This window comes from Rhodococcus sp. NPDC058505, from assembly GCF_042720095.1.
Classification (GTDB): Bacteria; Actinomycetota; Actinomycetes; order Mycobacteriales; family Mycobacteriaceae; genus Rhodococcus_G.
Window position 1 is genome coordinate 170902 of sequence record NZ_JBHXNB010000001.1, and the last position, 56400, is coordinate 227301.

Here is a 56400-nt window from a genome sequence, read left to right on the forward strand (position 1 = left end):
ACCACCGACTTCTGGGGGTCGATGGAGGCGGTCGGCGGGCCGTCGACGTGGCGGCTCGGCGGCGCCTTCAACTGCGGCAAGGCGCAGCCCGGACAGGTGGCCGCCGTCAGCCACGGCTGCCCGGCCGCGCTGTTCCGCGGCGTCAACGTGCTCAACACCCGAACCGAGGGGGGCCAGTGATCGCCGCACAGGAGCTGATCGAGCAGGCGTTGGCCCTGGTCACCGTCGACGAGGCGATCGTCCTCGTCACCGACGCCGCCGAAACCTCGCTGCGGTGGGCGGGCAGTTCGATGACCACCAACGGGGACGCACGCTTCCGCAGCTGGACCGTCGTCGCGATCGTCCGCGACGGCGGCACGGCCCGCGTCGGGTCCGTCACCTCGTCCAGCGTCGACGCCGACGCCGTCGCAGCGGTCGTGCGGTCCGCGGAGGAGGCCGCCCGCACGGCCCGGCCGGCCGAGGACGCGATGGACCTGATCGGCCCGTCCGGCACCCCCGACCCCGGCTGGGCCGACGGACCTGCCGTCACCGGGGTCGAGGTGTTCGGTGGGCTCGCGGACGCGTTGGCCGCGGGATTCGACCGCGGGACAGCCGGATCCGATGCGGCCGACCGCCTGTACGGCTTCGCGCACCACCAGCTGCACTCCACCTGGCTGGGCACCACCACCGGGCTGCGGCGCCGGTTCACGCAGCCGACCGGGTCGGTGGAGATCAACGGCAAACGCGGCGACGCCAGCGCCTGGGTCGGGGCGGGCACCGTCGACTTCACCGACATCGACGTGCCGAACCTGTTGGCGCAGTTGAGCACCCGCCTCGACTGGGCGGGCAGCACCGTGGACCTGCCCGCCGGACGCTACGAGACGCTGCTTCCGCCGTCCGCGGTCGCGGACCTGATGATCTACCTGATGTGGACGATGGAGGGGCGCGGCGCGCAGGAGGGACACACCGCCCTGTCCCGGGCCGGCGGCACCCGGGTCGGGGAACGCCTGACCGGGCTGCCGCTGACCCTGTTCTCGGACCCGCACTCCCCCGGACTCGAGTACACACCGTTCGTCACGGCGGCCGGATCGAGTGAGTCGGTGTCGGTGTTCGACAACGGCATGGATGCCGGGCGGGTCGACTGGATCCGGGACGGGACGATCACCGCGCTCGCCTATCCGCGGCACGCGGCCCGCGAGTTCGGTGCGCCGGTCGCGGTGCCCGGCGAGAACCTGCTGCTGACCGGCGGCTCCGACGCGACGATCGACGCGATGATCGCCGGCACCGAGCGCGGCCTGCTCCTGACCACCCTCTGGTACATCCGCGAGGTGGACCCGGCGACCCTGCTGCTGACCGGCCTGACCCGCGACGGGGTGTACCTCGTCGAGGACGGGCGGGTGACCGGCGCGGTGAACAACTTCCGGTTCAACGAGAGCCCCCTCGACCTGCTGCGGCGGGTCACCGAGGCGGGCGCAACCGAGGCGACGCTGCCGCGGGAGTGGAAGGACTGGTTCACCCGCACCGCGATGCCGCCGCTGCGGATCCCGGACTTCCACATGTCCTCGGTGAGTGCCGCGCAGTGAGTATCGAGATCCGGCTCGCCGACGACGCCCGCTGCCCGTGCCTGAGCGGCGAGACCTACGGGAACTGCTGCCGTCGCTACCACCGCGGCGGGGTCGACGCGCCGACCGCGGAAACGCTGATGCGGTCCCGGTATTCCGCGTTCGCGGTCGGGGACGCCGACTATCTGCTGCGCACCTGGCATCCGAGCACCCGTCCCGCATCGCTCGACCTCGACGGCGAGCAGCGGTGGCTGCGCCTCGACATCCTCGGCAGGTCCGGGGGTGGCCCCCTCGACTCCGCGGGCACCGTCGAGTTTGAGGCGCACTACCGGTACGGGCGGGCGCGGGAGTCCCTCCACGAGCACAGCCGGTTCGTCCGCGAGCATGGGAAGTGGTGGTACGTCGACGCGTTGGCGTGACGGCGGGCACGCTGTCGTTCGACACGGCAACCACCTCCCCGCCGTCACCGCGTTTGTCGCGGATACTGGCGCCATGAGTTGGTCCGCTGGAGTTCGCGCCGCCATCACCGCTGCGATCGTCGCGACCGCCACCGCGGTGCCGCCGGTGCTCCCGGCCGCGGCCGCCGCCCCGGCGCAACCCGCGGTGCGATACGTCGCGCTCGGCGATTCCCGCGCCGCCGGGCCGTCGCTGGATCGGGTCGCGGACACCAACGGGTGCCAACGCTCGGACCTCGGCTATCCGAACCTCGTCGCGCGGGGGCTGAACACAAGCTCGTTCCGCAACCTGTCCTGCACCGGCGCCCGCACCGAGCACGTGACGACGACGCCGCAGCCGACGTCGGGTGGTGCGGTGCCCCCACAGATCGCGGGGCTGCCGCCGGACACCACCCTGGTGACCCTCAGCATCGGCGGGAACGACATCCGCTGGCCCACCCTGGTTTCCCGGTGCTACGCGGCGGCCCCCGGCGGTGACGCGGGCTGCCGCACCGATCCCGCCCTGGCGCGCGATGCGATGGCGGCGCTGGCGGACCTCGGCCCGAGGGTGTGGTCGACGCTCGCCGCGATCCGGGCGAAGGCGCCAGCCGCCCGCATCATCCTGGTCGGGCACGGCGGGATCGTCGGGGACCGCGGATGCTGGCCGAGCCTCCCGATCAGCGACCCCGACGCCGTCTGGGTCAATGGATTCTTCGCGATGCTGGGCGGGGTGCTGGCGACGGCGGCAGCGACGGCCAGCGCCGAGTACGTCGACGTCGCCGTGTCCTCGCGCGGGCACGACGGGTGTGCCGCACCCGACCAGCGGTGGTTCGAGGGACGCCAGGCCGGCCCGTCCGCGAGCCCGCTGCACCCGAACGCCGCGGGAATGCGGCACATGGCGGATCGGGTGCTTGCCGTGGTGCGCGGCTGAGCATTGCGCCCGCCTGCCGCGTCGCGGGGACCGGAGTACCGTTCGAATCGGTCGCGGCAGGTGGTGATGGACTGGTTCGGCGTCGGGTATCTCGGCCGGTGGCTCTTCACGGAGGGGCTCGCGGTCATCTACCTCGTCGCGTTCGTCTCCGCGGCGCGCCAGTTCCGGGCGCTGCTCGGCAGCCGGGGCATGCTGCCGATCCCCGACCACCTGGCTCGATCGTCGTTCCGCCGGATGCCGAGCATCTTCCACTGGTACTACTCGGACCGCTGGTACGCGGCGGTCGCGTGGGCGGGGGCCGCGCTGGCCGCGGTCACCGTTGCCGGGGTGACCGCGGGACTGCCGCTGCCGCTGTGCATGGCGGTGTGGCTGCTGATGTGGGTGGCGTACCTGTCGATCGTCAACGTCGGCCAGCTCTGGTACGGCTTCGGGTGGGAGTCGCTGCTGCTCGAGGCGGGGTTCCTGGCGATCTTCGTCGGCAACGCCGACATCGCGGCGCCGATCACGATGATGCTGCTGGTGCGGTGGCTGCTGCTGCGCCTCGAGGTCGGTGCCGGGCTGATCAAGATCCGCGGCGACCCGTGCTGGCGGCGCCTGACCTGCCTGTACTACCACCACGAGACGCAGCCGATGCCGGGACCGCTCAGCTGGTACTTCCATCACCTGCCGCGACCGTTGCACCGGGTGGAGGCGGCGGGCACTCACCTCACCCAGCTGGTGGTGCCGTTCCTGCTGTTCGCGCCGCAGCCGATCGCCGCCGGAGCGGCGGGCGTGCTGATCGTGACCCAGTTGTGGTTGGTGGCGAGCGGCAACTTCGCGTGGCTGAACTGGCTGGCGGTGGTCCTCGCCTGCTCGGTGCTGCCGGACGAGGTGCTCGGTCCGATCCTGCCGATCGACGTCCCCGAGCCTGCCCCGACGCCGACGTGGTTCACCGCGAGCACCCTCGTCGTGGCCGCGGGGGTGGCGGTGCTCAGCTGGTGGCCGGTCCGCAACATGGCGGGGCGCCATCAGCTGATGAACGCCTCGTTCAGCCCGTGGCATCTGGTCAACACCTACGGCGCGTTCGGCACGGTGACCCGGGTGCGTACCGAGATCGTCGTCGAGGGCACCGCGGACGACGCCGTCACCGACACCACGGTATGGCGCGAGTACGAGTTCCGGGGCAAGCCCGGCGACCCGCGCCGCAGGCCCCGGCAGTACGCGCCGTATCACCTGCGGCTGGACTGGCTGATGTGGTTCGCCGCGATCTCGCCGAGCTACGGGGACCGCTGGTTCGGCGGGTTCGTCCGGCGCCTGCTCGAGAACGACCCGGACACGCTGACGCTGCTGCACCGCAACCCGTTTCCCGACCACCCGCCGCGTCTCGTGCGGGCCCGGCTGTTCGAGTACCGGTTCACCGACCGCGGCACCCGGCGCGCCACCGGGCGCTGGTGGGAGCGGGAGCTGATCGGCGTGTGCCTGCAGCCGGTGAGCCTGGCGCGTTTCGGGCGTTCCTGACCGCGTCGGTAACCTGGCGGTGTGTCAGATTCCTCGGGTGTGCGTCTCGACAGCTGGGTGTGGTCGGTGCGGCTGTTCAAGACCCGCTCCGCGGCCGCGGCGGCCTGCCGGTCCGGGCACGTCCGGGTCAACGGGTCGTCCGCCAAGCCCGCCCAGCTGGTTCGGGTCGACGACGAGATCCGGATGCGGGTCGGGGGCCGGGAACGGATCGTGGTCGTTGCCCGGCTGATCCGGAAGCGGGTCGGGGCACCCGAGGCCGCGCTCTGCCTGATCGACCGGTCTCCCCCACCGCCGCCGCGTGAGGTGCTGCTCGCGGTGCCGCAGCGGGACCGCGGAACCGGCCGCCCGACGAAACGTGAACGGCGCGAACTAGATCGGTTGCGCGGGTTCAACGAGGACTAGGCGCACCGTCGAGCGCAATCATTCGCCCATTTCGTCACTCCTGGACCCGTGTCCATGTCATGCTTCCCGCCGCCGCTGGCGCCCGCCGCGGCATGGACGGCAGTGAGCGAGGTGCGGTTGATGTTCGATCAGGTCGGCAGTCGACGGGAGCGGAGGCGCGGACCGAGGCCGGTGCGCGCGGCCGCGGTGGTGGCTGCCGCGTGCACCGCGACCGGGATCCTCGGCGCGGGCGGGGTGCACGCCCAGCCCACCGCGAGCACCGGGTGCGGCGTCGCGAACGGGCACACGACGTGCGCGTACGACAGCCTGCACGGGATCGAGGAGTACTTCCTCGACATTCCGGCGGACGTGGTGTCGGTGCATGTGATCGCCGAGGGCGGCAGCGGTCGGGGCGCGCAGGGCGGTCGCGGCGCGATCGTCGAGGGCGACGTGTCCGTCACCCCCGGCTCGAAGCTTTACGTGGTGATCGGTGACGGCGGCGGCACCGGGGCGAACAGCGGCGGCGGCTACTCCGCGGTGAGCACCGTCCCCCTCGACGAGGGCCCGGCCGCGCTCGCCGCCCGCCTCGTCGTCGCCGGCGGTGGCGGCGGATCCGGCACCGGCGCGGGCGGCGATGCGGGCGCCACAGCTCCCGGTGGCGGATCCGCGGGCACCGACGCCGCGGGCGGGGCGGCCGGCCCCGGCGGCACCGCGGGCGCGCTCGGCGCGGGCGGCACGGGCGGCACGGGCGGTGGCGGTGGCGGTGGCCTGTACGGCGGTGGCGGCGGCACCGCGGGCGGCGGCGGTGGATCGTCGCTGGTTCCCGACGGCGGGTCGATCAAGCTGTCCGCGCCCGGGTATCGCGCCAAGCTGTCGATCTCGTACACCTCGGAGTCCGCCCTCGGGAGCAGTTCCGGAAGCGCCGACTCCGGCAGTGCGGGCAGCTCGGATTCCGGCAGTGCGGGCAGCTCCGGCACCGGCAGCGCGGGCAGCTCCGACCTGTTCGGCAGCAGCTGACCCCGGACCGCACCGATCGACCGCGGCCGCCATCCCCCTGGGTGGCGGCCGCGAGGCGGTTACGTGCACGGGTCAGGCGGCGGTGACCGCCAATCCGACCGTGCCGGTTCTGCCCCGGCGCAGCAGGCTGCCCTTCATCGTCAGCCACCCGAGGATCCCGTACCGTTTCGCGATGGCGTCGCGCGCATGGTCGCTGCCCGAGAGGTCGAGGATTTCGGCGCTCGCCTCGACGGCCGCGCCCTTCGGGTTGCCGCGGGCGTCGCACGCGGCGACCGTGACCCGGGGGTTGCGCCGGATCCGCTTGACCTTCCACGACTCGGTGACCGTCCACATCAGCAGCCGGTCCCCGTCCGCCGCCGCCCACAGCGGGGTCGGCACCGGCGTACCATCGTTGCGGAACGTGGTGAGCAGGACGTACTTCGCCGCGGCGACGTCGCCGAATGAGGCACTCATGACAGCATCCTAGGGGCTGTGGTCCCGGTCACCGGGACGCCGTCCGTGTGAGATTCCGTAAAACCCTACTTTGGCCAGGTGCAGGCGTGGGGGTTTCGGCTTGCGGGAATTTCCTTTGACTGACGGCAGACGGGTATCACGTGACAACAACAGACCAGATCCGGGCCGAGGAGGCGCCGGGCAGCGGCCGCCGCAGCGGCTGGTATGACCGGCAGCGGCCGGCCTGGGTGATCATCGCGGTGCTCGTCGCGGTGGAAATCATCAGCGCGTTCGAGACCTCGATGGTGTATGCCGCGATCCCCACGTTCATCACCGAGTTCAACAGTGACGCCGCGACCGTCGGCTGGGCGGTGACGGCGTTCCTGCTGGTGGCGGCCGCGTCGGCGGCGGTCTGCGGGCGCCTCGGCGACATGTACGGTCGCGAACGCGTGCTGGTCGTGCTGCTCGCCGCCGCCGCGGTCGGGTCGGTCGTCAGCGCCGTCGGCGACAGCATCGGCTGGATCATCGCCGGGCGCGCCATCCAGGGTGTGGCCGGTGCGATCCTGCCGCTGTGCATCGGCCTGGCCCGCGAACACCTGCCCGCGGCGCGGGTCCCGGTCGCGGTCGCGATCATCTCCGGTTCCGCGGTCGCCGCCGGTTCCGCCGCGCTGCTGATCGCGGGCATCATGCTCGACCACGCGACCTGGCACATGATCTTCGTCGTCGCCGCGGTGTACGCGGTCGGCGCGATCGCCCTCGTCGTGTTCGTGCTGCCGTGGCGCAGGCCGACCGGGACGCGGGAGACCGTCGACTACGTCGGCGCCGTCGCGTTCGTGCCCGCGATCGCCGCGGTCCTGCTCGGTGTCAACAAGTCCACCACCTGGGGGTGGACCGATCCCGCCACGCTCGGCCTGGTGCTCGGCGGCGTCGCGGCGCTGGTGCTGTGGGTGCTGTGGGAACTGCGCACCACCTCGCCGATCGTCAACATCCGGCAGTTCTCGAACCGCAAGTTCTCGCTGACGATGCTCGCGACGTTCGCGATCTCGATCGGCCCGATCGGCGTGACCACGATGATCATCCCGATCGTCCTGCAGTCCCCGACCGACGCGCCGATCGGTCTCGGCCTGACCCCGACCAACGCCGGATGGCTGTCCTTCGCCGGGTCGATGTTCGGATTCGTCTGCACCCCGCTCAGCGGCCGGATCGCCGCCGCCGTCGGCGCCCGCGCCTCGATGCTCCTCGGCAGCGTCCTGTTCCTGATCGGCAACCTGATGCTGTTCGTCTTCCACGATTCCGTCGTCGGCATGATGATCATGGTCATCACCGTGTCGGTGGCGACGGCCTTCGCCTACACCGCGCTGCCGAACCTGCTCGTCGAGGCGGTCCCCGAGCACTCCACCAGCGAGGCCACCGGAACCAACGCCGTCATCCGCACCGGCGGCAGCGGCATCGGTGTGTCGATCGCGACGATGATCCTCACCAGCACCGCACTCTCGAGCGGCCTGAACACGACCAGCGGCCTGAACGCGATCGTCGCGATGCTGACGGTGACGTCCATCGCCGCGATCGGCTTCACCCTGCTGATCCGCCGCGGCAAGGCGACCATCGCCTGACGCCGTGGTGTGACCCGAAAAGGGGCCGAACCGGAATTCCGGTTCGGCCCCTTTCGGCTGTGTCCGCCGGGTCAGCGGTCCTCGAGGTCGCCCTCCGACTCGAGGTACACCTGCCGCAACCCGGCGAGGACCTCCGGATCGGGCTCCTCCCACATCGTCCGCTCCACCGCCTCGAGCAGACGCTCGGCGATCCCGTGCAGCGCCCACGGGTTCGACTTCTCCATGAACTCGCGGTTCTGCTGGTCCAGCACGTACGTCTGCGCCAGCTTCTCGTACATCCAGTCCGCGACGACATTGGTGGTGGCGTCGTACCCGAACAGGTAGTCCACCGTCGCGGCCATCTCGAACGCGCCCTTGTAGCCGTGCCTGCGCATCGCCTCGAGCCACCGCGGGTTCACCACCCGTGCCCGGAACACCCGGGCGGTCTCCTCGGACAGGGTGCGGGTGCGGACCGCGTCCGGCCGGGTGCTGTCCCCGATGTACGCCTCCGGATCCTTCCCGGTCAGCGCGCGGACGGTGGCGACCATGCCGCCGTGGTACTGGAAGTAGTCGTCGGAGTCGGCGATGTCGTGCTCGCGGGTGTCGGTGTTCTTCGCGGCCACCGCGATCCGCCGGTACGCGGTGCGCATGTCGTCGCCCGCCGGGGCACCGTCGAGGCCGCGACCGTACGCGTAGCCGCCCCACGTGGTGTACACCTGCGCCAGGTCGGCGTCGTCGCGCCAGTTCTTCGAGTCGATCAGCTGCAGCAGGCCCGCGCCGTAGGTGCCCGGCTTGGACCCGAAGATGCGGGTGGTGGCGCGCCGCTCGTCGCCGTGCTCGGCGAGGTCGGCCTGCGCGTGCGCGCGGACGAAGTTCCGATCGGCAGGCTCGTCGAGGGCGGCGACCATCCGGACCGCGTCGTCCAGCAGGGCGAGGACGTGCGGGAACGCGTCCCGGAAGAAGCCGGAGATGCGGACCGTGACGTCGACTCGCGGGCGACCCAGCTCGTCGAGCGCAATCACCTCCAGCGAGGTGACGCGCCGCGACGCCTCGTCCCACACCGGCCGCACACCGAGCAGCGCGAGCACCTCGGCGATGTCGTCGCCGGAGGTGCGCATCGCGGAGGTGCCCCACACGCTCAGGCCCACCGACGTCGGGTACGCGCCGTGGTCGGCGACATACCGGGCCAGCAGCGACTCCGCCATCGCCTGCCCGGTCTCCCACGCCAGCCGCGACGGCACCGCCTTCGGGTCGACGGAGTAGAAGTTGCGGCCGGTGGGCAGCACGTTCACCAGCCCCCGCAGCGGCGACCCGGACGGCCCGGGTTCGATGAACCGGCCGTCGAGGGCGCGCAGCACCTGCTCGATCTCGCGTCCGGTCCCGCGCAGCCGCGGCACCACCTCGGTGGCCGCGAACTCGAGCACCGTGACCACGTCGTCGCCGTGCTCGGCACCGATCTCCTTGGCCCGCGCGGGATCCCATCCGGTCGCCTGCAGGGCGGCGACCAGGCCGTGCGCGGTCTCCTCGATCTCGTCGACCCGGCCGCGGTTCTCGTCGCCCGCCTCGCTGAGGCCGAGCGCCTCCCGCAGGCCGGGGACGGTGCGCTCGCCGCCCCACATCTGCTTTGCCCGCAGCACCGCCAGCACCAGCTCGACCTCGGCGTCCCCGTCCGGGGCCTGCCCGAGGATGTGCAGCCCGTCCCGGATCTGCACGTCCTTGATCTCGCACAGCCACCCGTCGACGTGCAGCAGCATGTCGTCGAAGACGTCCTCCTCGGGGCGTTCGGCGAGCCCGAGGTCGTGGTCCATCTTCGCCGCCCGCATCAGCGTCCAGATCTGCTGCCGGATCGCGGGCAGCTTCGCCGGGTCGAGCGCGGAGATGTTGGAGTGCTCGTCGAGGAGTTGCTCGAGCCGGGAGATGTCGCCGTACGACTCGGCGCGCGCCATCGGCGGGATCAGGTGGTCGACGAGGGTGGCGTGCGCGCGGCGTTTCGCCTGGGTGCCCTCGCCGGGGTCGTTGACCAGGAACGGGTAGATCAGCGGCAGGTCGCCGAGGGCGGCGTCGGTGCCGCAGGAGGCGGACATGCCGAGCGTCTTGCCGGGCAGCCACTCCAGGTTGCCGTGCTTGCCGAGGTGCACGATCGCGTCCGCCCCGAACCCGCCCGCCGCGGTCTCCGCGGCGAGCCAGCGGTACGCGGCGAGGTAGTGGTGGCTGGGCGGCAGGTCCGGGTCGTGGTAGATCGCGACCGGGTTTTCGCCGAACCCGCGCGGCGGCTGCACCATCAGCACCACGTTCCCGACCCGCAGCGCGGCGATCACGATCTCACCCGCCGGGTCGGCCGACCGGTCCACGTACAGTTCACCGGGCGCGGCACCCCAGTGCTCCTCGACGCCCTCCCGCAGGTCCGCGGGCAGGGTGGCGAACCACTCCCGGTAGCGGGCCGCGGAGATCCGGATCGGGTTGCCCTCCAACTGCTCCGCGGACAGCCAGTCGGGGTCCTGTCCGCCCGCGGCGATCAGCGCGTGGATCAGCGCGTCGCCGTCGCCGGACTCCAGTCCGGGCAGCGCGTCCTCGCCGTCGCGCGGCCCGAGGTCGTAGCCGGCCTCCCGCATCGCGGTCAGCAGCGCGATCGCGCTCGCCGGGGTGTCCAGGCCGACCGCGTTGCCGATCCGGGCGTGCTTGGTCGGGTACGCGGACAGCATCAGCGCGATCTTCTTGTCGGCGTTGCGGAGGTGCCGCAGCCGCGCGTGCCGCACCGCGATCCCGGCGACCCGGGCGGCGCGCTCCGGGTCGGGGACGTAGGCGGTCAGGCCGTCCTCGTCGATCTCCTTGAACGAGAACGGCACCGTGATGATCCGGCCGTCGAACTCCGGCACCGCGACCTGCGTCGCCACGTCCATCGGGGACAGTCCGTCGTCGTTCGCCTCCCACCCGTCGCGGCTGCCGGTCAGGCACAGGCCCTGCAGGATCGGGATGTCGAGCGCGGCGAGCGCGGTGACATCCCACGACTCGTCATCCTCGCCGGCGGACGCTCCCGCCGGCTTGGTGCCGCCAGCGGCGAGGACGGTGACCACCATCGCGTCCACCGTCGACAGCAGTTCGAGCAGCTCCGGTTCCGCGGTGCGCAGCGACGCGCAGAAGATCGGCAGCGGGGTCGCGCCCGCGTCCTCGATCGCCCGGCACAGCGCCTCGACGTACGCGGTGTTCCCGGCCAGATGCTGCGCCCGGTAGTACAGCACCGCCACCGTCGGCGTCCCCGCCTGGTTCCCTAATGTCACATTGGGGTCCGTCAAGTGACCCGATGTGACATTAGGGACCGTGCGGTCGAGGACACCCCAGGTGGGTGTGTGCGCGGCAGGCTCGAAGCCGTGGCCGGTGAGCAGCACGGTGTCGGACAGGAAATGGTGCAGCTGGCGCAGGTTCTCGGCGCCGCCCTCCGCGAGGTAGGTGTGCGCCTCCGCGGCGATGCCCGCCGGGACCGTCGAGCACTCCATCAGCTCGGCGTCCGGGGCGAGCTCGCCGCCGAGCACGACGGTCGGCAGCCCGGACGCGAGGACCGCGTCGATGCCGTCCTCCCAGGCCCGGCGGCCGCCGAGAATCCGGACCACCGCGAGGTCGACGCCGTCGAGCAGGCCGGGGAGGTCGTCCACGAGCAGCCGGGCGGGATTCGCCCAGCGGTAGTCGGCGCCGCTGGCACGGGCGCTGAGCAGGTCGGTGTCGGATGTCGACAGCAGCAGGATCACGCAGGCCTCCTCGGGGTTTCGCGCCCCGTTCGGATTCGGTTCGGTTCGGTTCTGCGGCAGTGGAGGGTCTGACTTCCCGGCCGGGTGACCGGGTCACAGTGGCGCGACCGCACCGGAGTTCCACCGGCTTCCTCGTGCACTGCCGCATTCGCCGGTGATGGTACCGGCCCACGCCGCTCGCCCCGCAGGCTCCGCCCCGTACCCTGGACGGCGATGTCCGGTTCCGATGATCCCCGCTCCCGCCCCGACGCCTGCCCGGGAGCGCTCCAGGTGCACCGGGCCGCGGACGGCGCCCTGTCCCGGGTCCGGTTGCCCGGCGGCACGATCACAGGCCCGCAGCTCCAGGTCCTCGCCGACGCGGCCCGCGACCTCGGCGCCGGTGAACTCGAACTCACCTCCCGCGGCAACATCCAACTGCGGGCCGTCACCGACCCCGACGCGTTCGCGGTCCGGCTCGCCGCGGCGGGGCTGCTGCCGTCGGTCAGCCACGAGCGGGTCCGCAACATCCTGGCCACCCCGCTGTCCGGGCGGATCGGTGGGTTCGTCGACGTCCGCGGCTGGGTGGCGGACCTCGACGCCCGGCTGTGCGCCGACCCCGACCTCGCGGACCTGCCGGGCCGGGTGCTGTTCACGCTCGACGACGGGCGCGGCGACGTCACCGCGCTGGGCGGCGACCTCGGCCTGCACGCCGTCACCCCGGCCGAGGTGGCGCTGATCCTCGCGGGCCGCGACCACGGGATTCGCCTGCCGGTCGGGGACGGGGTCGCGACCTTGACCGCCGCGGCGCGGGTGTTGCGGGAGATTCGCGGAACCCGGTGGCGGCTGCACGAGGTCGACGACGGGCCGCGCCGCGTGCTCGATCTCCTTGGCCTGGCGCCTGCGGCGGCGGCGCTCGACCTGGCAGCCGACTCCCCCGGTCCGATCGGGTGGCTCGACCAGCCCGACGGCCGGGTCACGCTCGCGGCGGGCCTGCGGTACGGGGTGCTGCCTGCGCGGTTGGCGGACTTCCTGGTCGCGGTCGAGCATCCGATCTCGGTCACCCCGTGGCGGTCGGTGCTGCTGCACGACCTCGACGAGGGTGTCGCCGAGCAGGTGGTTCGGGTGCTCGCGCCGATGGGGCTGATCTTCGATGCCGAGTCGCCGTGGCTGCAGGTCACCGCCTGTGCGGGACGCCCCGGCTGCGCGAAGTCGCTGGCCGACGTCCGCGGCGACGCGACCGCGGCGGTGCGGTCCGGTGACCTGCCCGCCCCGGGCCGCCAGCACTGGTCCGGGTGCGACCGCCGGTGCGGCCGCCCCCGCGGTGAGGTGACCGACATCGTCGCCACCGGTGACGGCTACCGGGTGGATCCCCCGACACCCTGACCCCATATCGTGGAACACATGACCGAGTACATCCGCGACGGCGCCGAGATCTACCGCCAGTCGTTTGCCACGATCCGGGCCGAAGCCGACCTGACGGGGTTTCCCGCGGATGTCTCGCAGGCGGTCGTGCGGATGATCCACGCCTGCGGTCAGGTCGATCTGACCACCGATGTCGCGTTCACCCCCGGTGTGGTGTCCACGGCCCGCCGGGCGCTGCGCACCGGCGCGACGATCTTCTGTGACGCCACCATGGTCGCGTCGGGGGTGACCCGGAAGCGGTTGCCCGCCAAGAACGACGTCGTGTGCCTGCTCGGCGACCCGCGGGTTCCGGTGATCGCTGAGCGACTCGGCAACACCCGGTCGGCGGCGGCGCTGGAACTGTGGGGACCGAGGCTCGAGGGCGCGGTCGTCGCGATCGGCAACGCACCCACCGCGCTGTTCCACCTCCTCGACATGATCGACCAGGGCGCACCGAAGCCGGCGGCGATCATCGGCTGCCCGGTCGGGTTCATCGGCGCCGCCGAATCCAAGGAGGACCTGATCGCCCGCGCCGGCGACATCGACTACCTGGTGGTGCGGGGCCGGCGCGGGGGCAGCGCGATCACCGCCGCCGCCCTCAACGCGATCGCCAGCGAGGTCGAGTGATGGCGGGCACCCTCTACGGCATCGGGCTCGGGCCCGGCGACCCGGAACTGGTGACGGTCAAGGCCGCCCGGATCATCGGCGAGGCCGACGTGATCGCGTTCCACTCCGCCAGGCACGGCCGCAGCATCTCCCGCGCCGTCGCCGCCCCGTACCTGCGGGACGGGCAGATCGAGGAGCACCTCGTCTACCCGGTGACCACCGAGACCGTCGACCATCCCGGCGGCTATCAGGGCGCCATCGACGACTTCTACGCCGAGGCCGCCGCGACCCTCGCCGCGCACCTTGCGGCGGGTCGCACCGTGGCGCTGCTCGCCGCCGGGGACCCGCTGTTCTACAGCTCCTACATGCACATGCACAAGCGGCTGTGCGACCGGTTCGACGCCGAGGTGATCCCCGGCGTCACCTCGATCAGTGCCGCGTCCGCGGCGCTGGGGGTGCCGCTCGTCGAACGCGACGAGGTGCTCACCGTACTGCCCGGCACCCTGCCCGCGGAGGAACTCACCCGCCGACTCCGGGAGACGGACTCCGCGGCGATCCTCAAGCTGGGGCGCACCTTCCCGACCGTGCGACGGGCCCTCGCCGATGCCGGTCGGCTCGCGGAGGCGTCCTACGTCGAACGCGCCAGCACCGCCGGGCAACGGGTGCAGCCGCTCGCCGACGTCGACGAGACGGCGGTCCCGTACTTCTCGATCGCGATCGTGCCCAGCCCGTCGAACAACCCGGCCGCGCAGATCCGTCCGGGCTCCGGTGAGGTCGTGGTCGTCGGGCTCGGGCCCGGTGATGACGCGTGGACCACCCCGGAGGTGCGGGACGCGCTCGCCGGCGCCACCGACATCGTCGGCTACACCACCTACGTGAACCGGGTGCCGGTGCGGCCCGGGCAGCACCGGCACGCCAGCGACAACAAGGTCGAATCGGAGCGGGCCGCAATGGCCCTCGATCTCGCGAAGCGCGGCGCCCGCGTCGCCGTCGTGTCGTCCGGTGACCCCGGCGTTTTCGCGATGGCAGCGGCGGTCGTCGAGATGGCGGGCGACGAGCAGTGGCGGGACGTGCCGGTGCGGGTGCTGCCCGGGTTGACCGCCGCGCACGCCGTCGCCAGCCGGGTCGGCGCCCCCCTCGGCCACGACTACGCGATGATCTCGCTGTCGGACCGGCTCAAGCCGTGGGACATCGTCGCCCAGCGGATCTCCGCGGTCGCGGCCGCCGACATGGCAATGGCGATCTACAACCCGGCGTCCCGCTCGCGGACCTGGCAGGTCGCGGCGATGAAGGACCTGCTGCTCGAGCACCGCTCCCCCGACACCCCGGTGATCGTCGGCCGCGACGTCGCGGGCCCCGAGGAGAGCGTCCGGATCGTGCCGCTCGGCGACCTCGAACCGTCCGAGATCGACATGCGGACCCTGCTGATCGTCGGCTCGTCGCAGACGGCGGTCGTCGAGTCGGGCGGTGAGCGGAAGGTGTTCACGCCGCGCCGCTACCCGGGCTGAGCGGGCCCGACGCCGCCACGCTGGCGGCCGCGGGAAGAATTTTTCCGGGCGGTGTCGAATCCGGTGGGCGCCGTTCGACTCACAGGTAGACGGCGGGGACAGGCCCCGCCGGACACCCAAGGAGTCATCATGCCCCGCTACCTGTCCCTCATCCGCGTCGACGAGCGCACCGGCCCGGCCGACGGTCCGAGCCCCGAACTGATGGAACGGATGGGGGCGCTGCTCGAGGAGATCACCAAGGCCGGGGTCATGCTCGAGACCCAGGGCCTGACACCGAGCTCGGAGGGCACCCGCGTCACCTGGTCCGGTGGTCAGCTCAGCTACACCGACGGCCCATTCACCGAAAGCAAGGAGGTGGTCGGCGGCTACGCGATCATGCAGTGCAAGGACAAGGCCGAGGCACTCGAATGGTCGCGGCGATTCCTGCAGGTTCATGAGGAGTATTGGACGATCACGCTGGAGCTGCGGCAGATCGCCGAGGAGTGAGCTTGCGAACTCCGCATTTGCACCGAGGAGTGAGCTTGCGAACTCCGCGTTTGCACCGAGGAGTGGGCTCTTGACCGGTCCCCACGGGTCTGCTGTCATCGGACCCGTGGGGACGCCGCCGGTGCACGAGGTCGTCGAGACGGTGTTCCGGATCGAGTCGGCCCGGATCATCGCGGCCGCCGCCCGGATCGTGTGCGATGTCGGGCTGGCCGAGCAGGTCGCGCAGGACGCCCTCGTCGCCGCGTTGGAGCAGTGGCCGGTGCGCGGGATTCCGGATCAGCCGGGTCCGTGGCTGATCTCCACCGCCCGGCATCGCGCCGTCGACCTGGTGCGCAGGGAGCAGAACTATGCCCGCAAGCTCGCCGAGGTCGGGCGGACGCTGGACGAGCAGTGCGCGCCGGAGCTGCCCGACCCGGACGCGATCGATGACGACCTGCTGCGGCTGATCTTTGTTGCCTGCCATCCGGTGCTGTCGACGACGGCCCGGATCGCGCTCACCCTGAAGCTGCTCGGCGGTCTGACCACCGGTGAGATTGCCCGCGCGACGCTCAGCGCCGAGGCGGCGGTCGCACAGCGGATCGTGCGGGCCAAGCGTGTTCTTGCGGCGCGTCGGGTGCCGTTCGAGGTGCCGACGGGTGCCGAGCGCGCCGCCCGGCTGTCGTCGGTGCTGGAGGTCATCTACCTGATCTTCAACGAGGGCTACTCGGCGACCGCCGGTGACGACCTGCTGCGGCCTGCGCTGTGCGAGGAGTCGCTTCGGCTGGCCCGGGTGCTGGCGGCGTTGCTGCCCGCCGAACCCGAGACGCACGGGCTGCTGGCGTTGCTGAGCCTGCAGGCGTCCCGCAGCGGCGCGCGGGTCGACGCCGCCGGGGCGCCGGTGCTGCTCGCGGACCAGGACCGGGGCCGCTGGAATCGGCTGCTGATCCGGCTCGGCATGGAGTCGTTGCTGCTGGCGGGGACGGGACCGTATTCGCTGCAGGCGGCGATCGCCGCCTGCCATGCCAGGGCCGCCCGCTTCGAGGACACCGACTGGGCGACGATCGCGGTGCTGTACGAGCGGCTGTACGCGGTGTCCCCGTCCCCGGTGGTGCTGCTGAACCGGGCGGTCGCGGTGGCGCAGGCGGACGGGCCGCGGGCGGCGCTGGTGCTCGTGGACGCGCTCGCCGACGACCCGGCGCTGCGCGGCTATCACCTGCTGGCCAGTGTCCGCGGCGACCTGCTCGCCCGGCTCGGACGCGACGATGCCGCCCGCGCCGAGTTCGTCCGGGCCGCCGACCTGACCCGGAATCGGGCCGAGCGTGCCCTGCTGCTGCGGCGCGCCGATGCGGTGGGCGACGCCGACGGTCGGGGCCGGTCGGGCGGGGCGGGTGTGCGCTGAGTCAGGAGGGCGCGGCGCTGCCGTCCCAGTGGGCACGGGCGGCGGCGAACAGGTTGACGCACACCGCGACGAGGTCGTCGGGGTCGTCGCGGCTGCCGTCCATCAGCCAGTCGGCGAGGAGGTGGTTGACGCCGCCGACCAGGGCCGTTGCGGTCAGCTGCTGGGTGCGTCCGGGCGGTTGGGTGCCGCCGGCCGCCCAGATGGTCAGCACGGTGTCCACGAAGTCGCGCAGCACGCGGTGGCGGCGCCGCTCCATGTCCGGTGAGACGCCGACGACCTCGATGAGCACCACCCGCGCACGGCGCGGGTCGACGGTCAGGTGTCGGATGAAGGCCTCGAGTCCGGCCGCGGTGAGTGCGTCGAGATCCGGTCCCTCCTTGCCGAGTGCGGCGAGGGTCGCCGCGTGCATCGCCGCGGACAGGTCGTCGTACAGCGCGGCGAGGCAGACCTCCTTGGTGGGGAACGACTCGTAGAAGGAGCGCTCGGTGACGGCGGCGCCGCGGCAGATCTGCTTGATCGACGTCGGCGCATAGCCTGCGGTGCCGAACTGCTCCAACGCGGAGTCGAGGATCGCGGACCGGCGTGCCCGTTGCCGTTCGTCGGGGGCGAGACCGGAGTACCGGCGGCCGGGTGGTTTCGGGTCCGGGTGCGTCACGTCGGATCCTGTCATGGGTCTTCCCTTCCTGCCGACGAGGTGCAATGCTAGCCGCCAGACCATTGTGACAATCTGGATTGTCGGATGCCCGGGCGGGCATGCGGGCGATCCGAGAGGTGGGGCGGCACGTCATGACGACAACACTGGCCGGGCGCATCGTTGCGGTCACCGGCGGCGCGCAGGGCATCGGGCGGGAGATCGCGCGCCGACTGGCGGCGGACGGCGCGCGGGTGGCGATCGGCGACCGTGACCTCACCGCAGCCCGTGAGACCGCCGCGGCGCTGCAGGGGCAGGTCCGCGCCTTCGCCCTCGACGTGACCGACACCGAATCGTTCCAGGGGTTTCTGGCCGAGGTCACCGAGGCGTGGGGGCCGCTGGACGTGCTGGTGAACAACGCCGGGGTGATGTGGGTGGGAGCCTTCGACACCGAACCCGAGGCCGCGACCGACCGGATGCTCGCGGTGAACCTGCACGGGGTGATCCGCGGTGTTCGCCTGGTGGCGCCGGGGATGCGCGCCCGGGGCAGCGGCCACATCGTCACCGTCGCCTCGGCCGCGTCCCGGCTCGCACCTCCCGGCGAATCCACCTACGCCGCAACCAAGCACGGCGTCCTTGGCTACCTCACCGGCGTTCGCGAGGAGTTGCGGGGCAGCGGGGTGCAGGTCTCGGTGATCATGCCCGGCGTCGTCGACACCGAACTCGCCGTCGGCACCGACAGCGGCGCAACCGCCCGACTGCATCCCGGCGACGTCGCCGCCGCCGTGGCGCGGGTGCTGCGGCGGCCGCGCTTCGAGGTCACCCTCCCGGCCACGATCGGGTTGCTGGTCCGGGTCACCGGGCTGCTGCCGCAGGCGCTGCGCGACCGGGTGCTGCGCCGCACCGTCCCCAACCAACTGAGGGCCGCGCGCCGCCCGGGCATCCGCGAGAGCTACGAACGTCGCGCCCTGACCACCAGCAACGACCCGGAAGGCACCCGATGAGCAGCTCCGACTCCGCCGCGCTCCGTCCGATTCCCGAGTTCGACGGCGTCCACCAGATCTGGCCGCGCGGCAAGCGACTCGAGGCGATCCGCGACGCGGCGTCGACCTACCGGGAACGCTTCCTGAACCAGGGGCAGGTGCGTGCGGTCAAGAGTGTCGACATCGCCGCGGCACCGTACCCGGCGCGCTTCGCGTTCCAGGGGTACTCCGTCAACGTCAACCCGTTCATCTCGATCATCAACCGGATGTTCGTGATCCAGTTCGACGGCTTCGACGGCACGCTCAAGACCCTGGTGTGGGAGCCGACCGTGGCGGCGGGGTCGGCCGAGGCGCCGTTTTACGACAAGCTGCAGCGCTTCGCCCGCAGGCTCGGCCTGGAGTCGGCATTCGTCGACTACTACAACGACCCCGACCAGGTTCTGCCCCGGCTCGGGCTGACCAACGCCGACGTGGACTACATCAGCTTCGACCACCTCCACGTCCAGGACCTGCGCATGATCCTCGGCAGCAGCGAGCCGATCGACGGCGAGTCGGCGCCACGACAACCGCTGTTCCCCAACGCAAAACTGCTCGTCCACCGCAAGGAACTGGGCACCTTCGACGCCATGCACCCGATGCAGTGGGCCTGGTACGTCGAGGACGGCATGCGCGGCGTGCCCGAGGACCGCCTCGAGGTCTTCGACGGCGACGTCGAGCTCGGTGTCGGCGTCAGCCTGCTGTGGACGCCCGGCCACACCGACGGCAACCACTCGCTGGTCGTCAACACCCCCGACGGGGTGTGGGTGTCGTCGGAGAACGGGATGGCCGCCGACAGCTGGCAACCCGAACTCTCCCGGATCCCCGGCGTGCGCCGCACCGCCGCGTTCTACGGCCGTGAGGTTGTCCTCAACGCCAACACCCTCGAGGACTCCCTCGACCAGTACGACTCGATGGTCAAGGAGAAGACGCTGGCCTCCCCCTCCCCGCGCAATCCCCAATGGCGGCAGGTCATCCCGTCCTCGGAGTGCGCGAACCGGAAGCGGCAGTGGCCCGTCGTGCCCACCTACAGTCACGGTGGGCTCGACTACGGCACCATCACCGTCCCCGCCCGACCTACGACCGTGCCGGGCACCGCCCCGGAACCCGGGTGATCGCGGTGCCGCGCTCGTTCGCGGCGTCGGCGACGATCTGGGCGTCCCGGGTCTTCGTGCGGCCGACGCTGTGGCTGCTGCCGTTGCGTTCGTCGGTCGGGGTGCTCGGCTATCGGTTCACGCAGGTCGTCGCGTGCCGGATGTGGCGTGCCCCGATGCTCCCGCACACGCCGGTCGATGCCGCCGGGCCCGGAGGCAGGACCGCCGGAGAATGGGTGGGCGGGCAGCCGGCGCCCGGCAACCGGCTGATCTACTACATCCACGGCAGCGGCTACATCAGCTGCAGCCCGGCGACGCACCGCGGCCTGGTGTCGGAACTGTCCCGCAGGCTGCGTCGCCCCGCCTACGCGGTCCGCTACCGGCGCGCGCCGAAACACCGCTTCCCCGCCGCCCACAACGACGTGCTCAACGGCTACCTGTGGTTGCTCGACCAAGGGCACCGGCCCGGGAACATCGTCGTGATGGGCGATTCGGCGGGCGGCCACCTCGCCCTCGGGCTCTGTGTCCAACTGCGCCACCTCGGCGTCGACCAGCCTGCCGCGGTGATCGGATTCTCCAGCCTCGTCGACCCGACCTGGCAGCTGGCCCGGGCCAACGGCAGGCACGTGTGGGACCAGTTCGTCTCGGCGCGCACCGGTCGGCGGATCACCCACACCTACCTGGTCGACGCGGACCTCGGTGATCCGCGCCTGGACGTGCTGAGCGCGGTCGGACCGGATCTGCCGCCGATGCTGCTCCAGGCGGGCGGCAGCGAGATTCTCGGGTCGGACTCCGCGCACTATGCAGCGGCCCTGCGGGCATCGGGCGGGCGATGTGAACTCGAGGTGTGGTCCGGGATGTTCCACGTATTCCAAATGGGATATCCGCGGCTGCCCGAGGCACGCAACGCCCTCGACCGGGTCGAGCGGTTCGTCGAGGGTATCGACGCCTGCGACGGTGTGCCGGCCTGACGATCACGCATCACGCCCGGCGAACTCGCATCAGCAGGCCCGCGGGCCCGCCGAGCGAAGGTGGGTGACGCCGCCGACGACGTGCCCGCGGCCGCCAGCACCACTGCAGCGGGTGGATTGGATGGGGCGGGTCGCTGACACCGCCACGTCGCTCGACTCGAGGTCCATCCAGACGAACCGGTTCCTCATCGGTCTTCCATTCTGCTGCGCTACCCGACCACCCGGTGGGTCTAACGTGAGGCGATGACATCAGACGCCCTGCTCGACCACGCCGGAACGGATGCCCATCTCACCGTCCGGGAGGTCGCCATCGAAAGCGGCGTGACGTCGTCCGCCGTCCGCTTCTACGAGAAGCACGGCGTCATCCGTGCGGTGCGCACGGCGGGCAACCAGCGCCGGTTCGATGATTCCGCGGCCTGTCGCATCCTGGTCGCCAAGCTCGCGCAGCGCGTCGGGCTGACGGTCCGGGAGATCGCCGAACTCTTCGAACAACTGCCCGTGGACCGCCATCCCGACGCGCGCGACTGGGATCGGATCGGCGCCAAGCTGGTCAACGAAGCCGAGCACCGCGTCACCCGCCTCAAGTCGCAACTCGCCGGCCTGAAATCCGACACCACCCTGTGCGAGATGGGTGCGCACACTGACGGGTGACGCTCGCGCGGAATGGGCTTGACTTCAACATATGTTGAACCTGCATCGTCTTCTGCATGAACGAACAGCGACCTGATGCACGTGGTACGGCCTCACCTGCTGACGTGATTGCCACCGGAGTTGATCCCGGCTTGCCGCCGGACATGATCGCGGACCTCGCCCGTCACGCTTCGATCATCGGGCTGGGAATGAGTACTCGCGAGGCACACGAGGTGCTCGCGTGTGTCTTCGAGACCACTCGGTCGCTCGTCGACGACGGCTTCACGACGATCGCGATCCTGGATTCCCCGCGCGTCGTCGCAGAATATGACGGGTACGTCATCGGGCAGCCGGTCGACCTCGAGCACACTCTCGATCAGGCGTGGGGGCCGTGGCGGAATGCGCAGTTCCGCGACGAGCTGATCCGCCTTCGGGCCCTCAACGCGACCCGACCGGTTGAGCGCCAGATCAGGTTCATCGGCATCGGCGCGTCCACGGTCGTCGCCGCCGACTACGACACCGTCGTCGAACTGCTCCGTGGCGTCGACCGACGCATCGCCGACGATGTCGAGCGGCTCCTCGACGTCATCCGCGTCGCCCACGACGGCGGTGAGCACGTGCAACGCGCCCGGGGGCTGCACCCGGGAGTGCCCTTCGTAGACCACGCCCGTGCCGCCCGAGCCGCGGCGCTCGGTGCACCTGACGGGCCGGCGCGCCGTGAGGCGCTGGCGCTGCTCGACGAGATCGTCGACCACCACGCTCACGCGCCCGGCTCGCCGCAGCGTGTCGCCGCTGAGCCCGATGCCGCTGAGCCCGACGGCGAGGCTGGCACTGCGCAACCAACGTTGTCCGTCGGGGGCTACGACATGGCGAGTGGCGAACGTGCGGCAGCGGAACGCCTCATGCACTATCACGAGCGCACGGGAGCCCGCATCATCCTCTGGGAAGGGACCGCCCACATCGCCGCGCAACCGGCGGTCGCTCTCGGTCCCATGCTGGGCACGCACCTGCGTGCAGCACTCGGCAGCAAGTACGTCGCCGTGAACGTCAGCTTTGGGCGGGGCCGGATCGCCAGAGCCGACATCCCCGCACCGCAGGACGGATCTATCGACGCCCTACTCGATGTGGGCGGCACCGCCCGCGGCCTCATCCTGGGCACTGCGGCCCCGTTCGACGGTTCATGGGCAACCCGGATCATCTCCGGGTTGTATGACCCGACAGCCGACGGTGACCACTACATCCAGTTTCCTTCGCTACGCGAATCCTTCGACGCCGTCATCCACATCCCGACCGTCACCCCGACAGCACCCTTGCGCAGCGACTCCGTGTGAGCGCCGTGGTCCGCTTGCGGGGGAGGAAGAACCGCCGTTGCCGCGACCGTTCGACGTGAGGCCCATCCAGGCGAACCGGTCTTCCTCCCTGCTGCGCTGCCCGGTCAGGCGGTGCAGCAGCCACGAGCGTATTCCGGCGACGGCGCCGTCGGCCAGCGCGGTGGGGTGGCCGGTAAATCCGTGCGGGGCACCAGGATAGACCCGCAAGTCGACCTCGTTTCCCGCGGCGGCCAGCCGGGCCGCCATAGCGAGGTTGTCCTCCAACAGCACATCATCACCCCCGACCACCAGCAGCGTTGGGGGCAGACCCGACAGGTCGGCGTAGATCGGCGAGACGTCCGGTGCGGTGCGGTCCGCGACGGGGCCGAGGTAGGCGTCGAGGAAATACTCGTCCGCGATCCGGCCGCCCGCCGGGGTCCGCCCGCTCAGGTCATAGGTGCCGAACTCGAGCGCGGCACCGGCGTATCCGTCGACGACGCCGGCATCCCGCAGCCGGAGCAGGGTGGCCAGCGCGAGCGTCGCCCCGGCAGAGCTTCCGCCGATCGTGAGCCGGGACGTACCGAAACGATCCGCGGCATTGTCGAGCAACCACAGCGCGACCGCCGCGCAGTCGTCGGGTGCCGCCGGCCACGGATCCTCCGGCGCCAGCCGATAGTCCACGCCGACCACCGCCACCCCGAGGGCGTCCGCGAGCACGCGGTTGCGTACGTCCCGGTGCGCGGCGGAATCCAGGTAGAAGCCGCCGCCGTGAATGTCGAGGACCACGCCCCGCGGCGCCCCGATGGACGGGGTGAGGATCCGGACCGGGACCTGAACACCGGCGCCGTCGACGACCTCGGTGACGGCGGACGGGTCGGTGGGAGCAGGCGCGGACCTGCGGGCCCTCGCTTCGCGCAGCTCGTCCGGGCCGTTCGGCCCCCGACCGGACGGCCGCACCGCGTAAAACGCCCGCGCCTGGGCGAGGTGCTCAGCGGGGACGTCGACGCTCAGGGCATCCAGCGTGAACCGCACCCCGGGTCAGCTCGCGGAGTCCTGGTCGAGGGTGTACTTCACGAGGGCATTGGCGTGGCCATGCCCGAACCCGTGCTCGGCCTTGAGCCAGGCGACGAGGTCCATGTGCTTGGTCAGCTCGGAGGCGCGAATCACGGACTGCCACTCGCTGATCGGGCGGCCGTACTTCGCTTCGATCGACGGGAAGTAGGACGCCGGACCCTTCACCTGTTCGCTCATGGACGCCACCGTAGCCGCGGGGACCGACAGACACCGGCAACGCGCAGGCGCGCCCGGTGGCGGGTCGGTCAACGGCGCACCCGATAGCGCAGGTGGAGAACCCGGTTGCCCTGAATCGCCACGTCGGGATCCTTCAACAGGTGCTGTGCGTCAACCGACCCGAAGTAGCGCTTGCCGGACCCGAACACCACGGGAACGACGTCCATCCGCACCTCGTCGATCAGGCCAGCGGCAAGCACCTGGCCACCGACGTCGCCAGCGGCGACCTCGACCACACGGTCGCCGGCAAGCTCCTGCGCCGTCGCCACGGCCGCCTCGACACCGTCGACGAAATGAAACGGTGACTGGGGGTCCCACCCCTCGGGCGCGGGCCGGTGGGTCACGACGACCACGTGGTCGATTCCGCTCGGCGGCTTCCCGTCCCAGCCGCCGGTCATGTCGAAGACGTGGCGGCCGACGATTGTCACGCCGATCCGGTCCCAGTACGCCCGGGTGTAGTCGTGGGACGCCTGCGACACCGTCAGCGCGCCACCCTCGTCCAACGGGACGTCCCCGCTGGACAACCAATCGAACAGCGGTCCGGGCTGGTCCTTCTCGTTCGCGATGAAGCCGTCCACCGACACCGAGCTGTACATGACCACCGTGCCCACGGGGCTCTCCTCTGTTCTGGGGTGCCCCCCCAAGTTAGCGTGTCGTGGGCCGTCGCTCGTGGGGACAAGCAACGGGCCCGCGCGCCCACTCGGCCGCGACGGCGACATCCGAGGTCGATGCGATCCCGGCCGGGATCGGGGTCCGCGCGACCATCACCACCGGCAACCCGAGTTCGCGGGCGGCCTCGAGTTTCGCGGAGGTCAGTGCCCCGCCCGAGTTCTTCGTCACCACCACCTCGATGCGCCGTTGCCGCATCAGGGCGATTTCGTCGGAGACGGTGAACGGCCCACGCGCCAGCAGAGTCTCGGAGTCCGGCGGTACCGCCACCTCGGGCGGGTCGATCGCGCGGATCAGGAACCAGCCGCCGGACCCGGCGAACGCGTCCACGCCCTGCCTGCCGATGGTCAGGAACACCCGCGACCCCAATCCCGGTAGGGCGGCCGCGGCGGACGGCAGATCGGGCACCACCTGCCACCGGTCCCCCGGCCGCGGCGTCCACTCCGGCCGCCGCAACACCAGCAGCGGGACACCGAGACTTTGGGTGGCCGCGGCCGCATTGGCGGTGATCCGGGCCGCGAACGGGTGCGTCGCGTCGACGACGGCGTCGATGCCGTTGCCACGCACCCACTCCGTGAGCCCGTCGACGCCGCCGAAACCGCCGACCCGGACCTCACCCTCGGGCAACCGCGGATCGTTCACCCGCCCGGCCAACGAGGACACCACCTCGACGTCCGGCGCACCAACCAGTTCGGCGGCCACCGCTCGGCCCTCCGACGTGCCGCCGAGCACCAGAACCCGACGCACGTCAGGCCCCGATTTCGATGCTGCGCATCAGTGCGTCACGCGGCGCCGGGCAGGCGAGTACAGGTAGCTGCCCGGGAAGCCCTCCGCCGCGAGCACCCGGCCGACGACGATCACCGCCGTCTTCGTCACCCCCGCCTCGTGCACCTGCGCGGCAATCGAATCCACGGTCCCGCGCAGCACGATTTCGTCCGGGCGGGACGCGTACGCCACCACCGCGACCGGGCAGTCCCCGCCGTACGGGCCGCGCAACTCGTCGGCGACCTGCTCGATGCGATGCGCGGCCAGGTGGATCACCAGTGTCGCGCCGCTCGCCCCGAACGTCGCCAGGTCCTCGCCGTCGGGCATCGCCGTCGACAGTGTCGACACCCGGGTCAGCACGATCGACTGCGACACCCCCGGCACCGTCAGTTCCCGGCCCAGCGTCGCGGCCGCCGCAGCGAAGGCGGGGACACCGGGCACGATCTCGTAGTCGACGTCCGCGGCGTCGAGGCGGCGGACCTGCTCGGCGACCGCACTGTAGATCGACGGGTCCCCCGAGTGCAGCCGCGCGACATCCTTGCCGGCCCGGTGCGCGGCGACCAGCAGGTCGGTGATCTCGTCGATGTCCAGGCGGGCGGTGTCGACGATCTCGGCGCCGTCCGGGCACCGCTCGAGCAGTTCCGCGGGCACCAGGCTGCCCGCGTACAGGCATACCGGGCTCTGTTCGAGGATCCGGGCGCCGCGGAGGGTGATCAGGTCGGCGGCGCCGGGGCCGGCGCCGATGAAACGGACGGTCACGCGTCCTCCTTTTTGGTGACGACCCACTGGGCGACGGGCAGGTGCGGCCGCCACGCGGTGAATCCGCCGAGGGATTCGCCGCGGTAGATCTGGAACTTGCGCAGCCGACCGCCGTGCGCGGCATGCTGGGACAGCAGCAGCGCCTCGGATTCGGCGGTGACGGCGTTGACGACCATCCGGCCACCGACCGGAAGGGCAGCCCAGCACGCCTCGAGCAGGCCCGGTGCTGTGACTCCGCCACCGACGAAGATCGCGTCCGGGGTCGGCGCGCCGGCCAGCGCATCGGGTGCGGCGCCGCGCACGTCGAGGACCGGCACCCCGAGCCCGGTCGCGTTGGCGGCCATCCGGTCCCGGCGGACGGCGTCGCGTTCGAAGCCGATCGCCCGGCAGGACGGGTCGGTGCGCAGCCATTCGATGGCGATCGAGCCGGAGCCGCCGCCAACATCCCACAGCAGCTCCCCCGGCTCCGGCGCCAGCGCGGCCAGGGTCAGTGCCCGCACCTCCTGTTTGGTCAGCTGCCCGTCCGAAGTGAACGAGTCGTCCGGCAGCCCGGGCATCCGGGTGCGGCGCGCCGCGTCCGGGTCGCGGCGGCAGGTCAGCGCCAGCAGGTTCAGCGGGTCGCCGGGCGCCCGGTCCCAGTCGGCGGCAACACCGGAGGAGACGGATTCCCGCGGTCCACCCAGCTGTTCCAGCACGGTGAGATCGGTGCCGCCGAAACCGTTCTCCCGCAGCAGTGCCGCCACCGCGGCCGGGGTGTGTCGATCCCGGGAGAGCACCAGCAGGTGCCTGCCGTGCGCCAGGTGCGGGAGCAGGGTCTCGGCGGGCGCGGTCACCAGCGACACCACCGGCGTCTCGTGCAACGCCCAGCCGAGCCGCGCGCACGCCAGCGACGCCGACGACGGCGCGGGCAGCACCCGCACCCGGTCGGCGCCGAGCAGCCGGATCAGGGTGACGCCGATGCCGTGGAACATCGGATCCCCGCTGGCGAGGACGCAGATCCGGCTGCCCTCGTGGTCGGTGAACAGGCCGGGCAGCGCCGGCACCAGCGGCGTCGGCCACACCGCCCGCCGCGCGGCCGACGCGGGCAGCAGGTCCAGTTGCCGCGCCGAGCCCATCAGCACCTCGGCGGCCTCGACGGCGCGGCGGGCGTTCGCGGACAGCCCGTCCCAGCCGTCGGCGCCGATCCCGACGACGGTGACCTGATGGCCCATCAGCGCGGCATCCGGCGCCAGATCCACTGCGGCAGCAGCCGCATCACGACGAACACCGGTCCGAGCCTGCCGGGGACCGCGACCCGCTCGCGGCCCTTCGCCAGCGCCGCGACGACCGCGTCCGCCACCTGTCCGGGGGTGCTCGACATCGGGGCCGGGGACATGCCCTCGGTCATGCGCCCGATCACGAAGCCGGGCCGCACCAGCAGCAGGGAGACGCCGCTGCCGTGCAGGGCGTCCCCGAGACCGCTCGCGAACCCGTCCAGCCCGGCCTTCGCCGAGCCGTACACGTAGTTCGCGCGCCGCACCCGCACCCCGGCGACCGACGAGAACACCACGATCCGGCCCGACCCCTGCGCCCGCAACAGCTGCGCCAGGTGCGTCAACACCGACACCTGCGCGACGAAGTCGGTGTGGATGACGTTCACCGCGTGCTGGGCGTCCGCCTCGGCGCGCTGCTGGTCGCCGAGCACACCGAACGCGAGGACCACGGTGTCGATCGGGCCGAGCTCGGCGATCTCCGAGAGCACCCGCGCGTGGTCGGAGACCCGGTCGGCGTCGAACTCGACGGTGTGCACCTCGGACGCACCCGCCTCCCGCAGCGCCGCGGACTCGTCCGTGAGGTCCACGCTGCGCCGGGCCGCGAGGACCACCGAGCGACCCGACGCGAGACGGGTCGCGACCTCGAGACCTATCTCGCTGCGCCCACCGAGAACGACCACCGAACCGACACTCATGTGTCCAGTGTGCCGGGCCGAGCGGGCATGTCCTAACGTCGGGTCATGGCCCGCACCCCCTTCGACCCCGCCGACCTCACCGAGGATGCGCTTGCGTTTCTCACCGATCGGCATCTCGCCTCGCTGACCACCCTGCGCCGGGACGGAACCCCGCACGTCGTCGCGGTCGGATTCACCTGGGACCCGGATCGGCGGTTGGCGCGGATCATCACCAACGGCGGATCCCAGAAGGCCCTCAACGCCGAACGCGGGGGTTATGCCGCCGTCACCCAGATCGACGGCCCGCGCTGGCTGACACTTGAGGGCGCGGCGCGGGTCAGCGCCGACCCGGGCGACGTTGCCGAGGCCGTCGCCCGGTACGCCAACCGATACCGGGCGCCACGGGAGAACCCGACCCGGGTCGTGATCGAGATCAGCGTCCGACGCGCGCTGGGCGTCGCGGGGCTGCTCGGCCGCTGACACCCTCGACGCGGCCCCACGGACCGGCATAGTGTTGTACGGAGCACAGGTGCACGGATCGCGGGGAATCCCAACTCGAGGGGCAGCCATGACACGCACAGCACTCCGACTCTCCGTCCTGGCGGGAACGGCGGTGGCCGCACTGCTCGCGGCCGGTCCGGCGCAGGCCGGGCCGCCGCACCCATTCGGCCCGCCCGCGCTGACGATCGGCTGCCCGAACCAGGGCAGCCTGATGTCGTTGACCGGCGCCACCGGACAGTCCGGGCCCGAGCCGGGGATCGCACCCGGCGAGATCCGCTTCCAGACCTTCCCCGCCGCGCCGCCGATCCCCGCCGCGGGCCAGGTCACCGTCGCCTGGGTCAACTTCGACACCGGACAGACCGGTATCGCGAACCTTGAGGGCGTCTACCCCTATTACTCGAAGACGGTATACACCGGGCACGGCAACGTGATGGCGACGGTGTTCGGGTCGATCAACCTCGGCAGCATGCCGCTGTGCCAGTCGAATCCCACCTTCGGCAACTTCATCGTCTGAACCCCGTCAGCTCGTCGCCTCCTCGAACGCCGCCGCGTCCTCGGCGCCGAACCGATCCTCGAGCACCTCGGGGCTGTAGTCGAGGTCGATCTCCTCGACCGGGCGGCCGCGCGCCGACTCGATCGCACCGAGCCGGCGCTGCGCCCGATCCGCGGCGTACGCGACGAACTCCTGGTCGTCGAGACCGAACGGTTGCACCTCGAACTGATCGTTCACCCAGTTGATCATCCCGAGGGCCATCGGCATCAGTTCCGCCATCCGCTGCTGCACCACGCCCCAGTTGGCGTCGTCCGCGGCGACATGCCGCCTGCAGGTGAACGTGCCCCACGCCATGTGCCTGCGCTCATCGTTGCCGATCAGCCGGATCAGCTCCACCATCCCGGGCAGGATGTTCCACTCGGTGCACACCTTCTGCCACGCGTAGTACCCGGTCAGCGCGAGGCTGCCCTCAATCACGTGGTTGTAGGTGACCGACGCCCGCACCTGATTCGCCGGGCTCGGATCGGACTCCAGGATCCGCAGCGATCCGGGCAGCTCCTCGTAGAACAGCTGCCGGTAGTAGGGGTTCTCCGCGACGTACGGGTGCAGGTCGCCGGTCAGTCCGACCGCGTCCATCCACAGCCGGAACACCTGGGTGTGCTTGGCCTCCTCGAAGCAGAACTGGGTCAGATACATCTCGTCGCCGAGCCTGCCCTCCGCGGACATCGCCTTCATGAACGGCTGGATGTCCTCGGTGACCGCCTCCTCGCCCGCGATGAACTGGGTGCACAGGTAGGTGGCGCTGCGTCGCTGCTCATCGGTCAGCCCCTCCCAGTCCTGCGCGTCCCGACCGAAGTCGATGGACAGCGGATCCCAGAAGTGCGCGTTGCCCTTCGCGAACAGGCGCAGCGGGAAGGCGTCCCAGTTGAGCCCTCCCGCCCTGAGCGACCCGAAACCCTGCCTGGTGAGCGGTGTAGCGGTCATGTCGGCGCATCCTCACGACGAAGTGAACGGGTGATCCCCATCACACTGTAGGTCCGTTCGGTGCCGCCGCGCCGACTACAGCGCGGTGAGTCCGTGCGGACGGGTGTTCATCGGCTCGCACCCGTCGGCGGTGACGACGACGATGTCCTCGATCCGCGCACCCCAGCTGCCCCGGAAATAGATGCCCGGCTCGATGCTGAACGCCATCCCCGCCACGAGTTCGATGCGGTTACCCGCGACAATGTACGGCTCCTCGTGCACGGACAGCCCGATCCCGTGGCCGGTGCGGTGCACGAACGCCTGCGCCAACCCCACGCCAGCGAGTACATCCCGCGCCGCGGCGTCCACCGACTCGGCGGTCACCCCCGGCCGCACCGCGTCCACCGCCGCCCGCTGGGCCCGCTCAAGCGCCGCGAACCGCTCCGCGACCTCCGCGGTGGGCTCGCCGATGCTGTAGGTGCGGGTGCTGTCCGAGTTATAGCCGGGCGCAACCGGACCCCCGATGTCGATCACCACCACGTCCCCGTCCGCGATCACCCGATCCGACACCTCGTGGTGCGGGTCCGCGCCGTGCGGGCCCGACCCGACGATCACAAACTCCGCCGCGGTGTGCCTTTCCTCGACGATCGCCGCCGCGATGTCGGCCGCCACCGCGGCCTCGGTCCGGCCCGCCCGCAGCCACTCCCCCATCCTGGCGTGCACCCGGTCGATCGCCGCCCCGGCCCGCCGCAGCGCGTCGATCTCGGCCGCGTCCTTGACCATGCGCAACTCGCGCAGCACCCCGGTCGCCAGCACCGGGGGCGCACCGAGCGCCGCGGACAGCGGGATCACGTGCAGCGCGGGCATCGCCTCGGCGACCGCGGTCCGCCCCGGCGTCGGCAGCAGCGACCCCACCAGCGCGTACGGGTCGACGCCGTCCACCCAATCCCGCACCGACAGACCGAGATCCGCGACCGCGGACTCGCCGAGACCGGCCAGCTCGAGCGTCGGGACCACCACCGCCGGGGTGCCCCCGTCCGCGGGAATCACCAGGCAGGTGAGCCGCTCGAACGACGCGGCCCCCGACCCGACCAGGTATTTCAGGTCCGGTCCCGGCGTGATGAGCAGTGCATCGAGGCCCGCTGCCGCGGTCAACGCGGCGGCACGACGCAGACGGTCGGCGTAGACGGCGGTCGGGAAGCGGGCTGCCGATGACTCGCTCGATGCACTCATGGGAGTCAACCCTAGTTCTCTTTGGCAGGATGGGCCGCATGACCGGACCCCTCCTTCTCCTCGACGGCGCGAGCCTGTGGTTCCGCGCGTATTACGCACTCCCCGAATCGTTCACGGCCGCCGACGGCCGCCCGGTCAACGCGGTGCGGGGGTTCACCGACATGGTCGCGTCCCTGATCACCCGGCACCGGCCGGGGCGGCTGGTGGTCTGCCTCGACCTCGACTGGCGCCCCGGCTTCCGCGTCGACCTGGTGCCGTCGTACAAGGCGCACCGGGTCGCCGAACCGCACGAGGCCGGACCGGACGTCGAGGAGGTGCCCGACACGTTGACCCCGCAGGTCGACATGATCATGGACGTTCTCGCCGCAGCGGGGATCGCCACCGCGGGCGCCGTCGGCTACGAGGCCGACGACGTGCTCGGCGCCCTCGCCGCCCGCGAACGCGACGACACGGTGGTGGTGGTCAGCGGCGACCGGGACCTGCTGCAAGTGGTCTCCGACGATCCGGTGCCGGTGCGGGTGCTGTACGTCGGGCGCGGGCTGGCGAAGGCCGAACTGTTCGGCCCGGCCGAGGTCGCCGAGAAGTACGGTGTTCCCGCCGACCGTCCCGGACCCGGCTACGCCGAACTGGCATTGCTGCGCGGCGACCCGTCCGACGGGCTTCCCGGCGTCCGGGGGGTCGGCGAGAAGACCGCGTCCGCCCTGCTGCAGCAGTACGGATCCGTCGCAGCCCTCCGCGCCGCAGTCGACGACCCGGACTCCGGTCTTGCGAAGGGGATTCGCGGCAAGCTCGCGGCGTCCGCCGACTATCTCGACGCCGCGCTGCCGGTGGTGCGGGTTGCCACCGACGCGCCGGTCGACCTGTCGGGTCCCGATGTTCTGCCCGCCGACCCCGTCGACCCCGACCGGCTCGCCGCGCTCGCCGAGGAGCTCGCGATCGGCGCGTCGATCGGGCGGCTGACGACGGCGATGGCCGCGTCCCGGGCCGAGTAGGGCGGCCGTGTCCTACCGCCGGTTCCGCAGGGTGAGGTAGGCGTCGAGCTGCGCCGCGCCCGCGAGCAGGTCCCGCCCGCGGGTCGTCAGCCGCTCCTGCCAGGAGTCGAGGAAGACGCTCAGCGCGTCCGCGCCACCGGCCTCCCGAAGCGACTGCACGAACCGGGCGATCCGCGGCAGCGGGTAGCCGCCGCGACGCAGCGCTCGCGCGATTTCCGCCTCCCGAACGCGGTCGGGTCCGTAGCGGCGGTATCCCGTCACCCGGTCCCGGTCGGGGTGGACGATGCCCGCACTCTCCCAGGCCCGCAGTGTCGCCGCATGGACGCCGATCCGGTGCGCGAGCTCCCCGACGGTCAGCGGCGGGCCCGGCACCGGCTCCGGCGCCGAGGACGACAGCGCCCCGAGCGTCGCCGCAACCTCGAATCGGGTCTCGCGTTCGGTGAGCAGCGCCGCGTGGGTCGCGTCGACGAGGCGGAAGACCGACTCCGGATCGTCGCGGTGGGTGGCGCGCATGATCTCGACCGCGCGGCGATGCCCGTGACCGCGACGCAGAGCGAGGAAGGCGCGCAGGGCCTGCGCGTGCAGCGGCGTGTAGCGCCGGTGGCCTGCCGCCGACCGATCGGCTGGCGGCAGCGCCCCGGCGTCCTCGTAGTTGCGGATCGCCTGCGCCGACACCCCGTGTTCCCTGGCCAGATCGACGGGTCGCACAGCGCACCCCCTGTTTGAGGTTTTTGGGCCATCAGGCCAGGTGATTGTGGCCAAACTTCACACGAATCTTCAACGATACCGTCGAGTGCACCACTACGAGAATGGGGTGCACTCATGTTCGATGCCACCGCGCTGCGCGGGATCGGCAGGCCGCTCGACGATCCGGCAACCCTGGGACGAACCGTCGACGACCTGCTCCGCGGCCGGTCCGCTCCGCCCACCCTGCTCGCCCTTGGCGAGCCGACTCACGGGATCGACGCCTTCCCGGCGCTGCGCAACGACCTGCTGCGGCACCTCGTCGGGCGGGGATTCCGGTCGATCGTGCTGGAGACCGACATCTTCGCCGCCGGCGTCGTCGACGCCTTCGTGGCCGGTGCGGACGTCGATATCGACACCGTCCTCGCCACCGGATTCAGTCACGGCTTCGGCACGCTCCCGGGCAACCGAGAGCTCCTCGACTGGCTCCGCGGCCACAACGCCGGTCGCGCGCCCCACGACCGGGTCCGGTTCCACGGCTTCGACGCGCCGCTCGAGTTCGCCAGCGCGCCGAGCCCCCGGCACTCGCTGTCCGTCGCCGTCGACCACCTGCCCGCGGCGCTGCGACCGGAGGCCGTCCGCGACCTCGACGGATTGCTCGGCGACGAGGCGGACTGGACCAACGAGGCCGCGATGTACGACCCGACCGTATCCGTCGGCGGCACCGCCCGAGCCCGAACACTGCGCGGCGTTGCCGACGCCGTCGCCGACGCGCTGCACCACGCGGCGCCCGACCCGGACTCCGCCGGTCACGATCTCGCGGTCGCGCATGCCCGCACCGCGCGGGGACTGCTGCGCTATCACGCCGCGATGGCAACGCCGTCCCCCGACCGGATCGCGACCCTGCTCGGGATCCGTTCGGAGCTGATGGCGGCGAACCTGCTCGCGATCGTCGCGCGGGAGCAGGGGCGCGGCCCTGGCCTGGTGTTCGCGCACAACGCCCACCTCCGGCGGGCGCCGTCCGAGACCCTGGCCGGGGCCGGGGCGGGTGAACTCGTCGGACGCGCGCTCGGCGACCGGTACCTGTTCGTGGCCGCCGACGCCGCGCCGGACAACGCACCGGGCACCCTGCAGGGCATGCTCGCCGCGGCGACCACCCGCCGCTCCCTGTTCGCCGCGCCTGCGCTCCGGGCCGCCCTGCCGCCCACGGTGGAGGCCGGGGATCCGATCGTCCGCGGCCACCTCCCGCTGACTCGGGGCGACCTCGATCGCGCCGACGCGGTCGTGTTCGTCGCCGACAGCGACGGCGCGCAGCATCGCTACTGGTAGCACGCCCTACCCGGCGGTCGGGCGGCTCACCTCGTAGGTGCCGTCGTCGTCGGTGAACGTCACCGTGACCTTCTGCGGCTCACCGTCGACCTCGAGCGTGCAGGTGAACGTCGCCCCGGCGGCGACCTTCTGATCGGCCGGGCACACCACGTCCGCCACGTCGGTGAGACCGTACGACCCGGTCAGCACCTGCGCGACGCCCTTCTGCGCGGCGGTCCGATCGAGGGTGGCGCCGCCGACCATCTGGACCGCAAGGACCGCCACCGCGACGACGACCGCCGCCCCGATGCCGACACCGATCCACATCGGCAGCTTCGACTTCGGGGCGGCCGCCGCCTGCTGCGGGTACGGCGCCTGCGGGTATCCCGGTTGCTGCGGGTACCCGCCGGGCGGCGGATACTGGCCGGGCTGCGGGTGCTGCATGAACTGGCCGGACGGCGGCGCCTGCGGGTACTGCGGCGGCGCCGGATACTGCTGACCCGGGTACGGCGGCGCGGGGTACTGTCCGCTGGGCTGCTGTCCCGTCGGGTACCCGGACGGGTACGGGGCGGGATACTGGCCGTACTGGGCCTGCGGATACTGCACCGGGTACTGCGGGGGGACGTACTGCTGCTCGGCGCTCCACGCCTGCTGGCTCCACTGCGGCTGCGGCTGCTGCGGCAGCGCGGTCGTCGCCGACGGGGTAGCGGGTTCCGGTCCGGTGGCCGGCGGTGTCGGTGGCTGTGGTGTCGCCTCGGGCGCCGGGTCACCGTTCTGGCGGTCGTCGCCGACCCCGCCGTCGGTCCCTCCGTTGTCCGGACCACTCATCTGCCGCCTCCACTCGTCGCTGCTCACACGTCACGAACCCCCGTCTCCACCCTCGTTGCACGAACCCCCGGGTGGCGGCAGAGCGCGACCAAATCCAACCACACGGCCCCGGCCGCCCCGGCGGCGCCGGTCAGGCCGCGTCGATCGCGACCACCCCGCGCCGGATCGCGCCGACCGCCTTCGCCGCCGCCGACCGCACCTCCGGATCCGGCGCCGTCTGGTGCACCTGGTCGAGCAGATCGATCACCTGCCTGCACCAGCGCACGAAATCACCCGCGGACAGCGCCTGGCCGCGGTCGCCCGCCGCGAGCAGCGCATCGACGAGGGGTTCACCGCGCGCCCACAGGTGGATCGCGGCGACGAACCCGAAGTCCGGTTCCCGGGTCAACGGAAGCTTGTGCCGGACCTCGTCGGTCCGCAGCGCCGACCACAACTGCACCGTCTCGCCGAGCGCATGCCGAATCGGCGCGGTCGGGCCACGATCGGTCGTCGACGCGTCCTGCCGGGACTCGAACACCAACGCCGACACGACCGCGGCCAGTTCGGCGGGCGCCAGACCCTTCCAGGTGCCGCGCCGCAGGCACTCCGCGACCAGCAGGTCACTCTCGGAGTACAGCCGCATCAGCCGGTGCCCCTGCTCGGTGACCGCCCCCGCATCGGTGTACCCCCGCTCGGCCAGCAACCGGAGGATCCGGTCGAAGGTGCGGGCCAGCGAATTCGTCGTCGCGGCCACCTTCTGCCGCTTCCCGTCGAGGTCCCTGGCCAGCGTGTTGTACCGCTCCCCGATCCGGCTCAACCGGTCCCGGTCCGGTGCGGTGTGGCAGGGATGGGCCCGCAGCGCCCGACGCAGCGCGGCCAACTCCCCGTCGTGCGCCGCGGCCGACCTGCGCTTCGGGTGCCTGCCGGGGGCGACGATCCCGGTGCTGCGCAGCGCCGACGCCAGATCGCGCCGGGTACGGGCGGTGTTGTGCTGGACGTGCCGCGGCAACCGCATCGTGCCCAGCGCCTTCGCGGGCGCCGGGAAGTCCGCCGCCGAGATGCGGCCAGCCCACTTGTCCTCGGTCAGCACCAGCGGCCGCGGATCGGTCGGGTCCGCGTCGGGTTCGAGCACCACGGCAAGACCCGATCGGCGGCCGGCCGGGATGGCGATCACGTCGCCGCGCCGCAGCGTCGTCAGCGCAGCAACCGCGTCCCGGCGGCGATCGGTGCGGCCCTGCCGTTCCAGCTGCCGTTCCCTGGTCCGAACCCGCTCCCGCAGCTGCGCGTACTCGAAGAACTCGCCGTCCTCGCCGCCGAGTTGATCCCGCAGCCCCGCGAGCGCCTGCTCGTCCCGCTCGATCGACCGGACCAGGCCGACGACCGACCGGTCGGCCTGGAACTGTGCGAACGACCGCTCCAGCAGCGACCGCGACTCGGCCGCGCCCATCCGGTCGATCAGGTTGATCGACATGTTGTAGGACGGTCGGAACGAACTGCGCAGCGGGAAGGTGCGGGTCGACGCGAGCCCCGCCACCTCGGTCGCCTCGACGCCGGGCTGCCAGAGCACGACCGCGTGCCCCTCGATGTCGATGCCGCGCCGACCCGCCCGGCCGGTCAGCTGGGTGTACTCGCCCGGCGTCAGCTCGGCGTGGGTCTCCCCGTTGTACTTCACGAGGCGTTCGAGGACCACGGTCCTGGCGGGCATGTTGATGCCCAGCGCCAGCGTCTCGGTGGCGAACACCGCCCGCACCAGCCCCTTGACGAACAGTTCCTCGACGGTGTGTCGGAACGCGGGCAGCATCCCGGCGTGGTGACCAGCGATGCCCCGTTCGAGACCCTCCCGCCATTCCCAGTACCCCAACACCGCCAGGTCGTGTTTGGGCAGGTCACCGGTGTGCCTGTCGATGATCGCGGCGATCTCCTCGGCCTGATCCTCGGTGGTCAGCCGCAACCGGGACCGCAGGCACTGCGTCACCGCGGCGTCGCACCCGGCGCGGCTGAAGATGAACGTGATCGCCGGCAGCAGCCCCTCCTCGTCGAGGCGGGCGATCACCTCCGGCCGGGGCAGCGGCCGAGTCGCGGAACTCGGTGCCGGGCCGCGACCCCGACCGCGGGGCTGCCAGGTGTCGTGGCGGTCAAGGGCCTGACGCTGCTTGAGATGCCGCACCAGGTCCCGGTCGATGACCAGTCGGGCCGCCGGGTCGGCGGACTGCGAGGTGGTGTCGAAGAGGTCGAACAGGCGACGGCCGACCATCATGTGCTGAAACAGCGGGATCGGCCGCACCTCGTCGACGACGACCTCGGTGTCGCCGCGGACGGTGCCCATCCACGCGCCGAACTCCTCCGCATTGCTCACCGTCGCGGACAGGCTGACCAGCCGCACCTCCTCCGGAAGGTGCAGGATCACCTCCTCCCACACCGCGCCGCGGAACCGGTCGGCGAGGTAGTGCACCTCGTCCATCACCACGTGGGAGAGCCCGCGCAGCGTCGGCGAGTTCGCGTACAGCATGTTCCGCAGCACCTCGGTCGTCATCACGACCACCGGTGCGTCGGAATTGATGCTGACGTCGCCGGTGAGCAGCCCGACCGACGCCTTCCCGTAGCGGTCGACCAGGTCGGCGTACTTCTGATTGCTCAACGCCTTGATCGGGGTGGTGTAGAAGCACTTGCGACCCGACACCAGGGCCAGGTGCACGGCGAACTCGCCGATCACCGTCTTGCCCGCACCCGTCGGCGCGCAGACCAGCACCCCGTGCCCGGATTCGAGCGCGCGGCAGGCCTCCAGCTGGAAGCCGTCCAGCGGAAAGTTCAGCAGGCTCGCGAAGACGTCCAGTTCCACACCGTCAGGTTGCACACCGTCAGGCTAACGACAGACACCGACCGCGCCGCGGCGGGCGTGGTCGGTGTCCGATGGTTGTCGCGGTCGGTGACGGTCAGAGGGTGTCCGAGTAGTCGACCCGCGCGGGCGACGCGATGTCGGCGGCGTCGTCGAGGGGGGACGCCTCGTCGTCGTCGAGTGCTCCCCAGCCTGCCGAGGCCTTGCGCTGCTTGCGCCTGTCGTTGAGGCGGGCGACCTGGATCGCGACCTCGAGCAGCACGGTCAACGCGAGCGCAAGGACCAGCATCGAGAACGGGTCCTGCCCCGGCGTCGCGATCGCCGCGAACACGAACATCGCCATGATCAGCCCGCGCCGCCACGACGACAGCTTCTCGTAGGTGAGGATGCCGACCGCGTTGAGCGCGACGATCAGCAGGGGGATCTCGAAGCTGACACCGAAGATGATCAGCAGGTTGATCAGAAACCCGAAGTACTCCGCGCCGCCGAGCGCGGTCACCTGCACGTCCCCGCCGATCGTCAGCAGGAAGTGCAGGGCCTTCGCCACGATCAGGTACGCCAGCACCGCGCCGCCGACGAACAGCGCCGCCGCCGAGGCGACGAACCCGATCGCGTAGCGACGTTCCTGGTTGTGCAGACCCGGAGTGATGAACGCCCACAGCTGGTACAGCCAGACGGGGCAGGCCAGCACGATGCCTGCGGTGAACGCGACCTTGAACCGAAGCATGAACTGCTCGAACGGGGCGATCGCGAGGAGGCGGCACTCGCCGTCGTCGGTCAGGTCCGCGCGGGCCTCCGACGGCAGCGAACAGTACGGGCCGCGGAGGATGTCACCGAGGCTGTCCATGCCGAAGATCTGGTGCGAATACCAGAAGAAGCCGAAGGCGGTCGTCACGAGGATCGCGAGGATCGACCACAGCAGCCGCGTGCGCAGCTCATACAGGTGGTCGATCAACGACATCGTGCCGTCGGGGTTGACCCGGCGCCTGCTGCGCCGCGGGTCGAAGGGGATACGCACTGATGGGGGCCCTTGGTTCTGCTCAGCAGTGAACCGGGGCGGGTCCGCCCCGGTCGCACGGTCGGACTAGGACGCCTTGGGCTCCGTGCGTACTGCGTCGGTCGCCGTGGCCTGCGCGTCGGGGGCCGAGGCGGGCAGCTGCGAGGGAGCGGCCGGGGCGGCGGCAGTGGAGGCGCCGTCGTTCTGCATCTCCTTGACCTCGCTCTTGAAGATGCGCAGGGAGCGACCGAGGCCGCGGGCCGCGTCGGGCAGCTTCTTCGAACCGAACAGGATCACGACGACCAGCGCCACAATGGCCCAGTGCCAGGGGCTCATTGCACCCATTTTTACCTCCAGGAATCAGTTGGCACGATGCTACCGGACGCTCGGCGGTCCTGAGGGGTGGAATGCCCGGACTCACGTGCCCGTCGAGTGTCGGTACAGGTCGAGGGCCGCGCTCGCCCTGGCCCGAATGGACTCCGACAATTCCGGCGGACCGATCACCCGGACCCCCGGACCGAACCCCGCCATCAGCCGGGCCATCCACGCCGACGACGCGTACCGCATCGACGCCTCGACCACGCCGTCCGCGCCGACCACCACGTCCGTCATCGGGTAGTAGTCCAGCACCCAGGCGTGGTCCGGTGCGATCGCGAGCCGCGCCTGCGGGAGCGTCGCGTCGTCGTGGAACAGTTCCAGCGACGCCGACACGTCGTACCCGTCCCCCGGCGGCCGCGCCTGCTCGTCAAGCTCGGTGGCCGCGTCGATCCGGTCGTATCGGAACAGCCGCACCCCCCCTGCCTGCCTGCACCACGCCTGCAGATAGCTGTGGTTGTCGACAGCGACCACCCGGATCGGGTCGACCACCCGCTCGGTCACCGCGTCCCTGGACGCCGAGAAGTAGGTGATCCTCAGCGCGTTTCCCCGGCGCACCGCGGACCGGACAGCAGCGACGACAGGGCTCTCCGGCCCGGGGTCGGCCACCGACTGCGTCAGCACGCCCCCGGCCGCGACACCAGCAGCCGATTCGATCTTCGCGATCGCCCCCTGCACCGAGGAGGGGTCCGCGGTCCCCGGCAACTCCCCTACCGCCCGCAACGCGATCAGCAGCGCCGTCGCTTCCGTCGAGGTCAGCCGCAGCGGCCGATCGATCCCGGCCGCGAAGGTGACCGCGACCGTCTCCTCCTCGAAGGACAGGTCGATCAGGTCACCCGGCCCGTACCCGGGCAGCCCACACACCCACAACTGGTTCAGGTCGGTCGTCAACTGCGCCACCGACACCCCCAGCTCGGCGGCGGCCGCACTCTTCGTGATCCCCGGATTGGCAACAAAGTACGGAACCATGTTCAGCAGTCGCGAGAGCCGCTGTGTCAGCCGCTGGCTCATCGGGCCCCTCCCGCGGCGACCGTGAGGCGGGCGATCACGTCGGACCGCAACGACTCCGGTTCCAGCACCAACGCATCCTCCCCGTAGCCGGCGATCAGTCGCGAGATCCAGTCCCGGGACCGCACCGGGACGTCGAGCACCACCCCGTCCCGCCCGGCGACCGTCATCGGGCGCAGCGGGCGGCCGAGGCGGCGCAGTTCGTGGGCACGCCCGTCCCGCACCCACACCGTCGCGGCGCCGGACACCCACGCGGTGCCCACCGCACGCCCGACCAGTGCACGCAGGTCCGCCCCGTCCGGTTTGCGCACCGCACCCCGCGGCCCGACCGGGACGACCTCGTCCCCGATCCGCGACAGCCGGAAGGTGCGCGTGGCGTCCCGGTCGACATCATGTCCGACCACGTACCAGCGGCCGTCATGGGTGACAACACCCCACGGCTCGAGATGCCTGGTCGTGACCGGCGCGGTTCGCGCGGAGCGATGCTCGAAACGGATCGCGCGACCGGCCTCGATCGCGGCGAGCACCGCCTCCAGGGCAGGTTCCGACCCGCGGGCCCGCGCGGGCAGCGCCGTGAACAAGGCCGCCGCGGATTCCCGATCGACGGCCACTCCCGCCGCCCGCAGCTTCAACACCGCCCCCTGCGCGGCCGACCCCAACTCCGGGGACTCGAGCAGCTGCACCGCGATCGCGACGGCGGCGGACTCCTCGCTGGTCAGGTCGATCTCCGGCAGCGCGTACGCCTCGGGGCTGATCCGGTAGCCCTCAACCGTGCCGAACCGGGACGCCTGCCCCACCTCCAACGGAACCCCCAGGTCCCGCAGCTCGTTCTTGTCCCGCTCGAACATCCGCGAGAACGCCTCGTCGCTCGCCGATTCGTCGTAGCCCGCAACGCTCTGACGGATCTTGTCCGCCGTCAGGAACTGTCGGGTCGAGAGCAGGCAGATGACGAGGTTCATCAGCCGCTCGACTTTGCTGGTCGCCACGGATCAGCAGCCTAGGACATGCCCCGACGGCACCACTACATTGATGCGATCAGACGCTCGACGCGCTCGTCGACAGACCGGAACGGGTCCTTGCACAGCACGGTTCGCTGGGCCTGGTCGTTCAGCTTCAGGTGCACCCAGTCCACGGTGAAGTCCCGGCCCGCGTCCTGGGCGGCGGCGATGAAGTCGCCGCGCAGCTTCGCCCGGGTGGTCTGCGGTGGGGTGTTCACGGCGGCGTCGATCTGATCGTCCTCGGTCACCCGCTTCGCCAGACCCTTGCGCTGCAGCAGATCGAACACCCCGCGGCCGCGCTTGATGTCGTGGTAGGCGAGGTCGAGCTGCGCGATCCGCGGATCGGCGAGCTCCAGATTGTGCTTGTCCTGGTACCGCTGGAACAGCTTCCGCTTGATCACCCAGTCGATCTCGGTGTCCACCTTCGCGAAGTCCTGGGACTCGACCGCGTCGAGGATCCGCCCCCAGAGCTCAACGACCTGCTCGACCTGGGGGTCGGGCTCACGGTTGCGGAGATGCTCGACCGCCCGCGCGTGGTATTCGCGCTGGATGTCGAGGGCACTGGCCTGCCGCCCCCCGGCGAGCCGGACGGGCCGCCGTCCGGTCATGTCGTGACTGACCTCGCGAATGGCGCGGATCGGGTTGTCGAGGGCGAAGTCACGGAACGAGACGCCCGCCTCGATCATCTCCAGCACCAGCGCCGCGGAACCGACCTTGAGCATCGTGGTGGTCTCGGCCATGTTCGAATCGCCGACAATCACATGCAGGCGACGGTACTTCTCGGCGTCCGCGTGCGGCTCGTCCCTGGTGTTGATGATCGGCCGGGACCGGGTGGTCGCGGACGAGACGCCCTCCCAGATGTGTTCGGCGCGTTGCGACAGGCAGAATGTCGCCGACTTGGGGGTCTGCAGGACCTTCCCAGCTCCGCAGATCAGTTGGCGGGTCACCAGGAACGGCAGCAGGACATCCGAGATGCGGGAGAACTCCCCGGCCCGAACCACGAGGAAGTTCTCGTGGCAGCCGTAGGAGTTGCCCGCCGAATCGGTGTTGTTCTTGAACAGGTAGATGTCCCCGCCGATGCCCTCCTCGGCGAGCCGCTGCTCGGCGTCGACGAGCAGATCCTCGAGGACCCGTTCCCCGGCCCGGTCGTGGGTGACGAGCTGAGCGAGCCCGTCGCACTCGGCGGTCGCGTACTCCGGGTGCGATCCCACGTCGAGGTACAGGCGTGCGCCGTTCCTGAGGAACACATTGGAGCTCCGCCCCCACGACACGACCCGGCGGAACAGGTACCGGGCCACCTCGTCCGGGCTCAACCTGCGATGCCCGTGGAAGGTGCACGTCACCCCGAATTCGGTCTCAATTCCCATGATTCGCCGCTGCACACCTCGACAGTACAACGCCGGAGGTCTCCGATACGGTGTTCCTCGTCGGCCTTCCCGCCGTAGCGTGGGAACGTGGCCGAAGTGAGACCTTCCGCGGAAAGTACCGACCGGATCGTCATGCGGTGGATCGCCGACCGACCACCGTCCCCGGTGGACCCCGGGATGCGCGCGCTGAGCACCCTGGCGAACCACGGGGTGCTGTGGTCGGGGGTCGCCGCTGGCCTCGCGGTGTGCGGGCGACGGCCACGCCGGGCCGCGGTGCGGGGCCTGCTGTCCCTCGCAGGCGCGAGCGCGCTGTCGAACGCGGTGCTCAAGCCGCTCTGCCCCCGCAGGCGTCCGCCCGCGGACCTGCCGGAGTTCCCGCGGGGCCGCGGGCTGACCGCCCCGAGCTCCTCCTCGTTCCCGTCCGGGCACGCCGCATCCGCTGCCGCGTTCGCCACCGGTGTCGGACTCGAATACCCGCTGGTGGGGGTCGTGGTCGCGCCGCTGGCCGCGGCGGTCGGATACTCCCGCGTGCACACCGGCGTGCACTGGCCGTCCGATGTCGTTGCCGGCCTGGCCGTCGGCGCCGCGGTCGCGGTCGCCACCCGAGCATGGTGGGCGGTCCGGGACCAGGAGCCGGCGACCCTTGGCCCCGACCGGGCGACGCACGCACTGCCCCGCGGCGCCGGGATGATCGTCTTCGTCAACACCGGATCCGGCGCCGGACCGGATCCCACCCGCACCGAGATCGAGCGGCGGCTGCCCGCCGCGACGGTCGTCGAACTCGACCCCGGCGCCGACTTCGGCGCGCGGATCGACCGGACCATCAGCACCCTCGACGCCAGGGCGCTCGGCGTGTGCGGCGGCGACGGCACCGTCGTGACCGTGGCCGAGGCCGCCGTCCGGCATGCCCTGCCGCTCGCGGTGTTTCCCGGCGGCACCCTGAACCACTTCGCGCGGGACGCCGGGGTCGGCGATGTCGAATCGACCGCAACAGCGATCGAGCGCGGCGCCGCCGAACTGGTCGACCTCGGCGCGGTCCGCGTCGACGGAGGACCGGAGCGTCCGTTCGTTAACACCGCCAGCCTCGGTGGATACCCCGATGTGGTGCGCCTGCGCGAGCGGTGGGAGCCTCGGCTCGGCAAGTGGCCCGCAGCGGGACTCGCGATGATCCGCGTCCTCGCCTCCGCCAGCCCGTTGCCGACCAGGATCGACGGGATCGCACACTCGGTATGGATGCTGTTCGTCGGGAACGGCCGCTACACGCCCCCGGACCAGGTACCGATGTCGCGCCCCGACATCCACCGCGGAACCCTGGACGTGCGCTACCTGCTCGCCGATCACCGATGGTCACGCCTGCGGTTGATTGGCGCGGCACTGACCGGGACGCTGGGTGGCTCCCGCGCCTACGCTCACCGGGACACCCCAACCCTGGCCGTCGAGATCGCCGGGGATCCGGTCGCGTTGGCGACCGACGGCGAGGTGGTCGCCGACGGTCGCCTTTTCGAGTTCCGCAGCAGGCCGCACAGCGTCGTGCTCTACCGCGGGACCGGGCCGTAGCCGGGCCTCCTGCGTGCCGCCCGGGTCGGGCCTATTCCGTGCCGCCCGGGTCGGGCTGTTCCACCGGTTCGGTGCCGGGCGCGGCCGGGTCGACCGGCAGCAGCGCCTCGAGGGCACTGCCGGTGATCCGGCGGAACGCGCGCCGCGGCCGCGACTGATCGAGGACCGCGACCTCAAGGCCGGACACCCCGATCACGCGACGCTCACCCTCACCGTTGGCTGCCGCGGTGCCGTCCCGGAGCGCATCGACAGCGAGGGTGACCGCGGTCGCGAGGTCGGTTCCCGGCCGGTACGACTCCCGCAGGGCCGTGACGATCGGTTCCGTCGCGCCGCCCATCACGACGAACTGCTGCTCGTCGACGATCGACCCGTCGTAGGTGATGCGGTACAACTGCGCGTGATGGTCCTGGTCCGCCCGCCCGACCTCCGCGACGCACAGTTCCACCTCGTACGGCTTCGGCTGCTCGGTGAAGATGGTGCCGAGCACCTGCGCGTACGCGTTCGCGAGAGAGCGGCCGGTGACGTCACGGCGGTCGTACGAATACCCGCGCATGTCCGCGTGCATGATGCCCGAGCGGCGCAGGTTCTCGAACTCGTTGTACTTGCCGACCGCCGCGAATCCCAGCCGGTCGTAGAGCTCGCTGACCTTGTGCAGCGACGAGGACGGATTCTCCGCCACGAACAGCACGCCGTCCGCATAGGTCAACACGATCACGCTGCGACCCCGCGCGATCCCCTTGCGGGCCAGCTCCGAGCGGTCCCGCATGATCTGCTCGGCGGAGGCGTAATACGGCATGGTCACGGCGTGCCACCTGCTTCCTTGGTGCGGTCGGCGACGACCGTGCGGGCGAGATCGGCCAGCCGATCCGCGGACACAACGGCGGCCCCGCCATCGGTGATCACGACCGCGGTCGGGTAGATGCCGCGGGTCAGGTCCGGGCCACCGGTGGCCGAATCGTCGTCGGCGGCGTCGTACAGGGCCTCGACCGCGGCACGCAGGGCCCCGGCCTCGTCGGCCGCCGGGTCGAAGGTCTTCTTCAGCGCCGACTTCGCGAACAGCGATCCCGATCCGACCGCGTGGTATCCGGCGCGTTCCTCGTAGCGACCGCCGACGACGTCGTAGGAGACGATCCGCCCCGCCTTCGCCGGGGTGGACGCGTCCAGGTCGTATCCGACAAGGAGCGGGACGACGGCCAGCCCCTGCATCGCGGCGCCGAGGTTGCCCCGCACCATCGACGAGAGCCGATTCGCCTTGCCGTCGAACGTCAGTGGGACGCCCTCGATCTTCTCGTAGTGCTCCAATTCGACGGCGAACAGCCGCACCAGTTCGATCGCGACGCCCGCCGTACCCGCGATCCCGGCCGCCGAGTAGTCGTCGGTCACGTACACCTTCTCGACGTCCCGGCTGGCGATGACGTTGCCCATTGTCGCGCGCCGGTCGCCCGCGATCAGGACGCCGCCGGCGAAGGTCAATGCCACGATCGTCGTCCCGTGCGGCGCGATGTCCGATCGGGTGGTCATCGACTCACCACTTCCACCGCGAGAGCCGAGGTCGAACCGGTTCTCCGGCAACAGTTCCGGCGCATGAACACGCAGGTGCTCGGCGAACGAGGACAACTGCGCGTCGAAGCGCAGCCCCCCGCCTCCGAGCACCATGCGCGCCGCCGGGGAATCCGGCGTCACTGGCCGCCCTTTTGCACGTACGCGCGAACGAAGTCCTCGGCGTTCTCCTCGAGCACGTCGTCGATCTCGTCGAGCAGGTCGTCCGTGTCCTCTGCGAGCTTCTCGCGACGTTCCTGACCCGCACCGCCATCACCGACGGCCGCGTCGTCGTCGTCGCCCCCGCCACCGCGTGTGGTCTGCTCCTGCGCCATAGCCGCCGACCTCCTCATTCCTCGCACTGCACCGTGTCCGTGCACGCACCGTCGGTGACCGTTCGTGCTCGGACCTTCACCCTACCGATCGGCGACGACACCGGGACGATTCGTCGTCGTGTCGCGCGCGATTGTCACGTCGTCAACTGATCGACCAGGTCAGCCGCCGAACTCGCCGCCTCAAGCAGCGCTCCCACGTGCGCCTTGCTGCCCCGCAGCGGCTCGAGGGTGGGAATCCGGACCAGGGAGTCGCGACCCAGGTCGAAGATCACCGAGTCCCAGCTCGCCGCGGCGATGTCCGCCCCGAAGCGGCGCAGGCACTCACCCCGGAAGTAGGCGCGGGTGTCGGTCGGTGGGGTGTGCACCGCGTCAAGGACCTGCTGCTCGCCAACCAGCCGTTCGATCGAACCGCGCGCCACCAGCCGGTTGTACAGGCCCTTGTCCAGCCGGACGTCCGAGTACTGCAGATCGAGCATGTGCAGTTTCGGTGCCGACCAGGCCAGGCCCTCCCGATTACGGAACCCCTCGAGGATTCGCAGCTTCGCCGGCCAGTCCAACAGGTGCGCGCATTCCATCGGATCCCGCTCAAGCAGATCGAGCACCGTCGCCCACTTCGTGAGCACGTCTGCGGCGCGCGCGTCGTCCGGGCTGTCCCGCTCGACCAGCTTCGCCGCACGCTGGTGGTACTCCCGTTGCAGCGCAAGGCCGGTCATCTCGCGTCCGTCGGCGAGCGCAACCGTCTGCCGCAGCGTCGGATCGTGACTGATCTGATGCACCGCGGTCACCGGGCGCGCCAACTGCAGGTCCGACAGGTCCACCCCGGCCTCGATCAGATCGAGAACGAGCGCCGTGGTCCCGACCTTCAGGTAGGTGGACCACTCGGCGAGGTTCGCGTCGCCGATGATCACGTGCAGCCTGCGGTACTTCTCGGCGTCCGCGTGCGGCTCGTCGCGGGTGTTGATGATGCCCCGCTTGAGGGTCGTCTCGAGTCCGACCTCGACCTCGATGTAGTCCGCCCGCTGGGAGAGCTGGAAGCCCGCTTCGTCACCCGACTGCCCGAGCCCGACCCGGCCGGAACCGCAGATCACCTGGCGGGACGCGAAGAACGGCGTCAGGCCAGCGATGATCGCCGAGAACGGCGTGTCCCGCGAGCACAGGTAGTTCTCGTGCGTTCCGTAGGACGCACCCTTGCCGTCGACGTTGTTCTTGTACAACTGGAGTCGAGGGGCGCCGGGCACGCTGGACGCGTGCCGTGCCGCGGCCTCCATCACCCGCTCCCCCGCCTTGTCCCAGATCACGGCGTCGAGCGGATCGGTGACCTCCGGGGCTGAGTACTCGGGGTGGGCGTGGTCGACGTACAGCCGGGCGCCGTTGGTGAGGATCATGTTGGCGGCGCCTACCTCGTCCGCGTCGATGACCGGTGCGGGCCCGTTGAACCGTCCCAGGTCGAAGCCGCGCGCGTCGCGCAGCGGCGATTCAACCTCGTAGTCCCAGCGGGTCCGCTTCGCGCGGGGAACGCCCGCGGCGGCCGCGTAGGCCAACACCGCCTGGGTGGAGGTCAGGATGGGGTTCGCCGTCGGCTCCGACGGGGACGAAATGCCGTACTCGACCTCGATACCGATGATCCGCTGCATGGCGTCGAGCGTAGAGCGTCCGGCGTGCGCGCATACCCCGGACGCCACCCGCCCGGTTCAGGGCGGGGTCTTTGGGTCGGGAGTTTCCGGGGGTCCGGCGCCGGATTAAGTGCCGATAAGTTGCCTTATGACATTATTGCAGGTGACGTCCGCAGTTCACCATCCTGCTGACACCGGTCACTCCGCGCACACGGGAGCGCCGGGGAGGGGTGCCGCCCCGGCTCGGCAGCCCACCTCCGAGACCGCGGCCATCCGTGCGAGGGGGTCCCGGATCTCGAGTGCGGGCACCAACCCCCGATCCAGGACCGCCGTCCGTGCCTCGGGGGAACCCGCGTGTGCGTCGAGCACGCCGCGGGCCCGGGCGAAGGCGAGCAACTCGTCGTAGACCATCGCGAGGGCGGCCTCGGTCGTCCTGTCCCCCGGGGTGAGCGAGTCGAAGTCCTCACCCGTCTCGTACTCGTGGCGCAGCGCGTGCGGCCCCTGGTCGCAGGACGGCGTGTTCAACTCGACCCGGAACGCTGGCTGTTCCGGTGTCGGCGGCACGGTGGTTCCCGCGTCGACGCAGGCGTGGTGCGAGATCCGGTCGGCGAGCGCGTGCAGGTAGATCCCGATTCGTGCGTTCGCTGCCTGGTCACCGATCCACGAGTCGAACCGGTCGGACCTGACGTCACCGGAGACGACCTGCTCCCCCGTCGCGTTGGTGAACGGCACGGCGACGGGAGCGACGACGCTGTACTCGCCGTCGATCGGTACCGGCGACGGGTCCGCGTAGCAGGCGGGGCCGGTACCGAGATCGCCAGCGGCCGACGCGGTGGTGAACCCGCCCGTGCACAGCGGGGCGTCGCCGCCGGGACCGGCCATTGCCCAGCGGCGCAGGTGCGCGAGCATCACCTCGTGGCGCGGGTCGGTGACGTCCGGTCGTAGGCCCTCCTGCGGCGTCGACGGACCCAGGGTCGGCGGGAAGTGGAACAGGAACCCGCCGGTCGCGAAGTGCGTTCGCACCAGGCCACCGATGTCCCTGGTGGTCAGGGTGTCGGCGCCCGGCACGGGCCTGCCGTCGACGTCCCGCGGTGTGAAGGTGCCCAGATCGGTCGCCTCGTCGTAGGCCGCGATCCAGTACGCGTCTCGTTCGGGGAATCCGGCGGTGCGGGCCAGCAGATAGGTGGTGTCGGCGTGCACGAGACTGCGGCCGCCGAGGGGCTGACGCAGGGTGTAGCCGTACGCGAGGAAGGCCTGCAATCCGCACGCCGGAGCGGTCGGGATGTCCGTCGGGCACGGTGGCGGCAGCGGGCCGCAGTTGTGTGCGGGCACGCCCTCCTGCGAGTAGCAGACGTCCTCGGCGAAGGCATGTGCCGTTGGCGCGGGCGCAGCGGCGAACGCTGCCACGATGCAGGCGCACGCACACCGGCGGCCGAATGTGCTCATGGGACCGGCCCCTTCGACGTCGACGACAGGGTGCACTGCAGGTAGTCGCCCGCCCGGATCCGCCGCAGCACCGACCGCGCTGGCCACGGCGCCCACCGCGCCCCCGGGTCCGTTCCCCGGCGCGGATCGGTCAGGGTCAGCAGGCGGCCGCGGGAGGCGATGTCGACCCGACCCGCCGCGACGACATTGCGAACCCAGTCACTGTCGGGACCGTAGGTCAACGCGAATCGGTAGCCGCCGTCGACCCGGAAACAGTTGACCGGCGTCCGGTAGAGGCGGCCCGAGCGGCGGCCACGGTGCAGCACGATCGCGAATCCCGGCAGCCATCCGGCGACCGGGAGCACCAGGCGATTGGTCACCATCGCGTTGAAGCGGGCGAGCCGCCTCGGGAGAGGCACCCGGTCAGCCTAACCCGCCTGAGACGATGACCCGATGGAATCGGACCACGGACCCCGCCCGCCCATCCCCGCGCCGGACGAGGTGGTCGCCGTCTACGACAAGGCCGGACTGGTGATCGGTTCGGCGCCGCGGTCCCGGGTGTACGCCGAGGGCCTCTGGCACGCGAGCGCCGGGGTGCTGTTGCGCTCGACCGACGGGCGCCAGCTCTACGTCCACCGCCGCTCCCCCGACAAGTCCGTCTTCGCGGGCATGCACGACTGCCTCGCCGGTGGCGTCGTCGATCCAGGCGAAACCCCCGCCGCAACCGCAGCCAGGGAACTCGAGGAGGAGCTCGGGGTCCGCGGCATCGACCTCACCCCGCTGGCGCGGCTCGCCTGGGACGGGACGTGGGCGGGCAGGCCGCTCCGCTGCCACCTGTTCGCGTTCGAAGGCCGGTGGGACGGTCCGGTCGTACACCAGCCGAGCGAGGTCGTCGACGGCTGGTGGTGGACCGGCGACGCACTGCGCACCCACCTGGCCGACCCGGAGTGGCCGTTCGTTCCGGACACCAGGGCGCTGCTCGCCGACATCGTGCTGTGAGGGCGCCGCGGCTTCGCGGGTCGGGCCAGACCCGGTGCCGTGCCATTGTCATACCTATAATATTGCAATGTTATGGCAGCGTATGAGAGCACAGCCGGGAGTTCACGGGACCGCGAGGCCGTGCGGGACGCCGTCCTGTCCGCGGCGATCGCGGTCGTCGTCGAGGAGGGGCCCTCCGCGTTGACCGTGCGCCGACTCGCGTCCGACGCGCACACCTCGACGATGTCGGTCTACACGCATTTCGGAAGCGTCGGCGGGGTCGTGGGCGCCGTCGTCGAGTACGGGTTCGGGTTGCTCGGCCGGACGATGGCGGCCGCTCCCCGATCCGGCGACCCCCTCGCCGACCTGTTCGGTATCGCGCTCACCTATCTGGCATTCGCGCGAGACCACCCGCGGCTGTACACGACGATGTTCCAGCACACCTCCTCCGACCGGGGCCCGGGCCGACGAACGGACGTCGTCGGGACGGGGGCACCCATCGAGGCGCACGGGGGCGGCGCGGCCTTCGCGACGTTCCTCGCCGCACTGTCCGGGACGGGTCCCGGTCGGCAGGCAGGCCCCGAGGAGCACGACGCGCAGCGGCTGGCCCTCGCCGCGGAGCTCTTCAGCGCGCTGCACGGCAACGCGATGCTGCGGATCGCCGGCCATCTGGACACCGCGGACGACACGGTCGCCCATTCACTTCTCGTCGCCCTCGCCGTCGGGAACGGCATGAATCGAGAGTCAGCGATCCGCGCGCTCGAACGGGCTCGGGCCGTCAACGGGAGGGCCTGACACGCAGGCGCGGTGGGTACGACGCCTCCGCCGCCCCCACCGCGCTCGGCGCTGACCGCCCTCCGCTACAGGTACTGACCGGTGTTCGACTCGGTATCGATCGCCCGGCTCGCGCTGGCGTTCTTGCCGGTGACCAGCGTGCGGATGTAGACGATCCGCTCCCCCTTCTTGCCCGAGATGCGTGCCCAGTCGTCCGGATTGGTGGTGTTGGGCAGGTCCTCGTTCTCGGAGAACTCGTCGACGATCGAGTCGAACAGGTGCTGCACGCGCAGGCCGGGTGCGCCGGTCTCGAGCACCGCCTTGATCGCGTACTTCTTCGACCGATCCACGATGTTCTGGATCATCGCGCCCGAGTTGAAGTCCTTGAAGTACAGGACCTCCTTGTCGCCGTTCGCGTACGTCACCTCCAGGAACCGGTTCTCGTCGCTCTCCGCATACATCCGGTCCACGACCCGCTCGATCATCGCTTTCACGCACAGCGCCCGATCACCGCGGAATTCGGCGAGGTCGTCGGCGTGCACCGGAAGCGTCTCGGTGAGGTACTTCGAGAAGATGTCCTGCGCGGACTCGGCGTCCGGGCGTTCGATCTTGATCTTCACGTCGAGCCTGCCCGGTCGCAGGATCGCGGGGTCGATCATGTCCTCGCGGTTCGACGCACCGATCACGATGACGTTCTCGAGGCCCTCCACGCCGTCGATCTCGCTGAGCAGCTGCGGAACCACCGTGGTCTCAACGTCTGACGACACCCCGGACCCGCGGGTCCGGAAGATCGAATCCATCTCGTCGAAGAACACGATCACCGGGGTGCCCTCGGACGCCTTCTCCCGCGCGCGCTGGAAGATCATCCGAATGTGCCGCTCCGTCTCGCCGACGAACTTGTTCAGCAGCTCGGGGCCCTTGATGTTCAGGAAGTACGACTTCGCGTCCTTGGCATCCTGACCGCGCGCCTCGGCGATCTTCTTCGCGAGGGAGTTCGCGACCGCCTTCGCGATCAGGGTCTTGCCGCAGCCGGGCGGACCGTACAGCAGCACACCCTTCGGCGGACGCAGTGCGTACTCGTGGAAGAGATCCTTGTGCAGGAACGGCAACTCGACGGCATCCCGGATCTGTTCGATCTGCCTACCCAAACCGCCGATGTCCCCGTAGTCGACATCCGGGACCTCCTCGAGCACGAGGTCCTCCACCTCGGCCTTCGGGATCCGCTCGAAGGCGTACCCGGCCTTGGTGTCGACCAGCAGCGAATCACCGGGCCGCAGCTTGCGGGTCGGTGAGTCGATGTCCTCGTCGTCCGGGTGCAACGTCTCATCCGAGGCAGCGACCGCCAGCGGATGCGCGAGCCAGACGACGCGTTCCTCGTCGGCATGCCCGACCACCAGTGCGCGTTCCCCGTCATCGAGGATCTCGCGGAGGCTGCAGATCTCTCCGATCCGCTCGAAGGTGCCCGCCTCGACGACCGTCAACGCCTCGTTCAGCCGCACCGTCTGCCCCGGCTTGAGCTCGTCGGTGTCGACGTTCGGCGAGCAGGTGAGCCGCATCTTCCGTCCCGACGTGAACACGTCGACCGTCTGGTCGTTGTGCGCGCAGATCAGCACGCCGTAGCCGCTCGGGGGTTGACCGAGGCGGTCGACCTCTTCCCGCAACGCGATCAGTTGCTGGCGCGCCTCCTTGAGCGTGTCCATCAGCTTCGAGTTGCGAATCGACAGGGAATCCACGCGTGACTCGAGTTCACGCACCTGCTCCGGAGACTGGGCAAGTTGTCGGCGAAGTGCAGCGGCCTCAAGCTTGAGGGCCTCGAGTTCCGCCCTGGCAGCCACCGAGTCCGGATTCTCTGTTGCGCTCATGTGCGACTCCTCCCAGTTCGATCCCTCAACGCTACCGCCGTGCCCACGAAAGTGTGTTGCGACACTTGGGACATCGCACAATCTGGGACGGTGCAGGTCACCACCGACACCCCACCAGCCATGTTAGCCTCACCTACATTGCTCCCGGTCCCGGCAGGAGCGCCCCTCACAGGAAAGAGTTCCCCGTGATCACCCGTACGACACTCATTGCCACCGGAGCCGTCCTCGTTGCACTCGGGCTCACGGCATGCGGTTCCGACGACGCCGCCGACACCCCGGCAACGAGCACCGCGAGCAGCACCGTCGCCGACGCGACCACCAGCGCGAACACCGCAGCCGCAGCGGCCGCTCCCGGCGCCGAGACGCTGAACGCGACGCTGGCGACCTTCTTCGACCCCGCGGTTCCCGCTGCCGACAAGGTCGTGCTGATCGAGGACGGCGAGAAGCAGGCCGCGGTCCTCGAACAGTTCAACGGCGTGCTGCAGGGCTACCCCCTGACTGCCGACGTCACCAAGGTGGTCGCGGTCGACGACGACACCGTCACCGCGACGACCACCATCGCGGGTCCGCACGGCGGCGCCCCCGTCGAGGTCACCTTCGACGAGCACGACGGCGCCTGGATCATCTCCGACGACGCGGTCTGCACGATCCTCGGCATGGGCCAGCTGACCTGCGTGAAGTAGTCGCCTTCGGCAACTGTGCGTGAGTTTTACCCCGACCAGGGTAAAACTCACGCACGGGCGCGCAGCGCAGCGCAGCTAGCCCTTGCTGGGGCGGCGCTGCGGCTTCGGGGTCACCGTGCCCTCGGCGAGTCGCCGGGCGCTGACGAGGAAGGCTGTGTGCCCCTGCATCCGGTGTTCGGGGCGCACCGCGAGGCCGACGACGTGCCAGCCGCGCACGATCGACTCCCAGGACCGCGGCTCGGTCCAGCACTCCTGTTCCCGCATCGCCTCGACCACCTTCGACAGCTGTGTCGTGGTCGCGACGTAGACAATCAGCACCCCGCCGGGGACCAGCGCCTTCGACACCGCGGGCAGCACGTCCCATGGCGCGAGCATGTCCAGCACCACCCGGTCAACCTGCCCGTGCACGTCGGCGTCATAGTCGGCGAGATCGCCGATGGCCAGCTCCCAGTTGTCGGGGCGGCCACCGAAGAAGGTTTCGACGTTCCGGACCGCGTGTTCGGCATGATCCTCGCGGACCTCCCACGAGGTGACCTTGCCCTCGGGCCCGACGGCGCGGAGCAGCGAGCAGGTGAGCGCACCGGAACCCGCGCCCGCCTCGAGCACTCGGGCACCGGGGAACACGTCCCCCTCGTGCACGATCTGCGCGGCATCCTTCGGGTAGATGACCTGGGCTCCTCGCGGCATCGACAGCACATAGTCGACGAGCAGCGGGCGCAACGCCAGGTACGGGGTGCCGTTGGTGGAGGTGACGACGCTGCCCTCGGGCGTGCCGATCAGGTCGTCGTGCAGGATGCCGCCGCGATGTGTGTGGAACTCCTTGCCCGCCTCGAGCACGACAGTGTACTTGCGCGCCTTCGCATCGGTGAGTTGGACCCGGTCCCCGACCCGGAACGGTCCGGTCGGTCGACCCTGCAACGCTGACATCTCGCTTGCTCCTCTGCGGTTGTTCCCGGCGACCCGTGCACCGGCCCCGACGGCGTGTCGGACCCCGCGCATACCCTGCCAGGTGTGAGCAGCCCCCCGATGACGCACCCCACCGAACCAGCGCCCGCGCCCGCACGCTCACGGCCCGCGCTGTCCCCGTCACGCGCAGGCGACTTCAAACAGTGCCCCCTGCTGTACCGCTTCCGGGCCATCGATCGGCTTCCCGAGAAGCTGACGACCGCGCAGGTCAGGGGCACGCTCGTGCACGCGGCCCTGGAGTCGCTCTACGGATTGCCTGCTGCCGGGCGCGGTCGGGAGACGGCGGTGACGCTCGTCGAGCCTGCCTGGGACCGGATGCTCGAGCAGTCCCCGGAACTCGCCGAGGTGGTCCCTGCCGACGACCGCGACCGGTTCCTTGGCGACGCCCGGCGCATCGTCGAGGACTACTACCGACTCGAGGATCCGACGGCGTTCGACCCCGAGGCCTGTGAGCTGCGGATCGAGACCGCTCTCGCGGACGGGGTCCCGCTCCGCGGCTTCGTCGATCGGGTCGATGTCGCACCGACCGGCGAGGTCCGGGTGGTGGACTACAAGACCGGTCGGGCCCCGCGGGAGGGGTTCGAGCGGACCGCCCTGTTCCAGATGAAGTTCTACGCGCTGATGCTGCTGCAGACCCGCGGCGTCGTCCCGACCCAGTTGCGCCTGCTGTACCTCACGGAGGGCGAGGTCCTCACCTACACACCGGATCACGACGAGCTGCGTCGGTTCGAGCGCACGTTGAGCGCGATCTGGCGGGCCATCCTCGACGCCGGGCGCACCGGCGATTTCGAGCCGAGTCCCGGACGCATGTGCGGGTTCTGCGACCATAGGGACCGCTGCCCCGCGTTCGGTGGTTCACCGCCGCCCTATCCGGGTTGGCCCGATCCGGGCGACGGCGGGGTGGTCGACACGGCAGAGTGAGGAGTCCCCCTGTGAATGACACCGCCCCCGGTGCGTATTTCGTTCCGCTGGAACCGCTTCCGGACGGCACGGCACGGTTCCGGCCGACCGGGCACACGCTGAGCACCTGGTCCGGCGACATGCAGCACGGCTCGCCGCCGTCGGCCCTGCTCGTGCACGCGCTGCGCCGCCACCAGGCGCGACCGGACACGCGGCTGACCCGCGTGGTCGTGGAGATCCTCGGGCCGGTGCCGTTGACCGAAATCCGGGTGCGGGCGTGGACCGAACGCCCCGGCCGCCGAATCGAACTCGTGGTCGCCGAGCTGTCCGCGGAGGGGCCGGACGGCAGCTGGCGCGCCGTTGCCCGCGGCACCGGGTGGCGGCTGCAGACGGCCGACACCGCGGCGATCGCGCATGCCGCCGACCCGGCGATCCCGCCGCGGACGGCGGACCCGTCACCGCTGCCCGACAACAGCTTCTGGCACACCGGGTTCATCGACTCGGTCGACTGGAACTGGCTGACCCCGCTCGGTGCGTCGGGCCTCTCCCACGCCTGGGGCAGGCCGATCCCCGTCCTGGTGGAGGGGCTCCCGCTCGACCCGATCGAGCGACTGTTCCTGATCGCCGACACCGCGAACGGCGTCGGCAGCAAGCTGGACCCGGCGGCGTGGACGTTCCTCAACACCGATGTGACGGTGCACCTGTTCCGGATCCCGGACGGGGACTGGATCGGGGTGTCCGCCGAAACCTCCTACGGCCCGGACGGGGTCGCGATGTCCTCGGGTGTCCTGCACGACGATGCGGGTCCGGTGGCCCGGGTGACGCAGACGGTGCAGGTACGCGCCCGCTGAACCCGCCGACGGCCCGCACCGGTAGCGGTGCGGGTCGTCGAGGGCGCCGTCAGAATCCGCGGCAGGTGCGGATGTCGGTGGCGAGGATCGCCTTGGCTCCGATGTCGGCGAGCCGGTCCATCATGTCGTTGCTGCCCTTGCGCGGCACCATCGACCGGATTGCCACCCACTGCTCGTCGGCGAGCGGGGCGACGGTCGGCGATTCCAGGCCGGGGGTGATGGCGACGGCCTCGGCGAGCCGGTCCCGCGGGCAGTCGTAGTCGAGCATCACGTACTGCTGGGCGCGGACCACGCCCTTGACGCGGGCGATCAGCTGGTTGCGAGCCTTGTCGTCCTGGTCGGAGCCCGCCCGCTCGATCAGCAC

General features: G+C 71.1%; 57 protein-coding genes, 1 pseudogene and 1 riboswitch (2 of these 59 cut by a window edge). Of the genes and pseudogenes, 28 read left to right on the forward strand and 30 right to left on the reverse strand.

The window, feature by feature from the left end; all coding sequences use genetic code 11:
• From ACFWPA_RS00715 to ACFWPA_RS00745, 7 genes are all read left to right on the forward strand, one after another.
• A protein-coding gene (locus ACFWPA_RS00715) for a TldD/PmbA family protein (protein WP_378569418.1) crosses the window boundary here: on the forward strand, nt 1-180 show its end. The gene continues 1335 nt to the left of window position 1, outside the view; 180 of the gene's 1515 nt are visible here — the last part of the coding sequence; its start codon lies beyond the left edge, outside the window; it ends in the stop codon at nt 178-180.
• On the forward strand, nt 177-1562 hold the full coding sequence (locus ACFWPA_RS00720; protein ID WP_378507141.1) for a metallopeptidase TldD-related protein: 1386 nt from the start codon (nt 177-179) through the stop codon (nt 1560-1562). Before ACFWPA_RS00715 ends, ACFWPA_RS00720 begins: the two co-directional genes overlap by 4 nt.
• Nucleotides 1559-1960 (forward strand): YchJ family protein, encoded by a 402-nt coding sequence (locus ACFWPA_RS00725; RefSeq protein WP_378507140.1) that lies wholly within the window; start codon nt 1559-1561, stop codon nt 1958-1960. The genes ACFWPA_RS00720 and ACFWPA_RS00725 overlap by 4 nt, the downstream gene beginning before the upstream one ends.
• A 73-nt stretch (nt 1961-2033) precedes the next feature.
• Nucleotides 2034-2906, forward strand: a complete 873-nt coding sequence (locus ACFWPA_RS00730; RefSeq protein WP_378507139.1) for an SGNH/GDSL hydrolase family protein — start codon at nt 2034-2036, stop codon at nt 2904-2906.
• A 66-nt stretch (nt 2907-2972) separates the two neighbouring features.
• The gene (locus ACFWPA_RS00735) at nt 2973-4403 is read left to right on the forward strand and encodes a lipase maturation factor family protein (RefSeq protein WP_378569420.1); all 1431 of its coding nucleotides are present in this window, start codon (nt 2973-2975) and stop codon (nt 4401-4403) included.
• Nucleotides 4404-4424: 21 nt separating this feature from the next.
• Nucleotides 4425-4805 carry an RNA-binding S4 domain-containing protein gene (locus tag ACFWPA_RS00740; RefSeq protein ID WP_378507137.1) on the forward strand — a complete coding sequence of 127 codons (381 nt, stop codon included), beginning with the start codon at nt 4425-4427 and terminating at the stop codon, nt 4803-4805.
• A 120-nt stretch (nt 4806-4925) separates the two neighbouring features.
• Nucleotides 4926-5801 (forward strand): hypothetical protein, encoded by an 876-nt coding sequence (locus tag ACFWPA_RS00745; protein WP_378507136.1) that lies wholly within the window; start codon nt 4926-4928, stop codon nt 5799-5801.
• Between the two features lie 72 nt (nt 5802-5873).
• Here ACFWPA_RS00745 and ACFWPA_RS00750 read toward each other — a convergent pair whose 3' ends face one another.
• Nucleotides 5874-6254 (reverse strand): PPOX class F420-dependent oxidoreductase, encoded by a 381-nt coding sequence (locus ACFWPA_RS00750; protein WP_378507135.1) that lies wholly within the window; start codon nt 6252-6254, stop codon nt 5874-5876.
• 227 nt (nt 6255-6481) lie between these two features.
• On the opposite strand from ACFWPA_RS00750, the gene ACFWPA_RS00755 reads away from it, so the two are divergent.
• Nucleotides 6482-7846, forward strand: a complete 1365-nt coding sequence (locus ACFWPA_RS00755; RefSeq protein WP_378507280.1) for an MFS transporter — start codon at nt 6482-6484, stop codon at nt 7844-7846.
• A gap of 71 nt (nt 7847-7917) precedes the next feature.
• Here ACFWPA_RS00755 and cobN read toward each other — a convergent pair whose 3' ends face one another.
• A complete protein-coding gene (gene cobN, locus ACFWPA_RS00760; protein WP_378569422.1) occupies nt 7918-11568 on the reverse strand; it encodes a cobaltochelatase subunit CobN in 3651 nt (1216 codons plus the stop codon).
• Nucleotides 11569-11634: 66 nt separating this feature from the next.
• Nucleotides 11635-11700: riboswitch (cobalamin riboswitch) on the reverse strand.
• An 81-nt stretch (nt 11701-11781) separates the two neighbouring features.
• Here cobN and cobG point away from each other — a divergent pair.
• The 5 genes from cobG (at nt 11782) to ACFWPA_RS00785 (ending at nt 16926) form a co-directional block, all read left to right on the forward strand.
• A complete protein-coding gene (cobG, locus tag ACFWPA_RS00765) occupies nt 11782-12930 on the forward strand; it encodes a precorrin-3B synthase (protein ID WP_378569424.1) in 1149 nt (382 codons plus the stop codon).
• Nucleotides 12931-12948: 18 nt separating this feature from the next.
• Nucleotides 12949-13575 carry a precorrin-8X methylmutase gene (locus ACFWPA_RS00770; RefSeq protein WP_378507132.1) on the forward strand — a complete coding sequence of 209 codons (627 nt, stop codon included), beginning with the start codon at nt 12949-12951 and terminating at the stop codon, nt 13573-13575.
• Nucleotides 13575-15062 (forward strand): precorrin-3B C(17)-methyltransferase, encoded by a 1488-nt coding sequence (gene cobJ, locus ACFWPA_RS00775; RefSeq protein WP_378569426.1) that lies wholly within the window; start codon nt 13575-13577, stop codon nt 15060-15062. The genes ACFWPA_RS00770 and cobJ overlap by 1 nt, the downstream gene beginning before the upstream one ends.
• A 129-nt stretch (nt 15063-15191) precedes the next feature.
• Entirely contained in the window at nt 15192-15548 is a 357-nt protein-coding gene (locus ACFWPA_RS00780) for a YciI family protein (RefSeq protein ID WP_378569428.1), read from the forward strand.
• A gap of 97 nt (nt 15549-15645) precedes the next feature.
• Nucleotides 15646-16926 (forward strand): RNA polymerase sigma factor, encoded by a 1281-nt coding sequence (locus tag ACFWPA_RS00785; protein ID WP_378569523.1) that lies wholly within the window; start codon nt 15646-15648, stop codon nt 16924-16926.
• A 1-nt stretch (nt 16927) separates the two neighbouring features.
• Here ACFWPA_RS00785 and ACFWPA_RS00790 read toward each other — a convergent pair whose 3' ends face one another.
• On the reverse strand, nt 16928-17596 hold the full coding sequence (locus tag ACFWPA_RS00790; protein WP_378569430.1) for a TetR/AcrR family transcriptional regulator: 669 nt from the start codon (nt 17594-17596) through the stop codon (nt 16928-16930).
• A 116-nt stretch (nt 17597-17712) separates the two neighbouring features.
• Between ACFWPA_RS00790 and ACFWPA_RS00795 the strand changes: the two genes are divergently transcribed.
• From ACFWPA_RS00795 to ACFWPA_RS00805, 3 genes are read left to right on the forward strand one after another with little or no spacing between them, the layout of a single operon-like run.
• Nucleotides 17713-18561 (forward strand): SDR family oxidoreductase, encoded by an 849-nt coding sequence (locus ACFWPA_RS00795; RefSeq protein ID WP_378507128.1) that lies wholly within the window; start codon nt 17713-17715, stop codon nt 18559-18561.
• Complete coding sequence (locus tag ACFWPA_RS00800) at nt 18558-19691, forward strand: hypothetical protein (RefSeq protein ID WP_378569432.1); 1134 nt, start codon at nt 18558-18560, stop codon at nt 19689-19691. The genes ACFWPA_RS00795 and ACFWPA_RS00800 overlap by 4 nt, the downstream gene beginning before the upstream one ends.
• Nucleotides 19688-20641, forward strand: coding sequence for an alpha/beta hydrolase (locus ACFWPA_RS00805; protein ID WP_378507126.1), 954 nt, complete (start codon nt 19688-19690; stop codon nt 20639-20641). Before ACFWPA_RS00800 ends, ACFWPA_RS00805 begins: the two co-directional genes overlap by 4 nt.
• Before the next feature lie 30 nt (nt 20642-20671).
• Here the strand turns inward: ACFWPA_RS00805 and ACFWPA_RS00810 are convergent, their stop codons facing one another.
• Nucleotides 20672-20830, reverse strand: coding sequence for a hypothetical protein (locus ACFWPA_RS00810; protein ID WP_378507125.1), 159 nt, complete (start codon nt 20828-20830; stop codon nt 20672-20674).
• Nucleotides 20831-20884: 54 nt separating this feature from the next.
• Between ACFWPA_RS00810 and ACFWPA_RS00815 the strand changes: the two genes are divergently transcribed.
• Both ACFWPA_RS00815 and ACFWPA_RS00820 read left to right on the forward strand, forming a co-directional pair.
• Complete coding sequence (locus tag ACFWPA_RS00815) at nt 20885-21292, forward strand: MerR family transcriptional regulator (protein WP_378507124.1); 408 nt, start codon at nt 20885-20887, stop codon at nt 21290-21292.
• A 56-nt stretch (nt 21293-21348) separates the two neighbouring features.
• A complete protein-coding gene (locus ACFWPA_RS00820) occupies nt 21349-22602 on the forward strand; it encodes an erythromycin esterase family protein (protein ID WP_378507123.1) in 1254 nt (417 codons plus the stop codon).
• A gap of 105 nt (nt 22603-22707) precedes the next feature.
• On the opposite strand, the pseudogene ACFWPA_RS00825 reads toward ACFWPA_RS00820, so the two are convergent.
• The 7 genes and pseudogenes from ACFWPA_RS00825 to ACFWPA_RS00855 all read right to left on the reverse strand — a co-directional run.
• Nucleotides 22708-23613: pseudogene (locus ACFWPA_RS00825) on the reverse strand (alpha/beta hydrolase fold domain-containing protein); the annotation flags it as partial.
• A gap of 6 nt (nt 23614-23619) precedes the next feature.
• Nucleotides 23620-23832: a DUF4287 domain-containing protein gene (locus tag ACFWPA_RS00830; protein WP_378507122.1), complete on the reverse strand. Its 213-nt coding sequence runs from the start codon at nt 23830-23832 to the stop codon at nt 23620-23622.
• A gap of 68 nt (nt 23833-23900) precedes the next feature.
• Nucleotides 23901-24482, reverse strand: a complete 582-nt coding sequence (locus ACFWPA_RS00835; protein ID WP_378507121.1) for a dihydrofolate reductase family protein — start codon at nt 24480-24482, stop codon at nt 23901-23903.
• 34 nt (nt 24483-24516) lie between these two features.
• Nucleotides 24517-25287, reverse strand: coding sequence for a cobalt-precorrin-6A reductase (locus tag ACFWPA_RS00840; RefSeq protein ID WP_378507120.1), 771 nt, complete (start codon nt 25285-25287; stop codon nt 24517-24519).
• Between the two features lie 27 nt (nt 25288-25314).
• Nucleotides 25315-26064 carry a precorrin-4 C(11)-methyltransferase gene (gene cobM / locus ACFWPA_RS00845; protein ID WP_378507119.1) on the reverse strand — a complete coding sequence of 250 codons (750 nt, stop codon included), beginning with the start codon at nt 26062-26064 and terminating at the stop codon, nt 25315-25317.
• A complete protein-coding gene (cbiE, locus tag ACFWPA_RS00850) occupies nt 26061-27275 on the reverse strand; it encodes a precorrin-6y C5,15-methyltransferase (decarboxylating) subunit CbiE (RefSeq protein ID WP_378507278.1) in 1215 nt (404 codons plus the stop codon). The genes cobM and cbiE overlap by 4 nt, the downstream gene beginning before the upstream one ends.
• Nucleotides 27275-28012 (reverse strand): SDR family NAD(P)-dependent oxidoreductase, encoded by a 738-nt coding sequence (locus ACFWPA_RS00855; RefSeq protein WP_378507118.1) that lies wholly within the window; start codon nt 28010-28012, stop codon nt 27275-27277. The genes cbiE and ACFWPA_RS00855 overlap by 1 nt, the downstream gene beginning before the upstream one ends.
• Nucleotides 28013-28057: 45 nt before the next feature.
• On the opposite strand from ACFWPA_RS00855, the gene ACFWPA_RS00860 reads away from it, so the two are divergent.
• Entirely contained in the window at nt 28058-28471 is a 414-nt protein-coding gene (locus ACFWPA_RS00860; RefSeq protein WP_378507117.1) for a pyridoxamine 5'-phosphate oxidase family protein, read from the forward strand.
• Nucleotides 28472-28559: 88 nt separating this feature from the next.
• On the forward strand, nt 28560-29006 hold the full coding sequence (locus tag ACFWPA_RS00865; protein WP_378507116.1) for a hypothetical protein: 447 nt from the start codon (nt 28560-28562) through the stop codon (nt 29004-29006).
• A gap of 6 nt (nt 29007-29012) precedes the next feature.
• Here the strand turns inward: ACFWPA_RS00865 and ACFWPA_RS00870 are convergent, their stop codons facing one another.
• Nucleotides 29013-29969 (reverse strand): R2-like ligand-binding oxidase, encoded by a 957-nt coding sequence (locus tag ACFWPA_RS00870; RefSeq protein ID WP_378507115.1) that lies wholly within the window; start codon nt 29967-29969, stop codon nt 29013-29015.
• Nucleotides 29970-30044: 75 nt separating this feature from the next.
• Complete coding sequence (locus tag ACFWPA_RS00875) at nt 30045-31181, reverse strand: M24 family metallopeptidase (protein WP_378569434.1); 1137 nt, start codon at nt 31179-31181, stop codon at nt 30045-30047.
• A gap of 38 nt (nt 31182-31219) precedes the next feature.
• On the opposite strand from ACFWPA_RS00875, the gene ACFWPA_RS00880 reads away from it, so the two are divergent.
• On the forward strand, nt 31220-32173 hold the full coding sequence (locus ACFWPA_RS00880) for a 5'-3' exonuclease H3TH domain-containing protein (protein WP_378507113.1): 954 nt from the start codon (nt 31220-31222) through the stop codon (nt 32171-32173).
• Between the two features lie 12 nt (nt 32174-32185).
• On the opposite strand, the gene ACFWPA_RS00885 is transcribed toward ACFWPA_RS00880, so the two are convergent.
• Nucleotides 32186-32881, reverse strand: coding sequence for a MerR family transcriptional regulator (locus tag ACFWPA_RS00885; protein ID WP_378507112.1), 696 nt, complete (start codon nt 32879-32881; stop codon nt 32186-32188).
• Between the two features lie 114 nt (nt 32882-32995).
• Here ACFWPA_RS00885 and ACFWPA_RS00890 point away from each other — a divergent pair, with 114 nt between their 5' ends.
• Complete coding sequence (locus tag ACFWPA_RS00890) at nt 32996-34186, forward strand: erythromycin esterase family protein (protein WP_378569436.1); 1191 nt, start codon at nt 32996-32998, stop codon at nt 34184-34186.
• Between the two features lie 6 nt (nt 34187-34192).
• On the opposite strand, the gene ACFWPA_RS00895 is transcribed toward ACFWPA_RS00890, so the two are convergent.
• From ACFWPA_RS00895 to pafA, 7 genes are all read right to left on the reverse strand, one after another.
• On the reverse strand, nt 34193-34993 hold the full coding sequence (locus ACFWPA_RS00895) for a DUF4333 domain-containing protein (RefSeq protein WP_378569438.1): 801 nt from the start codon (nt 34991-34993) through the stop codon (nt 34193-34195).
• A gap of 130 nt (nt 34994-35123) precedes the next feature.
• Nucleotides 35124-37826, reverse strand: a complete 2703-nt coding sequence (locus ACFWPA_RS00900; protein WP_378507109.1) for a DEAD/DEAH box helicase — start codon at nt 37824-37826, stop codon at nt 35124-35126.
• Between the two features lie 79 nt (nt 37827-37905).
• Complete coding sequence (gene tatC, locus ACFWPA_RS00905) at nt 37906-38826, reverse strand: twin-arginine translocase subunit TatC (protein ID WP_378507108.1); 921 nt, start codon at nt 38824-38826, stop codon at nt 37906-37908.
• 66 nt (nt 38827-38892) lie between these two features.
• Nucleotides 38893-39150: a Sec-independent protein translocase subunit TatA gene (gene tatA / locus ACFWPA_RS00910; RefSeq protein ID WP_378507107.1), complete on the reverse strand. Its 258-nt coding sequence runs from the start codon at nt 39148-39150 to the stop codon at nt 38893-38895.
• 72 nt (nt 39151-39222) lie between these two features.
• A complete protein-coding gene (locus ACFWPA_RS00915; protein ID WP_378507106.1) occupies nt 39223-40191 on the reverse strand; it encodes a helix-turn-helix transcriptional regulator in 969 nt (322 codons plus the stop codon).
• Nucleotides 40188-41174, reverse strand: a complete 987-nt coding sequence (locus tag ACFWPA_RS00920; protein ID WP_378569440.1) for a helix-turn-helix transcriptional regulator — start codon at nt 41172-41174, stop codon at nt 40188-40190. Before ACFWPA_RS00920 ends, ACFWPA_RS00915 begins: the two co-directional genes overlap by 4 nt.
• Nucleotides 41175-41209: 35 nt before the next feature.
• Nucleotides 41210-42568, reverse strand: a complete 1359-nt coding sequence (pafA, locus tag ACFWPA_RS00925) for a Pup--protein ligase (protein WP_378507104.1) — start codon at nt 42566-42568, stop codon at nt 41210-41212.
• Between the two features lie 72 nt (nt 42569-42640).
• Between pafA and ACFWPA_RS00930 the strand changes: the two genes are divergently transcribed.
• Complete coding sequence (locus ACFWPA_RS00930; RefSeq protein ID WP_378507103.1) at nt 42641-44110, forward strand: phosphatase PAP2 family protein; 1470 nt, start codon at nt 42641-42643, stop codon at nt 44108-44110.
• 31 nt (nt 44111-44141) lie between these two features.
• Here the strand turns inward: ACFWPA_RS00930 and prcA are convergent, their stop codons facing one another.
• The 6 genes from prcA to ACFWPA_RS00960 all read right to left on the reverse strand — a co-directional run bounded on the left by prcA (nt 44142) and on the right by ACFWPA_RS00960 (nt 49441).
• On the reverse strand, nt 44142-44912 hold the full coding sequence (prcA, locus tag ACFWPA_RS00935) for a proteasome subunit alpha (RefSeq protein WP_378507102.1): 771 nt from the start codon (nt 44910-44912) through the stop codon (nt 44142-44144).
• Nucleotides 44909-45793 carry a proteasome subunit beta gene (prcB, locus tag ACFWPA_RS00940; protein WP_378569442.1) on the reverse strand — a complete coding sequence of 295 codons (885 nt, stop codon included), beginning with the start codon at nt 45791-45793 and terminating at the stop codon, nt 44909-44911. Before prcB ends, prcA begins: the two co-directional genes overlap by 4 nt.
• On the reverse strand, nt 45790-45984 hold the full coding sequence (locus ACFWPA_RS00945) for a ubiquitin-like protein Pup (RefSeq protein ID WP_378507100.1): 195 nt from the start codon (nt 45982-45984) through the stop codon (nt 45790-45792). The genes prcB and ACFWPA_RS00945 overlap by 4 nt, the downstream gene beginning before the upstream one ends.
• Nucleotides 45985-46118: 134 nt before the next feature.
• A complete protein-coding gene (gene dop / locus ACFWPA_RS00950) occupies nt 46119-47618 on the reverse strand; it encodes a depupylase/deamidase Dop (protein WP_378507099.1) in 1500 nt (499 codons plus the stop codon).
• A gap of 177 nt (nt 47619-47795) precedes the next feature.
• Nucleotides 47796-49043, reverse strand: a complete 1248-nt coding sequence (locus ACFWPA_RS00955; protein ID WP_378569444.1) for a hypothetical protein — start codon at nt 49041-49043, stop codon at nt 47796-47798.
• Nucleotides 49040-49441, reverse strand: coding sequence for a nitroreductase family deazaflavin-dependent oxidoreductase (locus tag ACFWPA_RS00960; RefSeq protein ID WP_378507097.1), 402 nt, complete (start codon nt 49439-49441; stop codon nt 49040-49042). The genes ACFWPA_RS00955 and ACFWPA_RS00960 overlap by 4 nt, the downstream gene beginning before the upstream one ends.
• Before the next feature lie 34 nt (nt 49442-49475).
• Here ACFWPA_RS00960 and ACFWPA_RS00965 point away from each other — a divergent pair, with 34 nt between their 5' ends.
• Together ACFWPA_RS00965 and ACFWPA_RS00970 are read left to right on the forward strand one after the other, a co-directional pair.
• Nucleotides 49476-50021 carry an NUDIX domain-containing protein gene (locus tag ACFWPA_RS00965; protein WP_378507096.1) on the forward strand — a complete coding sequence of 182 codons (546 nt, stop codon included), beginning with the start codon at nt 49476-49478 and terminating at the stop codon, nt 50019-50021.
• Between the two features lie 72 nt (nt 50022-50093).
• A complete protein-coding gene (locus ACFWPA_RS00970; protein WP_378569446.1) occupies nt 50094-50795 on the forward strand; it encodes a TetR/AcrR family transcriptional regulator in 702 nt (233 codons plus the stop codon).
• Between the two features lie 65 nt (nt 50796-50860).
• Here ACFWPA_RS00970 and arc read toward each other — a convergent pair whose 3' ends face one another.
• Nucleotides 50861-52636: a proteasome ATPase gene (gene arc / locus ACFWPA_RS00975; RefSeq protein ID WP_378507094.1), complete on the reverse strand. Its 1776-nt coding sequence runs from the start codon at nt 52634-52636 to the stop codon at nt 50861-50863.
• Nucleotides 52637-52821: 185 nt separating this feature from the next.
• Here arc and ACFWPA_RS00980 point away from each other — a divergent pair, with 185 nt between their 5' ends.
• Entirely contained in the window at nt 52822-53319 is a 498-nt protein-coding gene (locus ACFWPA_RS00980) for a nuclear transport factor 2 family protein (RefSeq protein ID WP_378569448.1), read from the forward strand.
• A 75-nt stretch (nt 53320-53394) separates the two neighbouring features.
• On the opposite strand, the gene ACFWPA_RS00985 is transcribed toward ACFWPA_RS00980, so the two are convergent.
• Nucleotides 53395-54246: a tRNA (adenine-N1)-methyltransferase gene (locus ACFWPA_RS00985; RefSeq protein WP_378507092.1), complete on the reverse strand. Its 852-nt coding sequence runs from the start codon at nt 54244-54246 to the stop codon at nt 53395-53397.
• 99 nt (nt 54247-54345) lie between these two features.
• Between ACFWPA_RS00985 and ACFWPA_RS00990 the strand changes: the two genes are divergently transcribed.
• Complete coding sequence (locus tag ACFWPA_RS00990) at nt 54346-55206, forward strand: RecB family exonuclease (RefSeq protein WP_378507277.1); 861 nt, start codon at nt 54346-54348, stop codon at nt 55204-55206.
• An 11-nt stretch (nt 55207-55217) separates the two neighbouring features.
• Nucleotides 55218-56036, forward strand: a complete 819-nt coding sequence (locus ACFWPA_RS00995; protein WP_378569450.1) for a thioesterase family protein — start codon at nt 55218-55220, stop codon at nt 56034-56036.
• Nucleotides 56037-56085: 49 nt separating this feature from the next.
• On the opposite strand, the gene hisG is transcribed toward ACFWPA_RS00995, so the two are convergent.
• Nucleotides 56086-56400, reverse strand: partial view of an ATP phosphoribosyltransferase gene (hisG, locus tag ACFWPA_RS01000; protein ID WP_378569452.1) — the 3' portion only. It continues 537 nt past the right edge of the window; the window shows 315 of its 852 coding nt (coding positions 538-852); its start codon lies off the right edge, out of view; the stop codon is at nt 56086-56088.

Bases quoted from the DNA above. Each gene is read 5' to 3' on its own strand.
- ACFWPA_RS00730 (WP_378507139.1), top strand. From the start codon at position 2,034: ATGAGTTGGTCCGCTGGAGTTCGCGCCGCCATCACCGCTGCGATCGTC.
- ACFWPA_RS00735 (WP_378569420.1), top strand. From the start codon at position 2,973: ATGGACTGGTTCGGCGTCGGGTATCTCGGCCGGTGGCTCTTCACGGAG.
- ACFWPA_RS00745 (WP_378507136.1), top strand. From the start codon at position 4,926: ATGTTCGATCAGGTCGGCAGTCGACGGGAGCGGAGGCGCGGACCGAGG.
- ACFWPA_RS00750 (WP_378507135.1), bottom strand. From the start codon at position 6,254: ATGAGTGCCTCATTCGGCGACGTCGCCGCGGCGAAGTACGTCCTGCTC.
- cobG (WP_378569424.1), top strand. From the start codon at position 11,782: ATGTCCGGTTCCGATGATCCCCGCTCCCGCCCCGACGCCTGCCCGGGA.
- ACFWPA_RS00770 (WP_378507132.1), top strand. From the start codon at position 12,949: ATGACCGAGTACATCCGCGACGGCGCCGAGATCTACCGCCAGTCGTTT.
- cobJ (WP_378569426.1), top strand. From the start codon at position 13,575: ATGGCGGGCACCCTCTACGGCATCGGGCTCGGGCCCGGCGACCCGGAA.
- ACFWPA_RS00780 (WP_378569428.1), top strand. From the start codon at position 15,192: ATGCCCCGCTACCTGTCCCTCATCCGCGTCGACGAGCGCACCGGCCCG.
- ACFWPA_RS00790 (WP_378569430.1), bottom strand. From the start codon at position 17,596: ATGACAGGATCCGACGTGACGCACCCGGACCCGAAACCACCCGGCCGC.
- ACFWPA_RS00795 (WP_378507128.1), top strand. From the start codon at position 17,713: ATGACGACAACACTGGCCGGGCGCATCGTTGCGGTCACCGGCGGCGCG.
- ACFWPA_RS00800 (WP_378569432.1), top strand. From the start codon at position 18,558: ATGAGCAGCTCCGACTCCGCCGCGCTCCGTCCGATTCCCGAGTTCGAC.
- ACFWPA_RS00810 (WP_378507125.1), bottom strand. From the start codon at position 20,830: ATGAGGAACCGGTTCGTCTGGATGGACCTCGAGTCGAGCGACGTGGCG.
- ACFWPA_RS00815 (WP_378507124.1), top strand. From the start codon at position 20,885: ATGACATCAGACGCCCTGCTCGACCACGCCGGAACGGATGCCCATCTC.
- ACFWPA_RS00820 (WP_378507123.1), top strand. From the start codon at position 21,349: ATGAACGAACAGCGACCTGATGCACGTGGTACGGCCTCACCTGCTGAC.
- ACFWPA_RS00830 (WP_378507122.1), bottom strand. From the start codon at position 23,832: ATGAGCGAACAGGTGAAGGGTCCGGCGTCCTACTTCCCGTCGATCGAA.
- cbiE (WP_378507278.1), bottom strand. From the start codon at position 27,275: ATGGGCCATCAGGTCACCGTCGTCGGGATCGGCGCCGACGGCTGGGAC.
- ACFWPA_RS00855 (WP_378507118.1), bottom strand. From the start codon at position 28,012: ATGAGTGTCGGTTCGGTGGTCGTTCTCGGTGGGCGCAGCGAGATAGGT.
- ACFWPA_RS00860 (WP_378507117.1), top strand. From the start codon at position 28,058: ATGGCCCGCACCCCCTTCGACCCCGCCGACCTCACCGAGGATGCGCTT.
- ACFWPA_RS00865 (WP_378507116.1), top strand. From the start codon at position 28,560: ATGACACGCACAGCACTCCGACTCTCCGTCCTGGCGGGAACGGCGGTG.
- ACFWPA_RS00870 (WP_378507115.1), bottom strand. From the start codon at position 29,969: ATGACCGCTACACCGCTCACCAGGCAGGGTTTCGGGTCGCTCAGGGCG.
- ACFWPA_RS00875 (WP_378569434.1), bottom strand. From the start codon at position 31,181: ATGAGTGCATCGAGCGAGTCATCGGCAGCCCGCTTCCCGACCGCCGTC.
- ACFWPA_RS00880 (WP_378507113.1), top strand. From the start codon at position 31,220: ATGACCGGACCCCTCCTTCTCCTCGACGGCGCGAGCCTGTGGTTCCGC.
- ACFWPA_RS00890 (WP_378569436.1), top strand. From the start codon at position 32,996: ATGTTCGATGCCACCGCGCTGCGCGGGATCGGCAGGCCGCTCGACGAT.
- ACFWPA_RS00895 (WP_378569438.1), bottom strand. From the start codon at position 34,993: ATGAGTGGTCCGGACAACGGAGGGACCGACGGCGGGGTCGGCGACGAC.
- tatA (WP_378507107.1), bottom strand. From the start codon at position 39,150: ATGGGTGCAATGAGCCCCTGGCACTGGGCCATTGTGGCGCTGGTCGTC.
- ACFWPA_RS00915 (WP_378507106.1), bottom strand. From the start codon at position 40,191: ATGAGCCAGCGGCTGACACAGCGGCTCTCGCGACTGCTGAACATGGTT.
- ACFWPA_RS00945 (WP_378507100.1), bottom strand. From the start codon at position 45,984: ATGGCGCAGGAGCAGACCACACGCGGTGGCGGGGGCGACGACGACGAC.
- dop (WP_378507099.1), bottom strand. From the start codon at position 47,618: ATGCAGCGGATCATCGGTATCGAGGTCGAGTACGGCATTTCGTCCCCG.
- ACFWPA_RS00955 (WP_378569444.1), bottom strand. From the start codon at position 49,043: ATGAGCACATTCGGCCGCCGGTGTGCGTGCGCCTGCATCGTGGCAGCG.
- ACFWPA_RS00965 (WP_378507096.1), top strand. From the start codon at position 49,476: ATGGAATCGGACCACGGACCCCGCCCGCCCATCCCCGCGCCGGACGAG.
- ACFWPA_RS00970 (WP_378569446.1), top strand. From the start codon at position 50,094: ATGGCAGCGTATGAGAGCACAGCCGGGAGTTCACGGGACCGCGAGGCC.
- arc (WP_378507094.1), bottom strand. From the start codon at position 52,636: ATGAGCGCAACAGAGAATCCGGACTCGGTGGCTGCCAGGGCGGAACTC.
- ACFWPA_RS00985 (WP_378507092.1), bottom strand. From the start codon at position 54,246: ATGTCAGCGTTGCAGGGTCGACCGACCGGACCGTTCCGGGTCGGGGAC.
- ACFWPA_RS00990 (WP_378507277.1), top strand. From the start codon at position 54,346: ATGACGCACCCCACCGAACCAGCGCCCGCGCCCGCACGCTCACGGCCC.